Genomic DNA, 56,466 nt, shown 5'->3' with positions numbered 1-56,466 from the left:
CCCGCCTCCACCGCATACGAGCGGATCTTCTGCCGGTGCTCGGCCGCCGAGACGGGATCGTGATCGACCGAGTACACGCCGTCGGCGACGAGTCCCGCCAGGCGCCAGCCCGGCTCCGACCCACCGGCTTGCACGATCGCCGGGCGCTCGGCGACGAGCGCGTCCATCTCGAGCCCGGCGTGCACCGCGAACGAGCCGTCGTGCTCCACGATCTCCGAGGTTCCGGCCGTCGCCCACAGCCGCTTCACGACCGTGACGAACTCCTCGGCGCGGGCATACCGCACCTCGCGTTCGGGCACCTCGGTGAGGCCGAAGTTGCGCATGGCCTCGACGTCCCAACTGGTCACGGCGTTCCAGGCGAAGCGCCCCTGCGTCGCGGTGTGCAGCGCCCACAGGCGCCGGGCGAGCTCGACCGGCTCGTTGAGGGTGGTGGATGCCGTCGCCACGAAGCCCAGGTGCTCGGTCGCCGCCGCCATCGCCGGCACGAGCACCCCCGGGTCGAGGTACTGCACGGGACGGCTGCGCGGATCGGTGATGGCGGGGCGATCGGCGAGGAAGATCGCGTCGACCAGCCCGCGCTCGGCGATGCGCGCCACGTTCTGCCAGTGCGCGAGGTCGACGATCGCGTCGGGGCGGATCTCGGGCGCGCGCCAGGCCGCCGGCCGCTGGCCGACTCCGAGCACGTTGATGTTGACCGTGAGCAGGCGGTTCTCGTCGCTCATGACGCCTCCGTCTCGCTGCCGCGCTCGAAGCGGGCGGATGCTCCGGGGAGCTCGAACAGGGCCGGCGCGGGCAGCCGCAGCCGCGCGCGCAGGGTCTGCGGGGATGCGCCGGCATCGGCATCCGCGACGACAGGCAGGGAACCGGCGATCGCGAGCACCTCGTCGATGTCGCGCGCCGCGCGCGTGGTCGCGAGCGGGTAGCCCGAGGCATCCGCGTACGGCAAAACCCACGCACCGTCGCGCACAAGCAGATCGACATACCGGTGACCGTCGTCGAACCGGCGCGACGACACGAACACCGGCAGGTACTGCGGACTGCTGGGCACGTTCAGCGGGCCGGCCGAGGGGAAGGCGCCGGCGGCGTTGATGCGACGGATGCTCTCGGTCTGCGCGAAGTGCGGGGCGTCGGCATCCGCGGCGATCGACTCGCGCGGCCAGGTGCGCAGCAGCTGCTGCACCACGCGGATGCGGTCGCGCTCGGTCTCGCCCTCGTGGTCGCCGTCGTCGAGCACCCAGGCGGTGCGTCCGCCGGACAGCTGCTCGATCGAGGCGATGCGGCGGGCGAGGTTGTAGGGGTGCCCGGTGTCGTCGAGGTCCCGGGTGCCGACCGCGAACCACGCCGAAGGCAGCCGGTGCAGCACCGTGGCGATGGCGACCGCGGGGTCGAAGTGCGCCCCTGCACGCTCGTCGAACTGGAACAGCACCGGCTCACGCCCCGCGAACGCATCGGCCACGGAATCGAGCGACCGCGGGTCGGCCGTGAGGCGGCCGGCGAGCGCGGCGTCGATCCGCACGACGGTCAGCGGACGGATGCCCGCGGCGATCGCACGCGACACGGCGGCTTCGCGCTCGGCCGGCTCGGCGATGCGATCGATCGCGTAGATCTCGCGGTCGGCGATCGCGCGGAGGCGGTGCAGCACCGGGTTGTGCGTCGAGAGCGTCTGCGCGTTGCGCCAGAATCGGTCGAGCCGCAGCGTGCTGCGGAGGTTCTGCGCCTCGGCCGTGTCGTCGAGCAGCGCCGGCAGCGTCATCAGCCGGTCGGCAGCCTCGATCACCTGCGGAACGATGGTGGCCTGCGCTTGGAACACCGCGTTCACCGCGTCGTCGGCGAGGGCCTCGGCATCCTGCTGCTGGCCGATGATGGCCTGGTGGGCGATCTCGCTGAGGCGGCCGATCTCGCCGAGCGAGGCGCGCGCCGAGGCGACGAGTGCACTGATGCGTCCGTACCCCTCGAGCACGAGGATCGGCGAACCCCCGTGCGAGCGATCGATCCGGTCGATGAGATCGGCGGCCGCGGCGCGCGCGCCCTCGCCGATCCCGACGAGCACGGCGAGCAGGATCATCTGCTGCCAGCCCGGCGTTCCGAGGTGCTGCGTCTGCCAGGGGGCGACGTCGTCGGGATCGACCGGAGCGCCGTCGAGCACGGTGGTGCCGCTCGCGGTGGCGCGCTGGCCGAAGCCGGTCCAGTCGTCGAGCAGCGCGACCCCCGGCGAGTCCTTCGGAAGCGCCGCGATCACCAGGTCACCCGCGTCGTCGACCGCGCTGTACTCCAGCCAGTCGGCGTAGCGGCTGCCCGTCGAGTAGAACTTGCGGCCGGTCAGACGGGGGATGCCCGTCTCGGTCGAGAGGCGCGTCGTGAAGACGCTCGGGCCGGAGCCGTCGGCCTCGGTCCATCCGCCGCCGATGATCGCGCCCGCCGCGATGCGCGGGATCCACCGGTCGCGGAGGGCACCGGCGGGCGTCTTGACGTGCCGTTCCGTGGCGAGCACGTGCGTGCGCCAGGCCTGGGCGAGGTTCGAGTCGGCGGCGGCGACGGCGGTGAGGGCGTCGAGCAGATCGAGGACGTCGCCGCCGAGACCGCCCTCGGCGACCGGAACCCGGATGCGGCCGAAGCCGGCGGCGGCGAGGCGGGTGAAGAAGCTCTGCGGAAGCTCGGGGGCGTCGGAGATGCTCGCCTGGCGGATCTCATCGAGGAGCCCCGGTACACCGGGAGTCCTCCGCGCCCAATCCAGGGGGCCGAACGGACGGGAGGTCATGGGGTCAGCGTATCCAGCGTCGTCGGCCCGGCATGCTCCTGTTAACGCGCATGACGTCGACAGCGGATGCCGTTCGCTACAGTCGGAATCCCGCGGTCCGGGGAAGACCGCCCCGCACCCGTCGCCGCCGCCCCCGCCCGCCGAGGAGGATCATGTCCACCGCCGCTCCGACCGATCGCTCCCGCACCGCCGACCTCGGCGCGCCGTGGATCGAGGGCGCCGGCGCCCGGGCGCTGCACCTCGTCATCGACCGCGCCGCGCTGATCGCCGAGGTGACCGAGACGGGCGCCGTGCAGACCGCCGCGCGCACGCGACGGCAGCAGCACGGCAACACCGAGCGTGCGGCCGACGACCCCCAGTTCCTGCGCGTGCTCGCCGATGCCGCGGCCCGTTCGGCCGTCGCGACCGCGGCCGCCGACGCGCTGCTGCGGCGTGCGGCGGAGGGCGCGGCATCCGTCGACGAGGCGGAACTGCTCGCCGCGGGTCTGGCGCCGCTGGCGTCGGAGGCCGTTCGTTCCCTCTTCGAGACGCTCGGCGCCTCGGCGACGCTGACGGAGCACGGCCTGCATCACTTCTGGACCCGCCTCCACGCCCTCGAGGCGCGCTAGCCCCTCTCCCCTCTCGCCCGTCACTTCCGCTCCCGTCGCACTTTCTGTCGCCTGGCTGCGCGCCGAGCGACAGAGAATGCGACCGGAGCCGGGGGTGCAGAGGCGACGAGTCAGAGGGCCAGGTGACGGAGCACCGCGGCGAGCGCGGAGTCGAGGTCGGCGATCAGGTCGTCGACCGTCTCGATGCCGACCGACAGCCGCACGAGGCCGTCGTCGATCCCCAGCTGCGCCCGCAGCTCCGGCGTGAACGACAGATGCGTGGTCGTCGCCGGGTGCAGCACCATCGACCGCACGTCGCCGATGTTCGTCATACGGCTGAACACCCGCAGGCTGTCGATGAAGACTTCGGCCCCCGCCCGCCCACCGCGCACCGTCACGGCGAACACCGATCCGCTGCGGCCCCCGAGCGCGCGCTGAGCGATCTCGTGCTGCGGATGCCCGGGCAGGCCGGCGTAGTCGACGTACTCGACGGCCGGATGCCCCGCGAGGAACTCGGCGATGGCCTGCGAATTGGCCACGTGCCGTTCCATGCGCAGCGACAGCGTCTCGATGCCCTGCTGCAGCAGGAACGCGTGCAGTGGTGAGAGTGCGGGCCCGAGGTCGTTGACGATGCCGCCGCGCACGAACTGCTCGTAGGCGCGTCGCCCGTGCGTCTCGAGCGCGCTCGGCACACCGGGCGCCGGCGGCTCGGTGATGCCCGCGTACGAGCGGGGGCTGCCCGCCCAGTCGAACGTGCCGCCGTCGACGATGACGCCCGAGATCGCCGCCCCGTGTCCGGTGAGGAACTTGGTGCCGGAGTGCACCACGATGTGCGCGCCCTGCTCGATCGGACGCACGAGGTACGGGGTGCCGATCGTGTTGTCGACGATGAGCGGCAGGCCGTGGCGCTCGGCGATGCGGGCCACGGCGGCGATGTCGACCACGTCGTTCTTGGGGTTCGGGATCGTCTCGGTGAAGATCGCCTTCGTGTCAAGGCCGATCGCCGCCTCCCACTGGGCCTCGTCACCGGGGTCGAAGACGTAGTCGACGCCGACGCCGAAGCGCGCGAACGAGCGCCCGAACAGGATGCGCGTACCGCTGTAGATGCTGGCGGTCGAGACGAAGCGGTCGCCGTTGCCGACGATCGAGAGGATCGCCGCGCTGATCGCCGCCTGTCCGGAGGCCACGACGATCGCCCCGACTCCGCCCTCGAGCGCAGCGATGCGCCGCTCGGCGACGCCGTTCGTCGGATTGAGGTTGCGCGAGTAGATCTGACCGTCCTCGCCTCCGAACCGACGTGTGCTCTCGTCGAACGAGTCGAACCGGAAGGCCGCGCTCAGGTGGATGGGGGCGACGCGCGAGCCGTAGGCGGGCTCCTCGACCTCGCCGGCGTGCACCTGCCGCGTGTCGAACCCGAACCCGGTCCAGTCGTAGACGGGAGGGAGCACGTCGTGCGCCACGGAATCGGGACGGATGCCTTCGCTCATGCTCCCGACGGTAGAGACTGCTCCGCTCGGGCGCGCGGCCGCCCGTCACGAGAGGTCACAGTCCGGCGGCGGGGCGCGTCGCCGACTCAACGGGGCGAGACCGACCGGCTCACCCCGACGCGCTCCAACTGGCGCACGAGTCGAGCCGAGAGCAGCGCTCCCGCCGCCGTCGCGACGACACGGGCGAGCAGCGTGAGCCCGAGGATCACCGGGCCGAGGTGCTCGGGCGACATCACGGGCAGCGAGACCGCGAACAGTGCCGCTCCCACCACGACGCCGCTCACGAGGCTGTCACGGCGCTCCGTCCAGCGTCGGCGCTGCGCCGCCCGCAGCACCAGGTCGAACAGCATCCCCGCGGCCATCAAAGGCACAGCGAGCAGCCAGCCGAGCGGGGTGAACGGCGCGCAGACCAGTGCGGTGATGCCTGCGGCCAGCGTCGCTCCCCACGCCAGGCCGGTGAACCGGCGCGCCGCGAAGAGGAGGAACGTCTGGGTGCAGGCGACGAGCGCATAGACCGGGGGGAACCAGGCTGCGAGACGACCGAGGACGGGCGTGAGCACGACGATGACGATGACCTGCAGCGCGGCGAATGCGGCCACCTGCAGCAGGGCGCGGGTGGGCGACCGGCGGGCACCGTGAGGAGAGGGGGAACCGCCGGACATGGCTCGATCCTATGGCGACGGCGGCCGCGCCCGACCACGCCCCGTCCGGGCGACAACGCCCCGCCCGCGCCTGCCCGCCGACGGCCGCGCGGACTCAGACGGCCGCGGGCTCCGCCGTGCGGGCCAGCAGTCCGCCGAGGTGTCGTGCGATCTGCCGTGGACCCGACACCGCCGCACCCGCCTCGACGTCGGGGTTGTAGTTGGTGTTCGTGTTGACGTCGTAGGTCACCCGTCGCCCGTCGACCGTCTCGATGAACTCGATCCCGGCGATCGCGATGCCCGCGTCGTCGAGGAACGCACGGTACTGCTGCACCAGCGGATGCTGCGCCGTGACCTCCTCGCGCACCCGGAACAGCGGCTCGGGCTCGACGCCGTCGGCTCCGGGCAGCGCGCAGGCCTCGGCCGGGCACAGCTCGAAACTGCCCGCGCTCGTGTCGACCCGCACCGCGTAGACGAACTCGCCGCCGGCGAACTCGACGCGAGTGACGAAGGGCGCCGCGGCGAACAGGTTCTCCTGCAGCAGCGTGATGCCGTCGGGCGAGGGCTCGAACTCGGGGCCGTCGACCCAGGCGTCGAACTCCTCGTGGCTCTCGTGGCGACGCACCCCGAGTCCCTTGCCCCCCTGGTTGTGCTTGCTGATGAAGGGCGCGGTGAACTCCCGGGCGCGCTCCTTGAGCGCCGCGGTGCCGAACACGGCGACCGTGCGCGGAACGTCGATGCCGGCGCGCTGCAGCGCGGCGTGCTGGGCGGCTTTGCTGACCTCGAGCTCGAGCACCCCGCTTCCGTTCACGACCGTTCGTCCGGCGGCTTCGAGCCAGCGCAGCACCGCGCGACCGTACTCCTTCGAATGCGCGTGGTCGCGCGTGTGCGCCGAGGCGCTGAGCCGCGACCAGAACACACCCTGCGGAGGCTCGGCCGTGAGGTCGATCGCCCCCTCGGTGAGCAGCCACTCCTGCGCCGGCACGCCCTCGGCCTCGAAGGCGGCAGCGAACGGGGGGAACCATTCGGCGTTCTCGTGGATCACGTACACGCGGGGTTCTGCAGTCATCCCCTCACGCTAGAACAGCGTGCCGACGCGCGGGCGGCCGCTGAGATGCAGCGTAATGCGGGGCATCCGTCGGTCAGCGCCGCCGCCGTCGATCAGCGCCGCAGCCGGTCGATCTGGAAGAGCCACTGCAGCTCCTCCCGACTCGTGACCCCGAGCTTGGTGTACGCGTGACGCAGGTGGGTCTTCACGGTGTTGATGCTCACGTGATGCGCCTCCGAGATCTCGGAGTTCGTGAGGCCCGCGAGCGCGGCCTGCACGACCGCGGCCTCCCGATGAGTGAGGGCGTCGGCCCCGGCGATCGTCGCGCCGCCCGCCAATGCCTCCAGACGGTCGGCGATCTCGCCGTCACCGCGTTCGCGCGCATCCGCCGCGAGAACCGCGCGCACCTCCGCCGAGGCGAACGCCCACGACTGGTGGCAGAGGTTCCATGCCGAGAGGTCGGCCACCCGGCGGAGCAGCTCGGCGCGTTCCTCGCCCTCGACGCGGTCGGCGGCGATCAGCAGAGCGGCGACGAGGATGCGTGGGCGGGCACTCGACACGTGCAGCAGAGGCGCGATGACCCGGGCCGCCTCGACCGCCCGGTCGCGTCGCACGAGCATGCGCGCGTGCACCACGGCCTGCATCTGCCGCACGAGGCTCGACCCGGCGTCGACGGGTGCGGCTCCGAGCATCCGCTCCGCCTCATCGGCCCGGCCCGTGAGACGCAGCAGCAGCGATCGGATGAAGACGGCGAACTCCGAGCCGAGCGGGTTGTAGGCGTGCTCGTCGGTGAGCGTGCCGACGAACGCGTCGAACTCGGCGAGCAGGGTACGGGCCGTCGTCTCGTCGTCGGGCGTGATGTAGGCGCGCACCGCGAAGTACGGTGCCCAGTAGTCGAGCCCTTCGCGGATGTCGACGCCGAGCAGCACGACCCGCGCGGCGTCGACCTCGAGACGCTCGACGTACAGGATGGCCTCGGCGAGAGTGCCGGGGGTGCGTGCCGTGGCGGCCCACCATGCGTCATCGGGGATACGAGGACGCTTGAGCAGCCACGCCGTGGCCTCGCGCCCCCGACCGTGCAGGGCGTGGATGAGCGCGACCGCGCCCGCCGCCCGTGCGGCCGCCATGTGGTTGCCGACGGTGCCCGCCCAGTCGTAGCTCAGCGCGAACTGCTCGGCGGCCATGTCGAACTGGTTGACCAGCTGGAAGGCGAGCGCCCAGTGATAGTGGAACTCGGGCAGAGCGGTGTCGAAGGTCGGCACGATGTGCGCGGGGGTGTCGCTCAGCAGCGCCACGGCCCTTTCGGCGGCGGCCACCGCCTCGAGGTACCGGCCCTCGACCCGCGCGACCCGCACCTCGTTCGTGACCTCGGCGAGCAGGTCCAGCGAACTCCGCGGGGGTGTGTCGCCGACGTCGTCGGGTCGATCGGCAGCCGGGCGATGCAGGATGCGCCGCAGGTACTCCTCCGCGAACCGGAGGCGGGAGTTCGCCTCGAGCACGTCCGGCGGGACCGACACCAGCAGGTCGATGAGGTCGTCCGGATGCTCCTGGAACAACTCGCTCCAGTGCACCCTCAGCAGATCGAGGAAACGCGGCCAGTCGCCGTCGTCGCGGGCATCGCCGAAGTGCCCGATGAGGTCGCGCAGGCTCGCCTCTGACATCGCCGCCTCCCTCTCCCTCGAGCGTCGACGCGTCCAGTGTCGCAGACGTGCGCCGGGACGGCACCCGACCCGCCGGATAGGCTCGGGCCATGACGATCGATCTCGAAGCGCTCTACGTCGACCTGCACCAGCACCCCGAGCTCTCCTTCCAGGAGACCCGCACCGCCGGCATCGCCGCCGGCCACCTGCGCGACCTCGGGCTCGACGTGCACGAAGGCATCGGGGTCACCGGAGTGGTCGGCATCCTGCGCAACGGAGACGGTCCGGTGGTGTGGGTGCGAGCCGACATGGATGCCCTGCCCGTGGGCGAGCTGACCGGTCTGCCGTACGCCAGCACCGCCACCGGGGTTGACCCGGCGGGCAACACCGTGCCGGTCATGCACGCGTGCGGCCACGACATGCACGTCACCGCGATGATCGGCGCCGTCGAAAAGCTCGTGAATGAGCGCGCCGACTGGGCGGGCACTCTCGTCGTCCTCATCCAGCCCGCCGAGGAGTACGGGGCCGGCTCGCGGGCCATGCTCGACGGCGGCCTGCTCGATCTCGCGCCGAAGCCCGACATCGTGCTCGGCCAGCACGTCACCCCCCTGCCCGCGGGCACGATCGGCGTGCGGTCCGGAACCCAGATGGCCGCTTCCGACGGCATCACCGTCACCCTGCACGGACGCGGCGGGCACGGTTCGCGCCCGCACTCGACCGTCGACCCCATCGTGATGGCGGCGGCCACCGTGATGCGCCTGCAGACGATCGCGTCGCGCGAGGTCGATCCGCGCGATGTCGCCGTCGTCACCGTCGGATCGATCCACGCCGGGTTGAAGAACAACATCATCCCGGCCGAGGCGAAGCTCGAACTCAGCCTGAGGTACCCGAACGACGAGATGCGCGCCCGCGTGCTCGCGAGCGTCGAGCGCATCGTGCGGGCGGAGGCCGCGGCATCCGGTGCGGAGCGCGAGCCCGAGTTCCACACCGTGCACACGCTGCCGCCCACCATCAACGACGTCGAGGCGACGGCCCGCGTGACGCGCGCCATCCAGGCCGCGGTCGGCGAGGGTTCTGTCGTCGACCCCGGCATGTTCACCGGCAGCGAGGACGTGTCGTGGTTCGCCCGCGACACCGGCGCCCCACTGGTCTTCTGGTTCTGGGGCGGCGTCGACCCCGCCGCTTTCGCCGCCGCACTCGAGGGCGGAACGATCGACCGCGACGTGCCGACGAACCACTCCCCCTACTTCGCGCCGGTGGTCCACCCCACCATCGAGGTCGGCGTCACCGCGATGTCGGCCGCCGCCCGCGAGTTCCTCGCCTGAGCGGAACTCCCGCGCCGCGCGGATCGACCGCCGAACGCGCCGGGTCAGCCGCCGATGGCGTTCATGCCGCGCGCCGGCTGCAGGAAGGACGGGTCGTCGATCGCGTGGCCGGGCAGCTTGCCGAGGATGCACGAGCGCAACAGGTCGGCGATCGCGTCGTCGCGCTCGCCGGGCACCGAGGCCCCGCCCCGCAAGAGGCCGGTGAGGTCGTACTCGTCGTTCGAGAAGAGGCAGTTGCGCAGTTGCCCGTCGGCGGTCAGCCGCAGCCGGTCGCAGGCGCCGCAGAACGGGGCCGTGACCGAGGCGATCACGCCGACCTCGTGCGGGCCGCCGTCGATGCGCCACTTCTCGGCCGGTGCGCCGCCGCGGCCGGGAACGGGTTCGAGCGTCCACCGCTCCGCCAGTGCGGCGAGGATCTCCTCCCGCGTGACCATCGTCTCCCGGTCCCACGTGTGGCCGGCGTCGAGAGGCATCTGCTCGATGAAGCGCAGCTGCGCGCCGGTCTCCATCGCGAAGGCCACGAGGTCGGCGAGTTCGTCGTCGTTCACGCCCCGCATGGCGACGGCGTTCAGCTTGAGCGGGCGCAGCGAGGACGCGGCGGCCGCGGCGATGCCTTCGAACACGTCGTCGAGCCGGTCGCGGCGGGTGAGGTCGGCGAACTTCTGACGGTCGATCGTGTCGATGCTGATGTTGAGGCGGGTCAGGCCCGCATCGATGAGCGCGGGGAGCTTCTGCGCGAGCGAGATGCCGTTGGTCGTCATGGCGACCTCGACGGGCCCGTCGTCGCCCTCGATGAGAGCGATGCGCCGCACGACGTCGACGATGTCGGGGCGCAGCAGCGGCTCGCCCCCGGTGAGTCGGAACGTGCGGATGCCGAGCGACGCGGCGACGCGCGCCACCTCGACGATCTCGTCGGTGGAGAGGATGCTCGTGCGGGCGAGCCACTCGTTGCCCTGCTCGGGCATGCAGTACGTGCAGCGCAGCGAGCAGCGGTCGGTCAGCGAGATGCGCAGGTCGCGGTGCACGCGGCCGTGCGTGTCGACCAGTCCGCGGACCGAGGGATCGATGGCCGTCCGGGCCGCGTCGCTGCCGGCTCCGGTCGCCGGGCGACGGCCGATCACGACCGGTACGGCCGTCATCGCGTCCCCTCGATCCCCGTCATCCTCCGAGACTAACCCGCCTCGACGCGACCGAGGGCGGGTGGGCGGGCATCCGCTCCCTCGCCCGCACGAACCGCACGCCGCCCGGGTCGATGCGCAGACGCACCGTATCGCCCACTCCGACGCCGCGACCCTCGGCGAGGGGAACCTCGATCGCGCACAGCTCGGTGTGCACCCGCATCCCGTCGAGCGTCGGTTCGATGTGGACGACGGTGGCGCGCCAGGCGTCCGCATCGCTCTCCCCCGCACCGATGATGCGCGCGTCCGCCGGCCGGAACACCGCCGCGAGCGGCTGCCCGTCGACCGTCGCGCGCGCCCGAGACGCGGCATCCGTGCTCGTCAGCCGCAGTTCGCCGCGCCGCCAACCCCCGGCATCCGCCATTCCCTCGACGCGGTTCACGCCGGCGATCGCCGCGACGAAGGCGGATGCCGGCGCGGCGAGCACCTCGCGCACGGGTCCGGCCTGCGTCACGCGCCCCGCTTCGACCACCACGAGCCGATCGGCGAGGGCGACGGCGTCGACGGCGTCGTGGGTCACGGCGACCGTGGTCGTGTCGGCGAGCTGTTCGCGCAGCATCCGTCGGATGTCGGACGCCGTCGATGGATCGAGAGCGACGAGCGGCTCGTCGAAGAGCACGGCGCGGGGCGATGCGGCGAGCGCGCGGGCGACCGCCACGCGTTGCGCTTCGCCGCCGGAGAGCTCCTGGGGTGCGCGGTCGCCGGATCCGGGCAGACCGACGCGGGCGAGGAGAGCGTCGGCGGCATCTCGCGCATCGCGGGCCGCGACCCCGGCTGCCCGCGGACCGAAGGCGACGTTCTCGCGCACCGAGAGGTGCGGGAACAGCCGGGCGTCCTGGCCGAGCAGCACGATGCCCCGACGCATCGGAGGGGTTCGCACGGGCGAGGCTCCGACCCGGTCGACGGCCCTTCCGCCGACCGAGATCTCCCCGTCCGACAGCGGCACCAGACCGGCGAGAGCCTGCAGCAGCGTCGACTTGCCCGCCCCGCTGGGCCCCATCACCGCGACCGTCTCCCCTGCGGCCGCCTCGAGCGAGACGTCCACGACGAAATGCTCGCGCGGCACGACGACGTGGGCGCGCAGACCGGTCATCGCGCGGCTCCGGGGCGCCACCCGCGCACGAGCAGCAGCACCGCGACGGCGGTGGCGAGCAGCAGCAGAGCGAGGGCCACCGCCGCCCCCTGCGACACCCCGGCGCCGTTGAACGCGGTGTAGATCGCCAGCGGCATGGTCTGCGTGACGCCGGGGCGGTTGCCGGCGAACAGCGCGGTCGCCCCGAACTCGCCGATCGCCCGCGCGAAGCACAGCACCACTCCGGCGACGATGCCCGGCGCGGCGAGAGGAAGGGTGATGCGCCGAAGGATGGTCCAGCGCCCGGCGCCGAGGGCCGCTGCGGTGCGCTCGTGATCGACGCCCGCGGCGCGCACGGCGCCTTCGACGGCCAGAACGAGGAACGGCAGAGCGACGAACGTCTGCGCGAGCACGACCGCGGGCGTGCTGAACGAGAGGCCGAGACCGCCGAGCCACCCCGCGCGACCGAAGAGGTACAGCAGGGCGACACCGCCCACCATCGGCGGGAGAACGAGGGGCACGGTGACCGCGGCGCGCAGCACGGCGGCGAGCCGGGGCCCGGAGCGGGCGATGAGGAGCGCGAGCGGCACGCCCACCACGATGCACACGAGGGTGGCGAGCAGCCCGGTGCCGAGCGAGAGGCCGAGGGCGGTACGCGCGGCATCGGACGTGACGTCGGAGACGAACGTCGTCCATTCCACCCGGGCGATGAGCGCGGCGAGCGGAACCAGGAGGAACGCGAGCCCGATCGCCGCGGGGATCGCGAGAGCGCGCGGCACGTAGCCGGTGAGCCGCGCCGAGGTCACGGCGCCCCGAAACCGAAGTCGGCGAGGATCTCCTGTCCGGCGTCCGAGAGCACGAAGGCGACGAAGGCGGCCGCCGCGTCGGGGTTCTCGGCATCGCGCAGCGCGGCGAGGGGGTAGCGGTTGACGACGTCGGCGGCCTCGTCGGGCACGATCGCCTCGACGTCGTCGCGTCCGACGACATCGGTCGCGTACACGAGACCCGCGTCGGCCTCCCCTGCCGCGACCTTGGTGAGCACGGCGGTGACGTTCTGCTCGACGCTCGCGGGATCGACGACGACGCCCGCCTCGTCGAGGAGAGCTGCGGATGCCGCGCCGCACGGAACCTCGGGGGCGCACAGCACGGTCACCGCGTCGGCGAGGTCGTCGAGGGTCGCGACCCCGGCCGGATTGCCCGAGGGCACGGCGATCACGAGCGTGTTCGCGGCGAAAAGATCGGGATCGTCGATCAGCTCGGCCGCCTTCTGCATGGTGGCCTCGTCGGCCGACGCGAACACGTCGGCGGGCGCGCCGGCGAGCAGTTGCGTGACGAGCGTCGACGACCCGTCGTAGACCGGCACGACGGTCAGGTCGGGATGCTCGGCGACGAAAGCATCCGCGATCGCATCGAACGCCCCCTGCAGCGATGCGGCGGCGTACACCGTGAGCTCGCCCGTGACGTCGCCCCCGGTCCCGCCGGTCGTCGGCGGGCCCGACGTCGATGCCGCGCAGCCGCTGAGCGCGAGCAGCGCGGTGGCGATGACGGCGATTCGGGCACGACGCGCGACGGTGCGCATGTCAGTCCTTGGGGATCTCGACGACGACCTGGGTCGCCTTGACGGATGCGGTGGCGAGCGCGCCGACCTCGAGCTGCAGCTCGCGCGCCGCCTCGGCCGACATGAGAGAGACAACGCGATGCGGGCCCGCCTGGATGTCGATTTGCGCCACGAGACCGTCGATCTGCACCCGGGTGACGAGACCCGTGAAACGGTTGCGCGCGCTCGTACGTGCCTCTCCCGACGCATCGGCGGCCGCGGCCATCGCGAGGGTGTGGGCGGCGAGGGCATCGCCGGGGATCTCGGCGGGCGACGAGTCGGTGGTGGGCAGCAGGCCCTGCTCGATCCACCGTCGCACGGTGTCGTCGCTGACCCCGAGCAGCTGCGCGGCGCGCGCGACGCGATACGTGTGCATGAGCCGAGAGTACCGCAGATGCGGATGCTTTCGGCCATAATCGACGTGTGAGCGGAGAAAAGGGGCAGAGCACTCGTCCTCCACATCGCGCGGGAGACGCGAGGTGCGCGCCGAGCCGTCGTTCTCCCCCTGCGCGCCGCACACCCCGACTGGCCACGGCATACCCTGAGTCCATGCAGCCCCTCGTCGCCCCCGCTTCCGTTCTCGCTCCCACCGAGCTCGTGCGCACGGCGCGGCACGCGGTCCTCGCCGGCATCGGTGAGGAAGGGCAACGCCGACTCAGTGCGGCGCACGTGGCGGTCGTCGGCGCCGGCGGGCTGGGGTCGCCCGTGCTGCTCGCTCTCGCCGCGGCGGGCGTGGGCACCCTCACGGTCATCGACGACGACGTCGTAGAGCTGACGAATTTGCAGCGCCAGCTCGCGCACCGCGTCGACGACATCGGTGTCGCGAAGACCTCGTCGGCCGCGCGCGCCATCACCGCGCTCGCCCCGCAGACCGTCGTGATCGAAGCGGCCGAGCGCCTCGACGCGACGAACGCCGACAGCCTGCTCGACGACGCCGACATCGTCGTCGACACGAGCGACTCGTTCGCGACCCGCCGTGCGGTCGCCGCCGCCGCCGAGAGCCTCGGTCGCCCGCTGGTGTGGGGCGCCGTGCAGGAATGGCATGCCCAGGCGACCGTGTTCTGGTCGGCGCCGCCGCAGGGCGAGCCCGTCGTGCTCGCCGACCTGTTCCCCCCTGGCACCGAGGGCGAGCCGCCGAGCTGCGCGCAGGTGGGCGTGCTGGGCGCTCTCTGCGTGCAGGTGGGCGGGATGCTCGCGGCCGAGGTCGTGAAGCTCATCACCGGCGCCGGCGAGCCCCTGCTCGGCCGCCTCGCCGTGATCGACGCGCTCGGCGGCCGGCAGCACGAGATCGCCCTCCGCCCCGCCTCCCGCGGGACGCGGGAGGTGCGGGCATGACCGCCGCGACGCCCCGCACGGTCGAGGAGCAGCGGAGTCGCGTGCTCGACGCGGTGCGCGTCCTCGAGTCCGAGACGCATCCGGTGGAGGTCGCAGCCGGACGCACTCTCGCGCACGCGGCGATCGCCGCCCACGACATCCCGCTCTTCGACAACTCGGCCATGGACGGGTTCGCCGTGCGCGCCGCCGACGTGGCGCACGCCAGTGCCGAGCATCCGGTCACCCTGCGCGTCGTGGCCGACCTGCCCGCCGGGGTCTCCGACGATCCCGCCCTCGCGGCCGGCGAGGCGGCGCGCATCATGACGGGATCGCCGACGCCGACCGACGCCGACGCGATCGTTCCCTTCGAAGACACCGAGGGCGGCCTCGCCGACTCGCTCGGCGAGGTGCGGGTGCTGCGTGCGCCGTTGAAACCCGGGGCCTTCGTGCGGCGGCGCGGGGCCGACCTGCGACGCGGAGACGAGGTGCTGCGCGCGGGCGAGCGTCTGGGGGCCTTCCAGGTCGCGGCCGCCGTGGCCGCCGGCGTGACCGAGGTGCAGGTCGCACGTGCGCCGCGCGTGGCGGTGATCTCGACGGGCAGTGAGCTGCTCGGCCCCGGCGAGACCCCGGCCCGCGGGCGCATTCCCGACTCGAACGGGCCGTTGCTGGCGCGACTCGTCGCCGACGCCGACGCCGACGTGGTTCATGTCGCACGAGTCGCCGACGACGCCGACGCCGTGCGCCGTGTGACGGCCGAAGCCGAATCGCTCGGTGCCGATGTGATCGTCTTCACCGGGGGCGTGAGCGCGGGGGCGTACGAGCCCGTGCGCGGCGCCTTCGACGGCGGCGGCGAGGTGGAGTTCACGCCCGTGGCGATGCAGCCCGGCAAGCCGCAGGCGTTCGGGGTGCTCCCCTCGGGAGCGCTGGTGTTCGGACTTCCGGGGAACCCCGTCAGCGTCGCGGTGTCGTTCGAGGTGTTCGTACGCCCCGCGCTTCTCGCCCTGCAGGGCCGGGCGCAACTGCACCGTCCGCTCCTGCGGCTCGCCGCCGACGCCGCGTGGACGACGCCGCCGGGGCGGCGTCAGTACCTGCCCGCCGTCGTCGACCTCGCCGCGGGGACGGTGCGCCCCGCCACGCCCGGCGGATCGGGGTCGCACCTCGCCGGCGGGCTGGCCCGCGCCGAAGCGTTCGCGATCGTTCCGGCCGAGGTCGACGCGGTCGCCGTCGGCGATCGGATCGATGTCATGCTGGTCGGATGAGCTTCCCGCACCTCGACGCCGCCGGCCACGCGCACATGGTCGACGTCACCCTCAAGCAGCCGACCGTGCGCACCGCCACCGCTCGCGGCTTCGTGCGGTGCAGCGCAGAGGTCGTCGCAGCGCTGCGCGACGGCACCATGCCGAAGGGCGACGTGCTCGCCGTGGCCCGGATCGCCGGCATCCAGGCCGCCAAGTCGACCCCGGCACTACTGCCCCTCGCGCACGTGATCGGGGTGCACCGGGCGAGCGTCGACCTCGAAATCGTCGACGACGGGGTCCGCATCGAGGCGACCGTCGGCACGGCCGACCGCACCGGGGTCGAGATGGAGGCCCTCACCGCCGTCTCGGTGACCGCGCTCGCGGTGGTCGACATGATCAAGGGCGTCGATCGTGCAGTCGTGATCGAGAACGTGCGCATCACGGCGAAGTCCGGCGGACGGTCGGGCGACTGGGTGCGGCCCGGCGAGGACGCCGACGCAGCATCCGCCCCCACCGCCGACGACGCTGACACTGCCGCCGACGCATCCGCCGCCGCCGGGGCGTCCGCGGCGAACACCGCCGACGGAGCATCCGCATGACGCGCGTGCGCTATTTCGCCGCCGCCGCAGAGGCCGCGGGAACCGACGCCGAGGACCGCGACGAGGCGACCCTGAGTGCGCTGCGGGAGGCGGTGGTGCGCGAGCATCCCGCCCTCGCCGACATCCTGCCCCGCTGCGCCGTCATGGTCGACGGCGTGCGTTCCGACGACGACCGCCCCCTCGCCGACGCCGAGCTGATCGACGTGCTCCCGCCCTTCGCCGGCGGCTGAGCCACGCCCTCTCTCGTCGCGCGGCTGCCCGCCTCGCGTGGTCCTCGCCACCACCCTCCGCCGCCGCCCGCGGCACCGCAGGCTGCCCACCACACGCGAATGCAGGCGATCACCCGATCCGCAGGATGCTTTCGCCGAATCCCGCCTGCACAACGCGAGTTCGCCTGCATACCGCGTGGCTGAAGAACCACCACCCGGCACCTCACGACTCGCGTGGTCCCCGCCACTCACCCACCAGGGGCACACAACCCACCGGCGGCACACGCAATGCAGGCGATCACACGATCTGCAGGATGCTTTCGTCGAATCCCGCCTGCATAACGCGAGTTCGCCTGCATACCGCGCGGCTGAGAACCGCCACCCGGCAGCCTCACGCAGTGCGCGGTCCTCGCCACCCGCCCACCGGCGGCGTGCGCACACCCGCCGCATACGCAATGCAGGCGATCACCCGATCCGCAGGATGCTTTCGCCGAATCCCGCCTGCATAACGCGAGTTCGCCTGCATACCGCGCGGCTGGCGGCCGGCCTACCTCGAGCGGACGGGGCATACCGCGCGGCCGAAGAACCGCGAGCGGACGAGAACCACGCCGCCCGCGCCGGGGTCAGCCGCCGATGCCCTTCCACGACGACGACCCGTCCGACTCGTGCTGGCGCTTCCACACCGGCAGGTCGCGCTTGATCGCCTCGATGATCTCGCGGCACACCGCGAAGGCCTCCGCCCGATGCGCCGAGGCGACGGCGATCACCACCGCGGCGTCGCCCACGGCCAACTGGCCGACGCGGTGACTCACCGCGACGAGCGTGCCGGCGTCCCGTCCGACCGCCGCCCCGCCCCCGTCGACCTCGGCCGCCCCACCGGCATCGCCCTCGGCCTCGGCCGCGATGCGGCGCAGGGTCGCCGTGGCGTCCGGGTGCGCACTGTATTCCAGCCCGACGACCGGAGAACCGGCATCCGGGTCGTTGTTGCGCACACGCCCGACGAACGTGGTGACGGCCCCGAGCCGGGGGTCGTCGACGGCCGCGAGGTGCGCGTCGAGGTCGAGCGGGTGCTCGACGATCGCGGCGATGCGGACGTCGTTCATCAGTGGTCGCCGCCGGCGAGCTGGTCGACGATGTGCGCGGCGACCGTGAGCACGACCGGCACGCCCGACGACACGGCGTTCGTCGAGCCCGGGAGGTTGACCACGAGCGCGCCGTAGGGGTCGATGATGCCGGCGGTGCCCCGTGACAGCACCGACTTGGGCGTGTCGGCGAGTCCCTGACGCCGCAGCTCTTCCGCGATGCCCGGCACCTCCCGCGTGATGACCTGCCGCGTCCCCTCGGGGGTCTCGTCGCGCGGTGCGACGCCGGTCCCGCCCGTCGTGATGATGAGCTTGATGCCGCGGGCGGCGGCGCGACGCAGAGCATCCGCCACCGATTCGGCACCGTCGGGGATGACCTCCGGGTCAGGGCAATGCCACCCGGCCTCGCGCAGCAGCGCGACGGCGATGGGACCGCCGCGGTCCTCACGCTCCCCCGCGGCCGATCGATCGGAGACGGTGATCACGCACGCGGGGGTCGAGGTCATGCGTCCACCCTAGAGGCCGATGCCCGTCAGTTCACTCGGATCAGCGAGCGCTGCCACCCGGACGAGCCGTCCGGCGCGATCGGAGCGCGCTCCTCGATCTGCAGGTCGCCGTTCTTGTTCACGGCCCGCACGGCCACGTAGTGGGTGCCCGGCGTGGCGTCCCAGTCGACGAACCACTGCACCCACGTGTCGTCGTTGACGGGCGTCGACAGCGTCGCCGAGATCCACTCGCCGTCGTCGATGCTGACCTCGACCCGCTCGATGCCGACCGACTGCGCCCAGGCGACGCCCGCGATGGGCGTGCGACCGGCTTCGATGGCCGACCCGAGCTTGGGGGTGTCGACGCGCGACGAGAACTTGATCGGCGCCTCGGCGCTGTAGCCGCGCGGGGTCCAGTACGCCTCGTCCTTGTCGAACGTGGTGACCTTCAGCTCGGTGAGCCACTTGGTGGCCGACACGTAACCGTAGAGGCCGGGCACGACCATGCGCACCGGGAACCCGTGCTCGAGCGGCAGCGGTTCGCCGTTCATCGCGACCGCGAGGATCGCATCGAGGTTCTCGTCGGTGAGCGACGAGAGCGGCGTGCTCGCGGTGTACCCGTCGACACTGCGCGACAGCACCATGTCGGCATCCGCCTTCACGCCGGCCTTCTTCAGCACGTCGCGGATCGGCACGCCGAGCCACTTGGCGCTGCCGACGAGCTCGCCGCCGACCTCGTTCGACACGCAGGTGAGCGTGATGGAGTACTCGTCGAGACCCATGTCGAGGATGTCTTGGAAGCTCATCTCGACCCGCTGGTCGACCATGCCGTCGATCACGAGGCGCCAGGTGTCGGGGTCGATCGTCGGCACGGTGAGCGCGGTGTCGACGCGGTAGAAGTCCTTGTTGGGGGTGTAGAGGGGGCTGAGGCCCGGCACGTCGAGCTCGGCGCCCTCGGGCACCGTCACGGTGCTGCGGGGCGAGGGCAGGGTGAGCGCCTTGCGGATCGACTCGACCGAGCTCACCGTCATGCTCACCACGCGCGACGCGACGCCGACGACGACGGCCGAGACGCCGGCGATGGCCGTGAGGGCGAAGAATCCGCGGCGCCCCATCTGCGCGTCGGCGACCGACTTCTTCGGCATGTCGGTGGGCGAGGGCTTGGTGATCGGCGGGGTCGTCGGTTCGCCGGTGCTCTGCGCCGCGACGGATGCCGTCGCCGCCGCCCTCCAGCGCTGCAGGCGCCGGGTGAGCAGCACGAGGATCACAGCGCCCGCGACGGTGCCGAGCACGGGCGGCACGGAGGCGAGCGGGCTCACCCCGGCACGGGTCACGATCGCGGCGGTCGAGAGCGCCCCCGCGATGACGACCACGACCACCCCGAGGGGCGGGCGCACCAGCTGCAGGATTCCGCCGATGGCCGACGCGATCACGACGGCGAGGCCGAGCCCGGCGAGCAGTGCGATCTTGTCGTACTCGCCGAAGGTCGCGATCGCGAACTCCTTGAACGGCTGAGGCACGATGTCGATGACGAAGCCGCCGACCGCGAGGATCGGGCTCGCCGTGCGGGCGAGCAGAAGCGCGAACAGCTCGGCCACGGCGAGGAACACGGCCCCGCTGACGAGGCCGGCGACGGCCGCCCAGAAGAAGAATCGCTTGCCCGTACGGCGCTCGGCCATGGTGTCCTCCTGGTCCGCCCGTGGATTGGTCCCCGGTTGTTCGGAGCGGATGCCGGAACGGATGGCGTCGACGCTACACGGCGACGATGCCGGGCGGGGGCGGCGGGGCGAGGGGGGCGGCGGGCGCCAGCGGCGGGGCCGGCGCGAGTCGTCGCTGCGGCACCCCGTGCGCCTCGCGATGCAGGCGCTCCATGCGGGCGTCGAGCTCCGACGCCGCCTCGGCCGCCGAGGTGAGGCTTTCGACGAGATGCGCGGGCACCTGATTGGCGAACTTGTAGTAAATCTTGTGCTCGAGGCTCGCCCAGAAGTCCATCGCGATGGTGCGGAACTGCACCTCGACGGGAATCGACAGCGCGCCGGTCGACAGGAAGACGGGCACCTCGATGATCGCGTGCAGGCTCTTGTACCCGTTCTCCTTGGGAGTGGCGATGTAGTCCTTCACGACGCGCACGGTCACGTCGTCCTGCGCGGTGAGCAGGTCGAACAGCCGGTACACGTCGGCGACGAAGCTGCAGGTGACCCGCACCCCGGCGATGTCGGTGATCTCGCGGCGGATGAGCTCGAAGTCCGGCTCGTCGATGCCCTTGCGCGCGAGCTTCTCGACGATGCTGTCCGGCGACTTCACCCGGCTCTTCACATGCTCGATGGGGTTGTACGCGTGGTGGTGCGTGAACTCGTCGCGCAGGATCGAGATCTTCGTCTCGACCTCGCGCATGCCGAACTCGTACTCGCGCAGGAACCGCTGGAACCGATCGCGCAGCTCCTTCGCTTCGTGGAAGGCCTGCTCGTCGACGGAAACCGTGCTCATGTCCCCGACGTTATCGATCCGTGATCGGAATGGGCTGAGCATCCGTTCGCCTGCCCGTAAGGATTCCGTGAGGGCGCACCGGCCGACCGTAGGGATTCCGTGAGGATGGCGTCAGGACGCGGTGCGCGAGGAGTAGTGTCGCCCGACGTGTCAGAGCAAACCAGAGACAGCACGGATGCGCCGCAGACCGTCAAACGCATCCTCATCGGCGACCCGCTCACGAGCGCCCAGGTCGACGATCAGCTGCTGCCGAAGAAGATGGCGCTGCCGATCTTCGCGTCGGATGCTCTGAGCTCGGTCGCCTACGCGCCGCAGGAGCTCGTGATGATCCTGCTGATCGGCGGACTCGCGTTCCTGTCGTTCACCCCGCTCGTCGCGATCGCCGTGGTCGTGCTGCTGGCCGTGGTCGTCCTCAGCTACCGCCAGCTCATCAAGGCCTACCCCTCGGGCGGCGGCGACTACGAGGTGGCGTCGAAGAACCTCGGCGAGATCCCCGGCGTGGTGGTGGCGGCGGCCCTGCTCGTCGACTACGTGCTGACGGTCGCCGTCTCGGTCGCATCGGGCGTCGACAACATCATCTCGGCGGTGCCGGCACTCGATCCGCTGCGCGTCGAGCTCGCCGTCGGCTTCGTGGTGCTCATCATCATCGTCAACCTCCGCGGTGTGCGAGAGGCGTCGCTGGTCTTCGCGATCCCGACCTACGTGTTCATCGGTTCGGTCGGCCTCATGATCGTCACCGGCCTCGTGCGCTCGTTCCTCGGCGATGCGCCCGTCGCATCGAGCGCCGCGTTCTCGGTGCAGGCCGAGAACCTCAGCCAGGCCGCGGTGATCCTGTTGATCCTGCGGGCGTTCTCGAGCGGATGCTCCGCCCTCACCGGCGTCGAGGCCGTGTCGAACGGGGTGCCGGCGTTCCGGACCCCGAAGGTGCGGAACGCCCAGTCGACCCTCGTGCTCATGGGCACGATCGCGGTGTGCCTGTTCTCGGGCCTCACCGCGCTGGCCCTCATCACCGGCGTGCACTACGCCGAGAACCCCTGCGACCTCATCGGCTTCGACTGCACGAATCCCCAGCCCAGCCTCATGGCGCAGATCGCCGCGGCGACGTTCGGCAGTGGCAGCATCCTGTTCTTCGTCATACAGGCCGCCACCGCCTGCGTGTTGCTGCTCGCCGCCAACACCGCGTTCAATGGCTTCCCGCTGCTCGGCTCGGTGCTCGCCCGTGACGGCTACGCGCCCAAGTCGCTCAACACCCGCGGCGACCGTCTGGTGTTCTCGAACGGGATGATCCTGCTCGGTATCGGCGCGATCGTCGTGCTCGTCGTGTTCCAGGCGCGGCTGACGACGCTGATCCAGCTCTACATCATCGGCGTCTTCGTGTCGTTCTCGCTCGGGCAGCTCGGCATGGTGCGGCACTGGCGTCGGGTGCTGCGCGCCCCGCAGGATGCTCCGCAGAACGGCGGACGCGACGGTGCCGCGGCGACCGATCGCCGCTCGGCGCGGGTGGGTCTCGCGATCAACTCGGCGGGGGCGACGCTCACGGTGCTCGTGCTGGTGATCGTCACGGTCACCAAGTTCACGCACGGCGCGTACCTCGTCTTCTTCGCGATCCCGATCCTCGCGTTCCTCATGCTCGGGGTGAAGCGGTACTACCGCGACGTCGAGCACGAGATCGCGATCGACGACACGACGCGGTTCGGGGCATCCGGCGATGTCGCGATCGTGCTCGTGAGCCACCTGCAGAAGCCGGTGATGAAGGCCATCGACTACGCGATCGCCGCGAAGCACGACAAGACGCTCGCGGTCCACGTGGCCGTGTCGGCCGAGGCGGCGGCCTCGGTGCAGAAGGATTGGGCCGACCATCTCGTGCCGATCCCGCTCGTGATCCTCGACTCGCCCTACCGGTCGTTCGCGCAGCCGATCAGCCAGTTCATCTCGCAATATCGCGAGAAGCACGGCTCGTCGGTCGTCACCGTGTACCTCCCGCAGTACATCGTCGGCCACTGGTGGGAGACCTTCCTGCACAACCGCCGGGCCCGGCGACTCGCCAACAAGCTCATGCTCGTGCACGGCGTCTCGATCACGCTCGTCCCGTGGCTGCTCGATTCGTCGGAGCTCATCTACGGGCGCCGCTCGCGCCCTCTGCCCGGCCAGGAGCGCGCCGGCCGCCCCGTCGCGCCGGTGGTCGTCTCCGGCCGCCGCGCCCACCGCCCCGAGGGTCCCCCCGCCGCCTGACGCCGGGCCGGTGCCCCCCGCCCCCCGGCTCTCACCGTTCCCGTCGCATTTTCTGTCGCTCCGGCGCGCTCCAGGCGACAGAAGATGCGACGGGAGCGGAAGACGAGTGAGGGAGGGAGATGAGGGAGAGGAGGGAGGGGAAGGGGGACGGCGGAGGTCAGGCGATCAGCGACAGGGCGAGGGTGGCGAGGAGCACGGTGGGGACGGCGGCGATCAGGCCCCACAGCATGAAGCGCCCCCAGCGCACCTCCACCCCGAGCGAGGTGACGCGGTGGTGCCACAGCAGCGTCGCGAGCGACGCCCACGGGGTGACGAGGGGGCCGAGGTTCACGCCGATGAGCAGCGCCATGAGCGCCGCCGGATCGCCCGCGGCGGGCTCCAGCACGAGGTAGGCGGGCAGGTTGTTGATCGCGTTGGCACTCAGCGCCCCGAGGCCCGCGAGGCGCAACAACTCGCCCAAACCGCCGGCGCCCGGCGCGGTGAGGAAGTCGAGCAGCCCCTGCGCGTGCAGGGTCTCGACGATCGCGAACAAAGCCGTCGCGAGCGCGAGCGCCTGCCAGGGCACGAGGCCGATGCGCAGCGCCCGTGGGCGCCGCACCACGAACAGCACGACGAGCGCCAGGGCGGCGACGGATGCCGGGATCCACACGTCGTGCGAGACGGCGAGCAGCGGCATGAGCGCGAGCAGGATGCCGGTGGCCGTCCAGAACAGCACCGGGTCGGCGGGGCGCCGGGCGGGCGGCATCGAGTAACCGGCGAACACGGTGCGCCGGTGGGCGATCGTGAGGATGGCGACGGGCACGAGGATGCCGACGAGGGTCGGCGCCCAGCTCAGCGCGAAGAACGCGGCGGGCGACTCGCCGATGCGCGAGGCGGCCAGCAGGTTCGTGAGGTTCGAGACCGGCAGCGCCATGGATGCCGTGTTCGCGAGCCACACGGTGGCGAGCGCGAATGGCAGCGGGGGCAGCCCGATGCTCTGCGCGAGCACCACCACCACGGGGGTCACGATCACCGCGGTCGTGTCGAGCGAGAGGAACACGGTGCTCACCACGGCGAGCGCGACGACGAGCATCCACAGCACGATCACGCGCCCGTGCCCCCATCGGGCGAGCCGCTGCGAGACGACGTCGAAGACCGCGGCGTCGCGCGCCAGCTCGGCGACGATCGTGATGGCGACGACAAACCCCAGCACGGGGGCGATGCGCGCGCCGAGCGCTCCGGCATCCGCCTGCGGAAGCAGCCCTGTCACGATGCAGATGCCCGCGACGACGACCAGCCCGATGACGATCCACGTGCCCACGCCCACCCGGACGCTCTTGATTCCCACCTCGCAACCCTAGACCCGCCCCTCTCCCCCCGCTTCCCGTCGCAGTTTCTGTCGCCCGGCCCGGCCGCAGGCGACAGAAAGTGCGACGGGAGAGGAAGCAACGGGGAGCGGAAGGAACGGGGAGCGGAAGGAACAGGCGGCGGAAGGGAACCAGGGCGGCGGGAACGGATGCCGGGCGTCAGGAAGACGCATGGGTTGGGGGCGAGGGCGTAGGGGAAGCGTCAGGAACCGGGGAACGGGCCCCGCGGACGGGTTGTATCGACGTCGTGCTCGACATCCTCTACCTCGCGCTGACTCTCGCGCTGTTCGCCCTCGTCTCGTTCGCCGCGAAGGGGGTGGAGAAGCTGTGATCGTGTTCGAGATCGTCGCCGCGACCCTCGCGGCCGCGGCCATCGTCTACCTCGTGATCGCCCTCGTCGCCGCGGAGCGCATGTGATGGGCGAGGTGATCTGGTTCGGAATCCTGCAGGCCGCGGTGGTCGTCGCAGCCCTGGTGCTGCTCTACCGTCCGCTCGGCGACTACATCGCGCACGTCTACTCCACGCCCCGCGACGCGCGCGTCGAGCGCGGTGTCTACCGGGTGATCGGCGTCGACCCCGCCTCGGAGCAGACGTGGCGCGCCTATGCCCGCAGCGTGCTCGTGTTCTCGGTCGTGGGCCTCGTGCTCGTCTACGCACTGCAGCGGCTGCAAGCCTTCCTGCCGGCGTCGCTCGGCCTCCCGGCGGTGCCCGAGGGCCTGGCCTTCAACACCGCGGCATCGTTCGTCGCCAACACCAACTGGCAGTCGTACTCGCCCGAGCAGACCATGGGCTACACGGTTCAGCTTGCCGGCCTGACGGTGCAGAACTTCGTGTCGGCAGCGGTCGGGCTCGCGGTCGCCGTGGCGCTGATCCGTGGCATCGCCCGCCGCGGCTCGACCACGATCGGCAACTTCTGGGTCGACCTCGTGCGCGGCCTCGGGCGCCTGCTGCTGCCCCTCGCGGTCCTCAGCGCGCTCGCCCTCATCGCGGGCGGCGTGATCCAGAACGTCGCCGGGTTCACCGAAGCGACCACCGTCGCCGGCACCACCCAGACGATCCCCGGCGGCCCGGTCGCCTCGCAGGAGGCCATCAAGCTGCTCGGCACGAACGGCGGCGGCTTCTTCAACGCCAACTCGGCCCACCCGTTCGAGAACCCGACGGGCTGGACGAACCTGCTCGAGATCCTGCTCATCCTCGCCATCCCGTTCGCCCTCCCCCGCACGTTCGGCCGCCTGGTGGGCGACCACCGGCAGGGCTACGCGATCGCGGCCGTCATGGGGACGATCTTCCTGCTGTCGACGTTCGCTCTCTCGGCACTCGAACTCGCCGGCCGCGGCACCGCCCCCGAGCTGGCCGGGGCCGCCATGGAGGGCAAGGAGGTGCGCTTCGGCATCTTCGGTTCCACCCTGTTCGGCAGCGCCAGCACCCTCACCTCGACCGGCGCGGTCAACTCGATGCACGACTCGTACACGGCGCTCGGCGGAATGATGCCGATGCTCAACATGATGCTCGGCGAGGTCGCCCCCGGCGGCGTCGGATCGGGGCTGTACGGGATGCTCGTGCTCGCGATCATCGCCGTGTTCGTCGGCGGGCTGCTCGTGGGCCGCACGCCCGAGTACCTCGGCAAGCGGATCGGCCCGAGGGAGATCAAGCTCGCGAGCCTGTACATCCTCGTCGTGCCCGCGCTCGTGCTCGGCGGTACGGCTCTCAGCTTCGCGATCCCCGGCATCCGCGCGGATGTCGAGGCGACGAGCATCCTGAACCCCGGCGTGCACGGCATGGGAGAGGTGCTCTACGCCTTCACGTCGGCGGCGAACAACAACGGCTCGGCGTTCGCCGGGCTGACCGCGAACACGCCGTGGTTCAACACCGCGCTCGGCGTGGCGATGCTGCTGGGGCGCTTCCTGCCGATCGTGCTCGTGCTGGCGCTCGCCGGCTCGTTCGCCGCGCAGGAGAAGGTGCCAGAGACCGTCGGCACGCTGCCCACCCACCGGCCGCAGTTCGTCGGCCTGCTCCTCGCCGTGACGGTGATCGTCACCGCCCTCACCTACTTCCCGGTGCTCACACTGGGACCCCTCGCCGAAGGACTCGTCTGACCATGACCCTCATCACCACCCCCGAGACGGATGCCCCGGCATCCGCCCCCGTCGACGCCCCGAAGTCCCGCACGTTCGGGTGGCCGCAGCTCGCGGCGGCCCTCCCCGGGGCGCTGCGCAAGCTCAACCCGGCCGCGCTCGTGCGCAATCCCGTGATGCTGCTCGTCTGGGTCGGCGCCGCGTTCACGACGCTGCTCGCGATCGCCGAGCCCTTCCTCGGCGGGCCGGGCGAGTCGGGCGGCACGCCCGTGCCGGCCCCGTTCACGGCGGGCATCGCCGCATGGCTGTGGCTCACCGTGCTGTTCGCGAACGTCGCGGAGTCGGTGGCCGAGGGCCGCGGCAAGGCCCAGGCGGCGAGCCTGCGCAAGACCCGCACGAGCACGATGGCCCGGCGGGTGGTGGCCTACGACGCGACGACGGACGCCGCTGCCCGCCGTGCGGCGACCGCGGAGGTGTCGTCGGCCGAACTGCAGCGCGACGATGTCATGGTCGTCGAGGCCGGCGAGCTGATCCCCGGCGACGGCGACGTGCTCGAGGGCATCGCCACGGTCGACGAGTCGGCGATCACGGGTGAGAGCGCCCCGGTGATCCGCGAGTCGGGCGGCGATCGCAGCGCCGTCACCGGCGGAACCCGGGTGCTGTCCGACCGCATCGTCGTGCGCATCACGTCGAAGCCGGGCGAGACGTTCGTCGACCGCATGATCGCGCTCGTCGAGGGCGCGAGCCGCCAGCGCACGCCCAACGAGATCGCCCTGAACATCCTGCTCGCGAGCCTGTCGATCGTGTTCGTGATCGTGGTGCTGGCCCTCAACCCGATCGCCTCCTACGCGGCGTCGCCGGTGAGCATCCCGGTGCTCATCGCCCTTCTCGTGTGCCTCGTCCCCACCACGATCGGCGCGCTGCTGTCGGCCATCGGCATCGCCGGGATGGACCGCCTCGTGCAGCGCAACGTGCTCGCGATGTCGGGTCGCGCGGTCGAGGCGGCCGGCGACGTCACCACGCTCCTGCTCGACAAGACGGGCACGATCACCTACGGCAACCGTCGCGCGCACGAGGTGCTCCCGCTGCCCGGGGTCGATGCCGAAGAGCTGCTGCGGATGGCCGCGCTGTCGTCGCTCGCCGACCCCACCCCCGAGGGCGCGTCGATCGTCGAGCTGGCCGCCGCGCGCGGCATCCGCGCGTCGACGAGCCGGCAGATGCCGTGATCGTGCCGTTCACCGCGCAGACGCGCATGAGCGGGCTCGACCTCGCCGACGGCACGCAGATCCGCAAGGGCGCAGGTTCCGCCGTGCGCGCGTGGCTGTCGACGGCCTCGGTGCAGACCGATGCCGAGGTGTCCAGCCGCACCGGGCTGGTGTCGGAGAGCGGAGGGACCCCGCTCGTGGTCGCCGTGAAGGATGCCGCAGGCGAGCGAATCCTGGGCATCGTGCACCTCAAGGACATCGTGAAGGAGGGGCTGCGCGAACGATTCGACGAGCTGCGCAGCATGGGCATCCGCACGGTCATGATCACGGGCGACAACCCGCTCACCGCGAAGGCGATCGCCGCCGAGGCCGGGGTCGACGACTTCCTCGCCGAGGCGACCCCCGAAGACAAGCTCGAGCTCATCCGCCGCGAGCAGGAGGGCGGCCGTCTCGTCGCGATGACCGGCGACGGCACGAACGACGCCCCCGCGCTGGCGCAGGCCGATGTGGGCGTCGCGATGAACACCGGCACGTCGGCGGCGAAGGAGGCCGGCAACATGGTCGACCTCGACTCCGACCCCACCAAGCTCATCGACATCGTGCGCATCGGCAAGCAGCTGCTCATCACGCGCGGCGCGCTCACCACGTTCTCGCTCGCGAACGACATCGCGAAGTACTTCGCCATCATCCCGGCGATGTTCATGGGCGTGTTCCCGGGGCTCGCGGTGCTCAACGTCATGCAGCTGCACTCGCCGGCATCCGCCGTCACCAGTGCGATCATCTTCAACGCGATCGTGATCGTCTTCCTCATCCCGCTGGCCCTGCGCGGAGTGAAGTACCGTCCGGCGAGCGCCTCGCAGATCCTGCAGCGCAACCTCCTCGTCTACGGCCTCGGCGGCGTGATCGCGCCGTTCATCGGCATCAAGCTCATCGACCTCGTCGTGAGCCTCCTCCCCGGCTTCTGAGCCCTCCCGGCTCCCGCGAAAGGCATCCCATGTCCTCCACCCGCACCACCCTGCGCACGACCGGCGTCGCGATCCGCGCGATGCTCGTGCTGACCCTCGTGCTCGGCGTCGCGTACACGCTCGCCGTGACCGGCATCGGCCAGCTGCTCCTGCCCTGGCAGGCGAACGGCTCCCCGCTGCCCGACGACCGGGGCAGCGCACTCATCGGCCAGTCCTTCACCGATGCCGACGGCCAGGCGCTGCCCGAGTACTTCCAGTCGCGTCCGTCCGCGGCGGGCGACGGCTACGACGGCGCCGCGTCGAGCGGCAGCAACCTCGGCCCGGAGAACGCCGACCTCATCGCCGCCGTCGACGAACGGCGCACCGCGATCGCCGAACGCGAGGGCGTCGCCCCCGCCGACGTGCCCGCCGACGCCGTGACCGCGTCGGGCTCCGGCCTCGACCCGCACATCAGCGTCGCCTACGCGCTGCTGCAGGTGCCGCGCGTGGCGGCGGCGCGCGGCCTCGACGAAGACGCGGTGCGCTCGCTCGTGGAGTCTAGGATTCAAGGGCGGGATCTGGGATTCCTCGGCGAGGAGCGCATCAACGCCGCCGAGCTCAATCTCGCTCTCGACGCGCAGGAGGGCGAATGACACGAGAGCGGCGGGGCAGGCTCCGCGTTCTCCTCGGCGCCGCGCCCGGCGTCGGCAAGACCTACGAGATGCTCGTCGAGGGGCGTCGGCTGCTCGACGACGGGCACGACGTGGTGATCGCCGTCGTCGAGACCCACGGCCGCGCCGCGACACTCGCCCAGACCATCGGCCTCCCCGAGGTGCCGCGGCGCACCGACGAGCACCGCGGGGTTCTGCTCACCGAGCTCGACCTCGACGCCGTGATCGCCCGGCGGCCCGAGATCGCACTGGTCGACGAGCTCGCCCACACGAACATCCCCGGTTCGACGCATGCCAAGCGCTGGCAGGACGTCGAGGCGCTGCGGGATGCCGGGATCGACGTCGTCACGACCGTCAACGTGCAGCACATCGAGTCGCTCAACGCGGTGGTCGAGAAGATCACGGGCATCGCGCAGCAGGAGACGATTCCGGATGCCGTGGTGCGGGCCGCCGACGAGATCGAGGTCGTCGACCTCGCGCCGCAGACGCTGCGCGACCGCCTGTCGGCCGGGCTCGTGTACCCGGCCGAGCGCATCGACGCGGCGCTGTCGAACTACTTCCGCCTCGGCAACCTCACGGCGCTGCGGGAGCTGGCGCTGCTGTGGCTGGCCGACGAGGTCGACAGCGCTCTGCGCAGCTACCGCGCCGACCACGGCATCGAGAGCACCTGGCAGGCGCGAGAGCGCGTCGTCGTGGCCCTCACCGGCGGCCCGGAGGGCGAGACGCTGCTGCGCCGCGGCGCCCGCATCGCCGCCCGGGCCGCCGGGGGCGAGCTGCGCGCGGTGCACGTGTCGAGCCAGGACGGCCTGCGCGACGAGGCCCCGGGGGCTCTCGCGGCGCAGCGGGCGCTGGTCGAATCGCTCGGCGGCAGCTTCCACCAGATCATCGGCGACGACATCCCTGCGGCGCTCGTGGAGTTCGCGCAGGGTGCCGACGCGACGCAGCTGGTGATCGGCGTGAGCCGCCGCGGACGCCTCGCCGCCGCGCTCACCGGTCCGGGGATCGGGTCGGAGGTCATCCGTCGCTCCGGTGACATCGACGTGCACATCGTCACGCACGCGGCGGCGGGCGGGCGGCTCGCGCTCCCCCGCATCTCGGGCGGCGCGCTGGGGTGGCGGCGCCAGGCGCTGGGCTTCGCGGTCGCCCTCGTGTTCGGCCCGCTGCTGTCGTGGCTGATGTTCGCGTTCCGCAGCCCGGAGTCGATCACCGCCGAAGTGCTGGCCTACCAGTTGCTCGTCGTCGTGGTCGCGCTGATCGGCGGTGTGCGACCCGCCGTCTTCGCGGCGGTGCTCTCGGGAGTCACGCTCGATTTCCTCTTCGTGGCCCCGCAGTTCACGATCACCATCGCGCATCCGCTGCACGTGCTCGCCCTCGCCCTGTACGTCGTAATCGCCGTGCTCGTCAGCATCATCGTCGACCAGGCCGCCCGTCGCGCCCGCACCGCGACCCGCGCGACCGCCGAGGCGGAACTGCTGGCCGCGGTCGCGGGCAACGTGCTGCGCGGCGACAACGCCGTGCTCGCCCTCGTCAGCCGCGCCCGTGAGGCGTTCGGTCTGAGCGGGGTGCGGCTGCTCGGAGCCGACGGCGAGGTGCTCGCCTCCGACGGCGAACCGTTGGCCGACGGTCGCCACACGCGCCTGCCGGTGGGGTCGACGGGTGCCCTGCTCGAGTTGAGCGGCGACGCCCTCGACGCCCCCGCTCGCCGTCTTCTCGACGCCATCGTGGCCCAGCTCGTCGCCGCCCTCGAGCACACCGATCTGCGGGCGACGGCCGCCGAGGCCGAGGCCCTCGCCGAGACCGATCAGGTGCGCAGCGCGCTGCTCTCGGCACTCAGCCACGATCTTCGTCGCCCGCTGGCGTCGGCGGTCGCGGCGATCGGCGGCCTGCGCGCCGCCCACGACCTCTCGCCCGACGACCGCGCCGAGCTGCTCGCCACCGCCGACGAGAGCCTGGCGACGCTGTCGACGCTCGTCACCGATCTGCTCGACGTCAGCCGCGTGCAGGCCGGGGTTCTGGCCGTGTCGGCGACGCGCCTCGACGCGACGGGGCCGGTGCTCGCGGCGGTCGACGAGCTCGGCCTCGGTCCGGCCGACGTCGACCTCGCGCTCGACCCCTCGCTGCCCGCGCTGCGCGCCGACCCTGTGCTGCTGCAACGCGTGCTGGTGAACGTGCTCGCCAATGCGCACCGGCACTCCCCCGAGGGCGCCCGGGTGCTGGTGTCGACGAGCGCGGTCGCCGACCACGCCGAGATCCGCATCGTCGACCGCGGCGCGGGCGTTCCGGCCGACCGTCGCGACAGCATGTTCCAGCCGTTCCAGCGGTTCGGCGACACCGACAACACGACGGGCCTGGGGCTGGGCCTCGCGCTCTCGCGCGGGTTCACCGAGGGCATGGGCGGTAGCCTGACACCCGAGGACACCCCGGGCGGGGGACTCACCATGGTCATCTCGCTGCCGCTCGCCGGCGCCGACACGGAGGGCACGGAGTGAAGCTCCTCATCGCCGACGACGATCCGCAGATGGTGCGGGCGCTGCGCATCACGCTCGCCGCGCACGGGTACGAGGTGGTGGTGGCGGCCGATGGTGCCGCCGCGATCGCCGCCGCCGCGCAGGCGCACCCCGACCTCATCATGCTCGACCTCGGCATGCCGCGACTCGACGGCATCGAGGTGATCCAGGCCCTTCGCGGCTGGACCAACGTGCCGATCATCGTCGTCTCCGGCCGCACGGGGTCGGCCGACAAGGTCGAGGCGCTGGATGCGGGGGCCGACGACTTCGTCACCAAGCCGTTCCAGGTCGACGAGCTGCTCGCCCGCCTCCGCGCGCTCTCGCGGCGCGCCGTGCCGGCCGGCGGCGAGTCGACCGTGGCGTTCGCCGACGTCGTGGTCGACCTGGCCACGAAGACGGTCACGCGCGCGGGGTCGCGGGTGCACCTCACCCCGACGGAGTGGCGGATGCTCGAGCATCTGTCCCGGCATCCGGGCGCCCTCGTGACCCGACAGGACCTGCTGAAGGAGATCTGGGGCAGCGAGCAGGTCTCGGACTCGGGCTATCTGCGCCTGTACATGTCGCAGTTGCGCAAGAAGCTGGAGCGCGAGCCCAGCGCCCCCGTGCACCTGCTGACGGAGTCGGGCATGGGCTACCGCCTCGTCGTCTGACGCGGCCGGCTGCCCGACGGGCCTTCCGCTCGCGCGCCGACTCGCCCGCCTCGGTCGCGCCGCCACAACTCAGGACCCACGGTCCTCGCCCCGCCGCCTACCCCCGGAACGACGCGGCAGCCGGGGCAGGCAGCAGCCGTCGGTCCTGAGTTATGGTCACGCGCCGACCGAGCCCCACGGCGCGCGGCCCGGCGCGGACCGGCGCGTCAGAAGTGCGCGCGGGCCCGCGCGCGTCCGACGGCGACCACCCCGGCGGCCACGAGGAGCACCGCGACGATGATCGCGGCGGTGCCCGTCGGCACGCTCTCCGGGGCATCCGTGAACCGCCCCACGGCGAGCCAGGCCAGCCCCCAGGCGGTTGCGAGCGCCGGGGCGATACGACCGGTGAGCAGGGCGGCGGTGACACCGATCACGAGCACGACGACGAGCACGCCGATCGCCCAGGCATCCGCCGCCTCGGCCCAGCTCGCGGGGGCGATCTGCGTGAGCCACGCCGCCGCGTTCGCGACGGTCGCGATCGTCACCCAGCCGAAGTGCAGGCCGTTGGCGCCGTCGGTAAGGATGCGGTCGGCGAGGTTCTTCGCCGGAAAGCGGCCGAGCAGCACGATCACCCGAGCGAGGGTCGCGAGCAGCAGGGCGATCACGAGCACGGTCAGCCACAGGGTGAGGTAGCGCGCGGTGACCAGCCAGAGTCCGTTGAGCACCATCGAGAGGGCGATCCATCCGCCGACGGCCTGCTGCCGGGCATCCGTCCGTTGCGCGGGCAGTGCCTGCCAGACCGTGTACGCCAGCAGACCGGCGTAGATCAGCGACCAGATCGAGAAGGCGGGGCCGGCGGGTGCGAGGTACGAGCCCTGGGCCGAGAGGGCGCCGTCCTGCAGGTCGTCGACGGATGCTCCGCCGAAGGCGCCGGCACCGACGGCGGCCGCGATCAGCATGAACACGGCGGCGGCGATGATGAGGCTCTGTCGGGCGATGCCCGTCGTCGGGGTCTTCGTCTGCGTCTCCATGCGGGCACGCTACGCGCCGCTTGCGTGCTGGCCCATCCCCTTGACTCTCGCCAGGCTATCCTCTAGCTTGGCTAGCTAATGGACGTGCGCCGCTGAAGCACCACTTCGATCGCGAAACCCCGCTTCGATCGCGGAATCCCACCTCGCGCGTGGTGTCTCGCGACACAGCCGGTGGCTCGCCGCGCGAGCCCCGACGGGCAGATGCCTCAGGCGGCCATCGCCGCATCCACCAGCACCTCGGCAGCCCCCCGCGCCTGCACGGCGGCGGACGAGTCGCCCGAGATCGCGGCGGTGCTCTGCGCACCCTCGGCGAGGATCGACAGCTGTGCGGCCAGCGCACTCGACCCGCCGCTCCGCGCGACGAGATCGGCCATGTACTGCTGGAACGAGGCCTTGTGCGCCCGCACAATCTCGGCCACCTCGGGGCTCGTCCCCCCGAGCTCGCCGAACGCGTTGATGAACGCGCAGCCGCGGAACCCGTCGGAGCAGAACCAGTCCTCGAGGTACCCGTAGACCGCAAGGAGTCGAGCGCGCGCGTCGTCTCCGGCATCCGTCACCGCCGCCTGCAAGCCGCTCTCCCACTCGCGGTGCCGGCGCGCGAGCACCGCGGCGACGATGTCGGTCTTGGCGGGGAACAGTGCGTAGAGCCGACGCAGCGATACGCCGGCGGCCTGCCGCAGCTCATCCATGCCGACGGCGGCGAAGCCCTTGCGGTAGTAGAGCTCCTCCGCGGCGGCGAGGATGCGCTCGCGAGCGTCGTCTTCGGTCATGTCCAGAAGTTTACTTGACATGAGAACGAACGTTCTCTATGTTGGACACATCGAGCGAGAACGATCGTTCTCACCGGAACCGAAAGGATCAGGATCATGGGTTACATCACCGTCGGAAACGAGAACAGCACCCCGATCGAGCTCTACTACGAAGACCAGGGTTCGGGTCAGCCCGTCGTCCTGATCCACGGCTACCCGCTCGACGGCCACAGCTGGGAGCGCCAGACCCGCGAACTGCTCGCGCAGGGCTACCGCGTCATCACCTACGACCGCCGCGGCTTCGGCGGGTCGTCGAAGGTGAACAGCGGCTACGACTACGACACCTTCGCCGCCGACCTGAACACCGTGCTCGAGACCCTCGACCTGCGCGACGTCGTGCTCGTCGGCTTCTCGATGGGCACCGGCGAGCTCGCCCGCTACGTCAGCCGCTACGGCCACGAGCGTGTCGCGAAGCTGGCATTCCTCGCCTCGCTCGAGCCCTTCCTCGTGCAGCGCGACGACAACCCCGAGGGCGTTCCGCAGGACGTGTTCGACGGCATCGCCGCCGCCGCGAAGGGCGACCGCTTCGCGTGGTTCACGCAGTTCTACAACGACTTCTACAACCTCGACGAGAACCTCGGCTCGCGCATCAGCCAGGAGGCCGTCACCGGCAGCTGGAACGTCGCGGTCGGCAGCGCTCCGGTCGCGGCCTACGCCGTCGTCCCGTCGTGGATCGAGGACTTCCGCGCCGACGTCGAGGCCGTGGCCGCCGCCGCGAAGCCCACGCTGATCCTGCACGGCACGAAGGACAACATCCTCCCGATCGATGCCACCGCGCGCCGCTTCCACCAGGCCGTCCCCGCGGCCGAGTACGTCGAGGTCGAAGGCGCCCCGCACGGCCTGCTCTGGACGCACGCCGACGAGGTCAACGCCGCACTGAAGAGCTTCCTCGCCAAGTAAGCCGCACGCGAAGGGCCCGGCGTCGCGCCGGGCCCTTTCCGTGTCGGTGGATCTCGAAACGCAGACGAAGCGGGACGCGCGCGGCGCGTCGGGGCCCGACACCCCGCCGACGCCCGCGATCGTCTCCGTTCTCGCCCGCTCGCGAGCCCACTCGCCGGCCCGCCGGCCCGCTCGCCCGCGAGCGGTCGCCGCGTCAGCCGCGCATTGCGACGCCGCGGCGCCAGTAGCCCATGAAGGCCACCTGCCCGCGGTCGATGCCGAGGTCCTTCACGAGGTGACGCCGCAGCGTGGTCACCACGCCGCTCTCGCCCGCGATCCAGAAGTACCGGTCGGCGGGAGCATCCGCCACGGCGATCTCCTCACCCGAGGCCGAGTACGCCGGCGTCTCCCACAGCAGATCCTCGCCGTCGATGTCCTTCACGCGGATCTCGTCGCCCGCGTCGTCGTCCCCCAGATGGGCGAGCACCGCGGGGATCAGCTCGAACCCGTGCGCCTCGCCCTGGGCGCGCGGCAGCCACCGCACCTCGACCCCCGCGGGGGCGTCGATGGGCAGAGCGTCGGCCGGTTCCGGCACTTCGATGAACGCGCATCCGCGCAGGTCGCGGGGGGCGTCTTCGAGGATGCGGGCGATGGCCGGCGCGGCCGTCTCGTCGCCGACGAGCAGCACCGAGGATGCCCCACCCGGCGCGTACTCGACGCCGCCGAGGCCCACCCGTCCGCGGCGCGGACCGATGAGGAACAGCTCCTGGCCGATCGACGCGGTGCTCGCCCAGCGCGACGCGGGGCCCGAGAGGCCGGGCGCGAGGTGCAGCACGAAGTCGACGTCGACCTCGGTGCCCGCATCCGACACCCGCAGATCGCGCACCGAGTAGGTGCGCATCGAGCCGCGCTCGTCCTCCGGCACGGCGAGGTACGACCCCCACCAGTCGTCGGTGTCGCGGTCGAGCGGCGGCAGGATGCCGGAGGCCGGCGGGAAGATGAGCTTGATGCGCGCGTCGAACACGTTCCCCGGAGTGGCGAACTCGTCGAGCTCGTCGCCGCCGAACGTGACGCGCACGAAGTTCGGCGACACCCGCTCGACGCCCCGCACCTCGGCGCGGGCGAGCACATAGGCCGGCTTCTCGGTGGTCGCGGTGTCAGCGGACATGGTGCCTCCCGATGGGTGTGACCATCGGCTTGCCCGAGACGGGATCGATGGTGATCTGATTGGCGAGGCCGAAGACCTCTTCGACGAGCTCGGCGGTGACGACCTCGGCCGGGGCCCCGATCGCGTGCACGCGCCCCTCCTTCATCGCCACGAGCTCGTCGGCGTAGCGCGCCGCCAGGTTGAGGTCGTGCAGCACCATCACGATGGTGGTGCCGCGGGCGACGCTCAAGTCGGTGAGCAGGTCGAGCACCTCGACCTGGTGGGCGACGTCGAGGAACGTCGTCGGCTCGTCGAGCAGCAGGATGTCGGTCTCCTGCGCGAGGGCCATCGCGATCCACACGCGCTGCCGCTGTCCGCCCGACAGCTCGTCGACACTGCGGTCGGCGAGGTCGGCGATCCCGGTGGCGTCGAGGGCGTCGGCGACGACCTCGTAGTCGTGGGCGCTCCAGCGGGCGAGCGCCTTCTGGTGCGGATGCCGTCCGCGACCGACGAGGTCGGCGACGGCGATGCCCTCGGGCGCGACCGGCGACTGCGGGAGCAGGCCGAGGATGCGGGCGACCTCCTTGGTCGGGCGCGAGTGCACCGACTTCCCGTCGAGGACGATCTGTCCCGCGTTCGGAGAGAGCAGGCGGGCGAGCGACCGGAGCAGCGTCGACTTGCCGCATCCGTTCGCACCGACGATCGTGGTGATCTTGCCGGGAGCGATGGACAGATCGAGGCCGTCGATGATGGTGCGGTCGCCGTACGCGAGGGTGACGCCCTCGGCCGACAGGCTGTGCGAGACGGTCACAGCGATCCTCCCGAGCGGTTGGTGCGGATGAGCAGGTAGATCAGGTACGGGGCGCCGAGCACGCCGGTGACCACGCCGACCGGGTAGCGGGTGCCGAGCAGGAACTGCGCGATGAGGTCGCCGCCGAGCACGAGCGCCGCCCCCACCAGCGCACTCGGGACCAGCAGGTTCGCGCCCGGTCCGGTGAGGCGCGCAGCGATCGGGCCGGCCATGAAGGCCACGAAGGCGACCGGTCCGGCGGCCGCGGTCGCGAACGCCAGCAGCCCGACTGCACCGAGGATGAAGAGCAGTCGCGTGAGCGTGACCCGCACCCCCAGGCCCGACGCCGAATCGTCGCCGAGCTGCAGCGCTCCGAGCGCACGCCCCTGCGAGAGCATCAGCGGCACCAGCACGGCGGCCGCGATCAGCATCGGCAGCACGCGCTCCCAGGAGGCGTTGTTGAGGCTTCCGGTGAGCCACTGCATCGCGACCTGGATGTCCCAGTTGGCCGCGCGCGAGAGCATGTACGAGATGAGGCTCTGCAGCATCGCCGCGATGCCGATGCCGATGAGGATCAGTCGCGTGCCGGCGAAGCCGCCCTTGATCGACAGCAGGTAGATGGCGAGGGCGGTCACGACCGCGCCGCCGAGGGCGAAGAGCGAGACGACCGGCCCGTTGAGAGAGAGCACGACGATGCCGAACACCGCCGCCGCTCCGGCTCCGTTCGAGATGCCGATGATGTCGGGCGAAGCGAGCGGGTTGCGCAGCAGGGTCTGGAACGAGACGCCGGCCATGCCGAAGCCGAGGCCCACCAGGATCGCGAGGATCGCGCGCGGCAGGCGCAGGTCGCCGACCGTGAAGGATGCCCCCGGCACGGTCTCGCCCAGGATCACGCGGACGATCTGGTCGGGGGTGTAGAACGTGTTGCCGAACATGAGGGCCACGGCGAAGAGCGCGAAGACGAGCACCGCGAGGACGATCGTCGCGACGGCGTGCCGGCGGTGACGCGCCCGACGTCCGGCGACGATGCGCGCGACGCGGTGGGCGGCGGTCTCGCCGTCGCGGTCGAGGGTGTGCTCGGCGGACACGGGGTGCTCGGTCGTGCTCACAGCTCACGCACCTTCTGACGACGGACGATCCAGATGAAGAACGGGGCGCCGATGATCGCGGTGATGATGCCGACCTGGATCTCCTCGGACGACGGCGAGATCACCCGGCCGACGATGTCGCTCGCGGTGAGGAGGGCCGCGCCGGCGAGAGCCGAGAACGGCAGCAGCCAGCGGTGGTCGGTGCCCACGAGCATGCGGCACACGTGAGGGATGATCAGGCCGACGAAGCCGATCGGACCCGCGATCGCGGTGGCGGCGCCGGCGAGCACCACCGCGCCGAGGGCCGAGATCATGCGCGTGCGGCCGACGTTCTCGCCGAGACCCTTCGCCATGTCGTCGCCGAGTGCGAGGGAGTTCATGCCGCGCGCGCTGACCAGGCAGATGAGCGCGCCGACCGCGAGCACCGGCGCGGTCAGGGCGATGCGCGACCACTCGGCGCCGCCGACGCCGCCGACCTGCCACGACTGGAAGGTCTGCAGCAGATCGACCCGCGGCAGCATGACCGCGCTGATGAGCGAGGCGAACGCGGCTGATGTCGCCGCGCCGGCGAGAGCGAGCTTGAGCGGGGTCGCCCCGCCGCGCCCGAGCGAGCCGACCGTGTACACGAAGACCGCCGCAGCCGCCGCGCCGACGATCGCGAAGGCCATCTGCCCGACCGGGTCGTGCAGCGCGAAGAACGCGATGCCGAGTACGACGGCGAGCGAGGCGCCGTTCGAGACCCCGAGGATGCCCGGCTCGGCGATCGGGTTGCGCGTGACCGCCTGCATCGTCGCGCCCGAGAGGGCGAGCGCGGCCCCGACCAGCAGCGCCAGCACCGTGCGCGGGATGCGCTTGACGATGGCCGCCTGCTCGATCGTGTCGGTCTGGCCGCCGAGCGCCGCGACGATGTCGTCGAACGACACGGCTCGCACGCCGAACGAGATCGACAGGATGCTGAGCACGACCAGCACCCCGAGCCCCACGAGGAGCCAGGTGATGCGCGCCAGCGCCGGCCGCCGCAGATCTGCGGCGGCCGGCGCGAGGGCTGTCACTGAGGTCACGTGCTGTTCACTCCGCTGATGCGGACGGGCGGATCAGCCGGCGAGCGGCTCGGCGAGGAGCGCGAGGTAGTCGTCGATGCCCCACGAGATCGACAGCGGCGACGGGTTGGCGGACGCCGCGATCGGGGTGGAGTTCGGAAGGATCGCGACGCGGCCCTCGGCGATGGCGGGGATCTTGGAGAGCAGCGGGTCGGCCTGCAGCGTCGCGAGCAGCGAGTCGTCGCCGTACGTGACGAACAGGTCGACGTCGTCGAACTTCGCCGCGTCCTCGGCGCTGACCGTCAGGTCGAACTTGGTGCTGCCGACGCTCTCCTCGACGAGTGCCGGGTAGGGCAGGCCGAGGTTGTCGTGCAGGTAGCCGGGACGCGTGTCGGTCGCGGTGTAGTAGCCGACCTGGCTGAGGTCGGACGGGTCGAGGTAGGCGAAGAGCACCTTCTTGCCCTGGAGTGCAGGGGTGGCCTCGAGCGCGGCCTTGCCTTCGGCGTCGACCTTCTCGATGAGGGCCTGACCCTCCTCCTCGAGGCCGAGCGCCTTCGAGTTCATCTCGATCATGTCGTCGACCGAGGTGCCCCAGGCGACCTCGGGGTAGGCGACGACCGGTGCGATCTTCGAGAGGGTGTCGTACTCCTCCTCGGTCAGGCCGGAGTACGAGGCGAGGATCACGTCGGGCTGCGTGTCGGCGACGGCCTCGTAGTCGATGCCGTCGGTCTCGTCGAAGAGCACCGGGGCCTCGCCGCCGAGCTCGTCGAGCTTCTCCTCGACCCAGGGCAGGATGCCGTTGTCGTCGTCGTCGCCCCAGGTGACCTTGCTCATGCCCACGGGAACGATGCCGAGCGCGAGGGGGACCTCGTGGTTCGCCCAGGCGATGGTGGCGACGCGCTCGGGCTTCTCGGTGATCGTGGTCTCGCCGAACGCGTGCTCGATCGTGACGGGGAACGCGTCGTCGGAGGCGGGGTTGGCGTCGGAGGCGGCGTCGCTCTCGGGTGCGGCGGAGGCGCAGGCCGAGAGGCTCAGCGCGAGGGCCGCGGCGGCGCCGAGGGCGAGGAGACGAGAAGAGCGCACGGATGGTCCCATCTGTTCGGGTGGAGGGCTGCGACGCAGACAGCGTCGGCTTCGGTAAGGCTCACCTAATGTAACCCGAAGTAAGGCAATCCTCAATTCGCCCCCTCCCCCTCCTCCCTCTCTCCCCTTCCCCTCACTCCCTCTCAGCTCCCGTCGCACTTTCTGTCGCATGGCGGGCGGTCAGGCGACAGAAAGTGCGACGGGAGCAGAGGGGGCGGGTGGAAGGGACGGGCCGGTGGGCGGGACGGAAGCAAAGGGAGCGGGTGTGAGGGGATGAAAAAACCGGCCGGCCCCGAAGGGCCGGCCGGCTGTTCGATCACGAAGGATCAGAGGGCGCGGATGTTCGCAGCCTGCATGCCCTTGGGGCCACGCTCGGCGTCGAATTCGACCTTCTGGTTCTCGCGCAGCTCCTTGAAGCCGCTGCCGGTGATCGCCGAGTAGTGGGCGAAGAGGTCGTCCGAGCCGTCATCGGGAGCGATGAAGCCGAAGCCCTTCTCCGAGTTGAACCATTTCACAGTGCCGGTGGCCATGTGTTTCTTCTTTCTGTTGAGCTGGCCGCATGTACGCGACCGGGGCGCTGCACCGAATCGTCCGGCGAGCACGAATAGGGGCGTCGATCGACGCGAGTGGACTGCCCTCGATGCAGATTGCACGTCGGGATCCCCAGAGCGGGGCTGAGGTCACGGTATCACGCCCAGCCGACAGACCGACCGGGAGTGCCCGGTCACCCGGCGATCGCGACGAGACCGCGCCGTCGTGCCGCTGCGGCGGCCTCGGTGCGCGTGCTGACTCCGAGTTTGCGCAGCACCGCCGACACGTGCACGCTCACCGTCTTGACGCTGATGAACAGCCGCTCTCCGATCTGCCGGTTGCTCAGCCCCTCGACGACGAGGTCGAGCACTTGCTGCTCGCGCGCGGTGAGCGCGACGACGTCGCCGCCCGGGCGGGCGGGCGCGGACGCTGCCGATGCTGTGTCGCGGATGCCGGCCGCCGCGGCGAACGCGGACACGGCTTCGCGCAGCCGGGCATGCCCGAGCGCGTCGGCGAGGCGTCGCGCCTCGGCGAGCACCGGCGCGGCCTCGGCGCGGTCGCCGGCGTGAACGAGCAGCCGTGCGTGCTCGAGCCGCACGACCACCCGGAAGGTGACGGGCACGTTCTCGCCGTCGGCCGCCGAGGTCGCCTGCCGCAGCGACGCGACACTCGGATTCAGGAGGGCGTGGAGGATGACCGACCACGCGTCGTCCTCCTCACGCAGCTGCGGCGGCTGCGCCGCCCAGACCGCCTCGACCCGCCGTGCGACGGCGCTCGTGTCGTCGCCGCGGGCCCGCAGCTCGGCGATGATCGCGCCGGCTTGCAGCAGCAGACGCCGCTGGTGCAGCAGCACGGGACCGGGGTCGTCGAGCATCCCGACGATCTCGGCGAGCGCCCCCGCCGGGTCGTCGGCACTCTCGGCGACCGCGACGGACATCGTGATGCGGTCGTACCAGATCTGCCGCTCGGTTTCGCCCGTCTCGCGGAATGCCGGGGCCCACTCGCGGAGCATGTCGGTGGCCTCGTCGGCACGCCCCTGCCAGGCGAGCGCCCGCACCCTGGTCATGCTCGAGTACATGCGGAAGACCCGCAGCGCCCCCTGACGGTGGTCACGCGACATCATCTCGTCGACTCGCGCGATCTCGCCGCGCTCGAACAGCGCGACCGACATGTTCTGCATCATGATCGACCCCGAACTGCGCCCCACGCCCAGCGAGCGGGCGCGTTCGAGACCCTGCTCGGCGATGCGGATGGCCTCGTCGTAGCGGCCGAGCAGCGTGAGCGCGTCGGAGTAGTTGACGCGGTAGCGCAGCTCAGCGTTCGAGCTGCGGGCCAGCTCCCGGGCCCGGTCGAACTCGGCGATGCCCCGTTCGAGATCTCCGAGGTGCGAGTACGAGACACCGCGCACGTTCGCCGCGATCGACAGCTGATCGGGATCACCGGCCCGCTGGGCCGCACGGTGTGCCTCGTCGGCGGTGCGGAGGGCGTCGTGCAGGCGACCGGCCACCATGTACCGACTTGCGAGCTGGTTGAGCACAACGGCACGCAGCGCATCGTCGTCGACCCCGTCATCGACGATTTCGAGCGCCTGCTCGGTGAGAGGTATCGCCCCCGGGCGGCCGAGGTTGGCGAGGTACTGCGCCTTGTCGCGAAGCAGCCGGGCGTGCAGCCGCGGCGGCACGGAGTCGGGTTCGATCTCGGCGAGCGCCGCACCGACGACTGCGAGTGCCCGCTCACCGTCACCCGCGTTGCGCAGCACCGAGCCGAGGAGTTGCAGCAGGTCGACGTGAGGAATGCCTGCGGCCTCGTCGGCATCGGACACGTGCGGCCACAGCGACAGCGCGAGCTCGCCGAACCGCGCGGCCGTGGCGAAGGCGAAGCGAGCCTTCGCGTCGCGCATCGCATCGATCGCGGCGATGAGTGCGCGTCGCTCGTCCTGCGCGAGCTGCCAGTGATGGGCGAGCGACGCCGTGTCGATCAGCTCGGCGCCGTCGCGCCGCGCCTCGAGCGCCTCGGCGTACGTACGGTGCAACCGCGCACGCTCGCCCGGCAGCAGGTCGTCGTGCACGGCCTCGCGCAGCAGCGCGTGGCGGAAGCGATACAGGTCGTTCTCGACCACGAGGATGCCGCTGCGCGCAGCCTCCCTTATCGCGGCGTCGAGCCGCATCTCGGGGAGGGCAGCGAGGTCGGCGAGCAGCGAATGCGCGAGCGGGCGCTCGGCCCCCGACGCGACCTGTACGACATGGCGCGCGTCGTCGCCCAATCGGTCGAAGCGCGTGAGCAGCACGTCGCGCAGCCCGTCGGGCAGGGGTCCGGTCGAGCAGTCGGCGAGCTCCTCGACGAAGAACGGCACGCCCTCGGCCCGCGTCTGCATACGTGCGAGCGCGCTGTCGGAGAGGGGTTCGCCGGTGAGCTGCTCGGCGAGCTCGCGCACCGCCTCGACGTCGAGCCGGTCGAGGGTGACGCGCTCGAGGAGGCGCGCCCGGGTGGCCTCGACGAGGAAGCGGCTTACCGCATCACCCCGACGGACGTCATCGCTGCGGCAGCTGAGCAGCAGCAGGATGCGCCCTCGAGCCAGGGTTCGCAGCAGGAACGACAGCAGGGCCAGGGTCGACTCGTCGGCCCAGTGGAGGTCTTCGATCACCAGGACCTGGGGCCCCGTCTCGGCCGCCGTCTCGACCAGCGTGGCGATGGCATCGCGCAGCCGGTCGGGACTCGACAGCGAGCGATCGACCGGCCCGTCGGCGAGTTCGGGCAGCAGCATGGCGAGCGCCTCGACCCCGATCCCCACGCTCGCGCGCACCCGGTCGACGCCGAGGGACGCGACGATCGACCGGAGGATCGCGGTCAGCGGTCCGTACGCCGTGCGCGCCGGCCCCAGGTCGAGGCACCACCCCACGTGCACGTCGGCCCGCCCGGCCACACCCGCCGCGAACTCGCGGAGCAACCGCGACTTGCCGATGCCCGCCTCGCCGTCGACGAGAACCCCCACCGCCGCACCGTCCGCCGCGCCGTCGAACAACCGGCGCACGAACGCCAGCTCGGCGTCGCGCCCGACCATCGGGGTGTTCGCGGCGAAGGAGGACATGCTCTCATCGTGCCAGGTGCCGCCGACGTCGGAGGCGCGTTCCACAGCCCGGGGCGCGGTGCCGGGCGACCGCAGCGCGACGATCGGATTCACCGTGCCGCGACCGGCTCGCGCGAGTGCTGCACGGCCACCGCCGCCCCCGCGGCCGGTACGCGGCGAGCGCGCCGGATGCGCTGCAGCATCCGCCCCCATACTCCGGGGGCCGCAGGAACGATGCGATCCGCGTTGTCGTGCAGGAAGCGCCGACGCTCGGCCATCCGATCGAGCTGCGCGCGCTCCAGCTCGGCGACGACCTGCGTGGCGTGAAGGGTCTCGTACATGACATCTCCTCTGTCTGTACGACCTACCCAACGCTCTGAGGCCCCGCCCCGGCATCCGACGGATTCCCTATCTTCCGCCCCGCACCCGCCTTATACGCGAGCCACCCCCTCCGGCATGAGCGGGAGGGGGTGGCTCGAACAGCTGAGGACGGCCCGCGACGGGCCGAGGGGTCAGGCCTCGACGTCGCCGCGCCAGGCACCGGTCTCGGCGCCGCGGCTCTCGATGAACTCCTTGAAGTTCTTCAGGTCCTTCTTGACCGCGTGCGACCCGGCACCCACTAGGGAGCCGACCTTCTCGAGCATGCCTTCGGGCTCCCAGTCGATCTGCACCGTCACACGGGTCTCGATGTCGGAGAGCTTGTGGAACGTGACGACACCGGCGTGCTCGGTGTCTCCGCCGATGCTGTTCCAGGCGACACGCTCGTCGGGGTGCTGCTCGGTGATCTCGGCGTCGAACTCGCGCTCGACTCCGCCGACCTTCACCTTCCAGCGGTTGTGGGTGTCGTCGATCTGCGTGATCGACTCGACCTCGTCGAGGAACTGCGGGAAGCTCTCGAACTGCGTCCACTGGTTGTAAGCCGTGTTAACGGGGACGTCCACGTCGATGGTTTCGATGATCTGCGCCATGGTGTTCTCCTCCTTGTAGGTCGGATACCCATTCGAACCCGGGGACCCGATCCGTGCGAAGGGGTTGACACCGGCGGTCCGAGCGCGGATGCTCGCGCCCTCGGTCATCCGTGTAGGAGATGCGCGCGCCGCGACGCCCGCGGCACGTCGGGCGAGAGGATCGCGAGCACGCGCACGAGCGTCGTCATCCACAGCAGTCCGAGCCCCACGGCCATCGCCTCCAGTGCGGTCATCGTGATGAGTCCGAACACGGCGAACAGCACGAACGCGACGGCCACGAGCGCGCCGACCCCGATCGTGGTGATGGTGAGGGCGCGCGGTGCGCCCGGAACGATCACCGCGGTCATGGTCATCGACGCCGCGAACAGCAGCAGCGTGACCGGCGCCACGATGTTGTGCGCCTCGGGGAACCGGTGCAGCGGCAGCAGCCCGACCCCGGCGAGGCCGAAGCCCGTGACGATCCACAGCCCGGACGTGATCGCGATGCGCCCCAGCGCGGGATCGCCGAGCACGCGGTGCAGGTCGCGGCCGATGTAGGCGCCGACCGTGCCGACCAGCACCCCCGCCACGATCAGCGTTCCGTTGAAGGCCCACGCGTCGTCGCCGATGCCGAGCTGCGAGAAGTTGATCTCCCACCAGCGCGGATCGGCCGCCGTGACCATGGCGAACAGCGTGCCGATCACCAGGTAGCCGAACAGGATGCTCGACAGGTCGGCGGTGCGCAGGCCGATGCCCGCCGCGAACGCGAACCGACCGCCGACCGCGGCCGCGAAGCCGGTGACGAGAGCACCGCCGACGGTGGTGAGCTCGAGCCCCTGGAGTCCGATGGCGAGCACCTGCATGCCCAGCAGCACTCCCAAGCCGGTGACCCCGACGAAGGCGACCGTGAGCGCGATCGACGAGACATCGGTGACGACCTTCTGCCAGCGGGGCATCGGGCGCGTCTCGCCGCGGCGGTGGCGGAGCGTGCTGACCACGAAGGCGCCGCCCGCGATCACCCCGGCGATCGTCGCCGCGGGCAGGGCGAGCGCGCCGGTTCCGATGAGCGGACGGGGAGCCGGTCCGAGCACGGCGAGCGCTGCGACCGCGCCCAGGAGGAAGCAGACGACCGTCGTCCAGACGGCGACCGTCTCCCCGCGGAGACGGTCGCTCTGATCCATGAGTACATCGAATCACGACTGTGTTACGCCGGTGTACCGCGATTTCCGTCGATTCCGACCCCACGGGCTCGCGGAGGGCGAGGAGGGGACCTCGCGCCGCACATCAGCACGATCTCGCGCGCCCGTCTGCGGATGCGTGCGGGATCCTGCAGAGCTGCGAGACGCGCGCGCGACCGGGGCACTCGGGGCACTCCGCATCCGAGGCGAACCGACGGAAGCGGCAGAGCGCAAGGGGCGGGAACACGAGCATCCGCCCGGCTACCGTGGAGGGATGCGCATACCCGCCGCGATCCGCGTCGCCCAGCGCTCGCCGCTGCTCCAGGTCGTGAAGTCGGCCGCCGCGACGATCGCGGCATGGCTGGTCGCGGGGTGGGTGTTCCCCTCGCAGCTTCCGGTCTTCGCCGCGATCGCCGCGCTCCTCGTCGTGCAGCCCAGCGTGAACCAGTCGCTGTCGAAGGCCCTGGAACGCAGCATCGGCGTGATCGCCGGCGTGATCATCGCCGTCGGTCTCGGACTGCTGCTCGGTTCTCCGAGCTGGATCGTGCTGCTCGCGATCGTCGTCGCGATGCTGGTCGCCTGGGTCTTCCGCGCCTCCCCCGGCACCGGCAATCAGGTCGCCATCTCAGCCATGCTCGTGCTGGCCCTCGGCTCGTCGAGTCCCGAATACGCGCTGGCCCGCATCGTCGAGACGCTGATCGGCGTCGTCATCGGCATCGTCGTGAACGCCCTCATCGTGCCACCCGTCCTCGTCGGACCCGCGCGGCGTCAGCTCGGCCTGCTCGGTGCCGAGCTCGCGGCGAGCCTCGACCGGTTGGCCGACGCCCTGCCCCGGCCGCAGGAACCGGCCCGGCTGCAGGAGCTGATGCTCGAAGCGCGGCTGCTCCGGCCGATGAAGGATGCCGCCGATGCCGCGATCGCCGCGGGCGAGGAGTCGCTCACCCTCAACCCGCGCCGATCGACCCATCGCGCCGATCTGCGTGAAATGCGGGCCCTGATGGAGCGCCTGTCGCCGATCGTCACGCAGGTGATCGGCATGACGCGGGCGTACGCCGACCACTACGACGATTCGATCGGCGAAGAACCGGCGGTCATCGCGATCGCCGAGCAGCTGCGGCGAGCCGGTCATGACGTGCGCCTCGCGGTGCAGATCGCCGACGTCGCGCCCGAACCCGATGCACTGACCTCGGCGATCCCGGCGCTGACGTCGCCCCTCGTGATCCGCCCGCCGTCGTCGCAGCACTGGATCCTCATCGGTTCGCTCATGGAGGACCTCCGCCGCATCCGCGGCGAGCTCGTCGAGGAGTGAGCCCACGGCGCTGTCACCGCCGTGGGCCCGTGGGTCACGGAGTCTCGGTCACCGTCCGCGGCCGCGGGACCGCGATCATCTCCGATGCGGCGACGAACTCCTCGTCGATCTCGGCGTTCGGGCGGTGCGTCGCCAGGCTGACCACGACTGCGGCGACGAACGCGAACACGAAGGCCGGGAGCAGCTCGTAGAGGTCGGTACCGAGCGCCTTCCACAGGAACACGGTGGCCGCACCCACGAACATCCCGGCGAGCGCACCCCAATTGGTGAGGCGGCGCCAGAACAGACTCAGCAGGATGACGGGGCCGAACGCCGCGCCAAACCCCGCCCACGCGAACGAGACCAGGCCGAGGATCGTGTCGTTCGGCGTGATGGCGAGCAGCGCGGCGATGACCGCCACGACGAGCACGGCGCCGCGTCCGAGCAGCACCAGTCGGGCGCTCGACGGGGGCGTCTTGCGGAACACGCGGTAGAGGTCCTCCACGAGTGCCGACGACGTGACGATCAGCTGGCTCGAGATGGTGCTCATGATCGCCGCCAGCACCGCCGCGAGCACGAGGCCCGCGACGAACGGATGCAGCAGCGTCTGCGACATGAGCAGCACCACCGTCTCGGGGTTGCTCAGATCGATGCCCCGCTGCGCGATGAACGCGATGCCGACGAGGCCCGAGAACACGGCGCCGGCGAGCGACACGACCATCCACGAGATGCCGATGCGGCGGGCGCTCTTCGCCTCTTGCGGACTGCGCAGCGCCATGAATCGCACGATGATGTGCGGCTGCCCGAAGTACCCGAGACCCCAGGCGAGGGCCGACACGATCGCCAGGACCGTGCCGCCGGTCAGCGCCGTGCCGCCGAGGAGCGAGAGGTGGTCGGGCGCGACCTCCGCGATCAGCGACCCGGTCTCGCCGAGGCCGCCCACCGCCACGACCGCGGCGACCGGCACCACGATCAGCGCGATCACCATCATCAGGCCCTGCGCGACATCGGTGAGCGACGCCCCCAGGAAGCCGCCGAACAGCGTGTACGCGAGCGTCACTCCGGTGACGAGCAGCATGCCGGTGAGGTAGTCGCCGTCGAAGGAACTCTCGAAGAACACCCCGCCGGCGACCATGCCCGACGAGATGTAGAGGGTGAAGAAGACGAGGATGACCACGCCCGACAGGATGCGCAGCAGGCGCGTGCCGTCGCGCAGCCGGTTCTCGAAGAAGCTGGGCACGGTGATCGAGTTGCGCGACACCTCGGTGTAAGCGCGCAGACGCGGGGCGACGAGCAGCCAGTTGAGGTATGCGCCGATGGTCAGGCCGATGGCGATCCAGGCCTCGATGAGTCCCGAGACGTAGATCGCGCCGGGCAGGCCCATCACCAGCCATCCGGACATGTCCGATGCTCCAGCGCTGAGCGCGGCGACCCACGGCGGCAGGTTGCGTCCGCCCAGCACGTAGTCCTCGTGGTCCGAGGTGCGGCGGAAGGCGATCCAGCCGATGAGGAGCATGCCGGCGAAGTACAGCGCGAGCGCGGCGAAGGTGAAGATCTGGTCGGACATGGTCGTTCCTTTCGTACGGCGTCGTTGCCGCAGCAGCGCTCCGATGATGTCAAACCCCGTGCAGCATCGCCACTTCTCCGCGAAGCGCGTGTCGGTACATTGGCATGGTGAGCACGCACATCGCGGCCGAGCCCGGCCAGATCGCCCCCATCGTCCTCTTCCCCGGCGACCCGCTGCGGGCGAAGTGGATCGCCGAGACCTTCCTCGACGACGCGGAGCTCTACAGCGAGACCCGCGGAATGCTGGGCTACACCGGCACGTGGAACGGCCACCGGGTGTCGGTGCAGGGGTCGGGCATGGGGCAGCCATCGATGGCGATCTACGCCCACGAGCTGTTCGCCGAGTACGACGTGCAGACCATCGTGCGCGTCGGGTCGTGCGGCGCCCTGACCGAGAAGCTGAAGGTGCGCGACATCGTCATCGCGAACGCCGCCAGCACCGATTCGGGCATCAACCGCGTGCGGTTCCACGGCCTCGACTACGCCCCGGTCGCCGACTTCGCTCTGCTGCGCGCGGCGGTCGAGGCGTCCGAGACCGAGCAGCTCGACTCGACCGTGCACGTCGGGCAGCTGTTCTCGAGTGACCAGTTCTACAGCACGCGGCCCGAGCTCACGCAGGCCTTCGTGCAGCACGGCATCCTGGGCGTCGAGATGGAGGCCGCCGGCCTGTACACGCTCGCCGCGTTCCACGGCCGCCGCGCTCTTGCGATCTGCACCGTGAGCGACCACATCGTCACGGGCGAGGAGACGACCGCCCAGGAGCGCGAGCAGACCTTCGGCGACATGATCCGCATCGCGCTGCGCGCCGCCACCGCGGTCTGATCACCCGGCTGCCGTACCTCCACGGCGACGCGACCCCGCACCGGGGTGGGATGATCGAAGCACCATGGCATCGCTCCTCGACCCGACCACCCTGCCCGACGGATCCGATGCGGATGCCGTCTACACGGCGTTCGTCGAATGGGCGGAGTCCACAGGTCTGACGCTGTACCCGGCGCAGGACGAGGCCCTGATCGAGATCGTCTCGGGCAACAATCTGATCCTGTCGACCCCGACCGGCACGGGGAAGTCTCTGGTCGCCGTCGGTGCGCACTTCGCCGCACTGCTCGCCGGTCGACGCAGCTACTACACCGCGCCGATCAAGGCGCTCGTGAGCGAGAAGTTCTTCGCGCTCGTCGACGTCTTCGGCGCCGAGAACGTGGGCATGGTCACCGGCGATTCGGCGGTGAACGCCGATGCGCCGATCATCTGCTGCACGGCCGAGATCCTGGCGAACCTGTCGCTGCGCCAGGGGTCGGATGCCGAGGTCGGCCAGGTCGTCATGGACGAGTTCCACTTCTACGGCGACCCCGATCGCGGGTGGGCGTGGCAGGTGCCGCTGCTCGAACTGCCGCAGGCCCAGTTCGTGCTCATGTCGGCGACTCTCGGCGACGTGACCGACCTCGCCGCCGACCTCACCCGCCGCACCGGCCGCGACACCGCGACCGTGACCGGGGTCGAGCGCCCGGTGCCGCTGCACTTCTTCTACGAGCAGACGCCGATCCACGAGACGATCGACGACCTGCTCAACACCGGCCAGGCGCCGATCTACGTCGTGCACTTCTCGCAGGCTGCCGCGATGGAGCGGGCTCAGGCGCTGTCGAGCACGAAGGTGGCGACGCGGGAACAGCGCGACGCGATCGCCGACCTCATCGGGGCGTTCCGATTCACGACCGCGTTCGGCAAGACCCTCTCCCGGTTCCTACGGGCGGGGATCGGCGTGCACCACGCCGGCATGCTGCCGAAGTACCGTCGGCTCGTCGAGCAGCTCGCGCAGCGCGGTCTGCTGCGGGTGATCTGCGGCACCGACACGCTCGGCGTGGGCATCAACGTTCCCATCCGCACCGTGCTGCTCACGGCTCTCACCAAGTTCGACGGCACGCGGATGCGTCAGCTGAACGCCCGCGAATTCCATCAGATCGCCGGGCGAGCGGGTCGCGCCGGCTACGACACCGCGGGAACCGTCGTCGCCCAGGCTCCGGAGCACGAGACCGAGAACCTCGCAGCGATCCGCAAAGCGGGCGACGACCCGAAGAAGAAGCGCAAGATCATCCGCAAGAAGGCCCCGGACGGATTCGTGTCGTGGGGCGAGCCGTCGTTCCGCAAGCTGATCGACGCCGAGCCCGAAAAGCTCACCTCGCACATGCAGATCACGAGCGCGATGATGCTGAACGTAATCGGCCGCGGCGGCGACGCGTTCGCGAATATGCGCTCGCTCGTATACGACAATCACGAGCCCCGCTCCCGGCAACGGGAACTCGCGCTCCGGGCCATCGGCATCTTCCGCACGCTGCTCGAATCCGGGGTGGTCGAGCAGACCGACGACGGCATCCGTCTCACGGTCGACCTGCAGCCCAACTTCGCCCTCAACCAGCCGCTGTCGCCGTTCGCCCTGGCCGCATTCGAGCTGCTCGACCCCGACCAGCCCTCGTTCGCGCTCGACATGATCTCGGTGGTCGAGTCGACGCTCGACGACCCGCGCGCAGTGCTGAGCCAGCAGGAGTTCCTCGCTCGGGGCGAAGCGGTCGCGGCGATGAAGTCCGAGGGCATCGAGTACGACGAGCGCATGGAACTGCTCGAACAGGTCACCTATCCGCGGCCGCTCGACGAGCTGCTGGGCGCCGCGTTCGAGACCTTCAGCGCGGCGCAGCCCTGGATCCGCGACTTCGAGCTACACCCGAAATCGGTGGTGCGCGACATGTACGAGCGCGCCATGTCGTTCGGGGAATACGTCGCGTACTACAAGATCGCCCGCTCGGAGGGCGTGGTGCTCCGCTACCTCTCCGATGCCTACCGAGCGGCTTCCCAGACCATCCCCGAAGACCTGAAGTCGGAGGACCTGCGCGACCTCATCGAGTGGCTCGGCGAACTCGTGCGCCAGGTCGACTCGAGCCTGCTCGACGAGTGGGAGGAACTGCGCGCCGGGGTCGACAACGGCCGGGTCGACGGCGTCGACGACGTGGTGCCGCCGGCGCCGAAGCGGCTCACGAGCAACGTGCGCGCGTTCCGCATCCTCGTGCGCAACGAGATGTTCCGCCGCGTGCAGCTGGCCGCGCGCGAAGACGTCGAGACCCTCGCCGACCTCGACCCCGCGTTCGGGGCGGATGCCTGGAACACCGCGCTCGACGGCTACTTCGCCGACCACGACGAGATCCTCACGGGGCCCGACGCCCGCAGCTCGGCATTGCTGATGATCACCGAGGGCGCGGACTCGTGGACCGTCCGCCAGATCCTCGACGACCCCGCCGGCGACCACGACTGGGGCATCTCGGCGACCGTCGACCTCGCGGCATCCGATGAGGCGGGCACCGCCGTCGTCGAGGTCACGGCGGTCGACCGGCTGTAGCCCGGCGTCACGCGGACGCGCACCCGCCGCGCTCAGCCCTGCAGACGCGGGTCCTCGGACGGGTTGCTGTATTTCTCGGGGCACCCGTCGGCGACGGCATCCGGCCGCAGCTCGAAGTGCCACGTTTCGTTGCCATAGGTCTGGCAGAGACCGTAGTCGGCGCCGTGCTGGGTGAGCCAGTCGATGGCGGGGAGCGGGCCGAGGTCGACCGCGTCGCCCGACACGTGCAGCGACGTCTCGGGGGTGGCGACCCATCGCGCGGCCTCTTCGATCGAGCCGTAGGTCGCCACCGCTTCGTCGAGCAGATGCTGCTGCAGCGCGGCCGACCGCCATCCGCTGTTGACGACGATCGAGACGCCGGAGGCGGCGGCATCGGATGCCGCGCGCTGCAGCGCCTCGAGCAGAGCAGGGTCGAGGTTGCCCACCGCGACGCGATCGGTGTCGAAGGGGGTGGGCTGGTCGCCGTCGCGGATGACGCCGTCGGCCTCGGTCGGCGCGGCGACCGAGCCGGATCCGGTCGTCGAAGGGTGTGCGCCCGAGCCCGCCGCGCCGGTGTCGGAGGTGGCGGGGAAGATGTCGGTGGCGGCCGCGAGCGACTGCTGTAGAGCGAACCCGCAGAGCGCGAGAACGATCAGAACGCTCGCGCCCCAGACGAGTCGACGGGCGCGGGAAGAGAGGGGGGAGGTGGTGCGGTGCATGCATCCACTGCACCGCGCGCGGCGTTGCCCGGGCGTATGCGGTTTCGCATACGTTCGCGATATGCGTCGCTGCGTAGGATCGCTGCCATGCGTGTACTGATCGTCGAGGACGAGCCCTATCTCGCCGAAGCCGTGCGCGACGGGCTCCGGCTCGAAGCGATCGCCGCCGACATCGCCCGCGACGGGCACGTGGCCCTCGAGATGCTCGACATCAACCAGTACGACGTCGCCGTGCTCGACCGCGACATCCCCGGTCCATCGGGCGACGACATCGCCCGCGCGATCGTCGCGTCGGGCAGCGGCATCCCGATCATCATGCTCACGGCGGCCGACCGCCTCGACGACAAGGCGTCGGGGTTCGAGCTCGGCGCCGACGACTACCTCACCAAGCCGTTCGAGCTGCGCGAACTGGTGCTGCGGCTGCGTGCCCTCGCCCGCCGCAGAGAGCGTGCGCGGCCGCCCGTTCTCGAGGTCGCGGGACTGCGGCTCGACCCGTTCCGGCGAGAGGTCTACCGTGACGGGCACTACATCGCCCTGACGCGCAAGCAGTTCGCGGTGCTCGAAGTGCTCGTCGACGCCGAGGGCGGGGTGGTGAGCGCCGAGGAGCTCCTCGAACGCGCCTGGGACGAGAACGCCGACCCCTTCACCAACGCGGTGAGGATCACCGTGTCGTCGCTGCGCAAGCGGCTGGGTGAGCCGTGGGCGATCACGACGGTGCCGGGGGTCGGATATCGGATCGACGTCGGAGGGCCTGCTGACGGGCGGGCGCCGGCAGGGACGGATGCGCGGAGTGGCGCGGGAGTCAGGGCCGGGGCGGATGTCGGAGCGGATGCTCTCGGTGGATAGGCGCCGAGGCCTGAGCGCACGTCTCAAGCTCGCGCTCAGCTACGCGGCGGTGGTCGCGGGGACCGGAGCGGTGCTGCTGACCGTGGTCGGGTTGTTCCTGCTGCGCTACGTGCCCGACGTGCAGATCGTCGCCGACGTGCGGGTTCCGAACCGCGGCGATCTGCTCCGCGCCTTCGCGCCCGTCGCGACATGGGCGATGATCGGCCTCCTCGTGCTGGGACTCGCCGGCGGATGGCTGCTCGCCGGACGGATGCTGTCGCCCCTGTCGCGCATCGGCGCCGCCGCGCAACTCGCCGCCCGGGGTTCGTTGTCGCACCGGGTGGCGCTGCCGGGTGCGCGCGACGAGTTCCGCGACCTCGCCGACGTGTTCGACGGGATGCTCGCCCAACTCGAAGCGCACGTCGACGAGCAACGGCGGTTCGCCGCGAACGCCTCGCACGAGCTGCGCACACCGCTGGCGATCTCGCAGGCTCTGCTCGAGGTGGCCCGCAACGACCCCGACCGCGATACCGACGCCCTCATCGCACGGCTGTACGAGGTGAACGCGCGGGCGATCGAGCTGACCGAGGCGCTGCTGCTGCTGAGCCGCGCCGAGCGCCGCGCCTTCACGCGCGAGGACGTCGACCTGTCGCTGGCGGCGGAGGAGGCCGTCGAGACCTTGCTGCCCCTGGCCGATCGCCGCGCGGTGGCGGTCGAGGTCGGCGAGACCGTCGCGCATCCGAGCGGGGCAGCCGCCGGACCGAGTGGGGCGAACCGCGGTGCGGACGCGGTGGGCGAGGGTGCCGTATTGCCGTCGAACAGTGGCGTCGCGCAGACCGGTGTGCGCGGGTCGGCGGCGCTGTTGCAACAGTTGATCGCAAACCTGGTGCACAACGGGATCGTGCACAATCTGGCTTCCGGCGGCCGCGTCGCGGTGCGGGTGCACGAGTATCCCGAGAATGTCGCTCTCGTGGTGGAGAACACCGGGTCGACCGTTCCGTCCGAGCGGCTGGCGAGCCTCATCGAGCCGTTCCAGCGCGGGGCCGACCGCACGCGCAGCGACGATCATGCCGGCGCCGGCCTGGGGCTGGCGATCGCCGAGCGGATCACCCAGGCGCATGACGGCTCGCTCGTGCTCACCCCGCGCCCCGACGGCGGGCTGATCGTCACCGTCTGGCTCCCCCGCGCCTGACCCGATTCGAGTTCGGGGGCCGATTCCGCCGCGGCCATCTGCAGGTACGACGGCCATGTGCAGGCGTGCACGCGCCGAGATCGCCTGCATTTGCCGACGCCGCCTGCCGTTCGCACGAGGCCGTCCGAGGGACCATCGGGGGGTGACCCTGCCCTGTGGATAACTCCGGCGGATGCGCTCGGATTCGAGCTACCGTGTGCCCGTGATCCCGCCCTCCCCCCGCCGCACACTGCTCTTCTCCGTCGCGCTCATCACGCTCACGGCTCTCATGACGACAGGCGGATGCTCCGCTTCCCCAGAACCGAAACCCACACCCACCTCGCTTTTCGCGTCGGAGGAAGCGGCGTTCGCCGCCGCGGAGGAGGTGTACCGGGAGTACAACGAAGCGGTCAACGCGGAGCGACGGGGAGAATCGGATGCCGATCCGCGTGACTACTTGACCGGGCTTGCACTCGAAGGGGACACGGATGCGCGGAACGAGCTCCGTGACCGCGGTCTGACGATCGACGGCGACGGCCTCGTGGCTTCCTTCGTCGAGGAGAAAGTGGTTCTCGCACCGAGTCCGCGGGTCATCGCAATCGCGTGCCTGGATGTCTCGGGCACACGCGTGCTGGACCAGACCGGACAGGACGTCACTCCTACCGATCGAGCGGCACACGTAGCTTTGCGCATCACCCTTCTGGCGCACAGCGACACATGGGCAATATCCGAGTCGACTGCAGCGGTGGATGCGACATGTTGACGCGCGCTGCCGCCCTCGTGATGGGACTCGTTCTGGTGGGCAGCCCCGCCGCACCAGCATCCGCGGGGTGTGACTCCAATCTTGCCTCGGCGAATCTGTGCGGCTCGAACGACGGCTCGTCCGTCACCATCACCGGCGACCAGAAAGGCCCGAAGTCCCCGGGCGGCCCCGCGACACCCGGCGGTACGTCGAATCCGTCGCGACCCGCAGAACCCGAAGACACTCGCCCGATCTGCACGAACGTCATCCGCGAGGACTGCCGCAAGGGCCTCATCCGCATCGACGCCGTGCCCGCACCGGCATCCGGCGCCCCCGAGGTCACGATCTCCGACCTCGCGAGCTTTGCCCCCGCGCCCCCGACCACTCTGGCCGAGCCTTCGAGCCTCGGGGTGGCGGGGCGTCCGGCGAACTTCGTCGCCACGGCATCTGCGCACACCCGGGAGGGCACGATTCTCGGAGCGCCCGTGACGGTCCGCTTCACGCCCTCGGCGTATACCTTCGACTACGGCGACGGCACTTCCGCCACCCGCTCCCGCGGCGGTGCGACGTGGTCCGCTCTCGGTCAGGCGGCGTTCACCCCCACGGACACCAGCCACGTCTACGAGCGCCGCGGGGAGTACATCACCACCGTCACCGTCCACTACACCGCCGATGTCGATCTCGGCACCGGGTGGTTCCCCCTCGACGGCACCCTTCCCGTCACCAGCCCACCCCACGCCATCCGCATCTACGAGGCCCACACCGCCCTCGTCGACCACACCTGCACCGAAGACCCCGACGCTCCCGGCTGCTGATCCCCGCCCAACCTCCCTCCACCCCGCCCC

49 protein-coding genes and 2 pseudogenes (1 of these 51 only partly in view) are annotated in these 56,466 nt (G+C 71.3%); 21 read left to right on the top strand and 30 right to left on the bottom strand.

What is annotated here, in order from left to right:
• Together AC3A3J_RS01150 and AC3A3J_RS01145 are read right to left on the bottom strand one after the other, a co-directional pair.
• Window positions 1–722 carry the 5' portion of an LLM class flavin-dependent oxidoreductase gene (locus tag AC3A3J_RS01150; protein WP_487670519.1) on the bottom strand. Its footprint begins 532 nt before the window's first position, so only the first 722 of its 1,254 coding nucleotides appear in the window; it begins with the start codon at window positions 720–722; its stop codon lies off the left edge, out of view.
• Window positions 719–2,758 carry an acyl-CoA dehydrogenase family protein gene (locus AC3A3J_RS01145; protein WP_487670518.1) on the bottom strand — a complete coding sequence of 680 codons (2,040 nt, stop codon included), beginning with the start codon at window positions 2,756–2,758 and terminating at the stop codon, window positions 719–721. Before AC3A3J_RS01145 ends, AC3A3J_RS01150 begins: the two co-directional genes overlap by 4 nt.
• A 152-nt stretch (window positions 2,759–2,910) precedes the next feature.
• On the opposite strand from AC3A3J_RS01145, the gene AC3A3J_RS01140 reads away from it, so the two are divergent.
• The gene (locus tag AC3A3J_RS01140; RefSeq protein WP_487670517.1) at window positions 2,911–3,366 is read left to right on the top strand and encodes a hypothetical protein; all 456 of its coding nucleotides are present in this window, start codon (window positions 2,911–2,913) and stop codon (window positions 3,364–3,366) included.
• Window positions 3,367–3,476: 110 nt separating this feature from the next.
• Here AC3A3J_RS01140 and AC3A3J_RS01135 read toward each other — a convergent pair whose 3' ends face one another.
• From AC3A3J_RS01135 to AC3A3J_RS01120, 4 genes are all read right to left on the bottom strand, one after another.
• Entirely contained in the window at window positions 3,477–4,832 is a 1,356-nt protein-coding gene (locus AC3A3J_RS01135; RefSeq protein WP_487670516.1) for an O-acetylhomoserine aminocarboxypropyltransferase/cysteine synthase family protein, read from the bottom strand.
• Window positions 4,833–4,918: 86 nt separating this feature from the next.
• The gene (locus AC3A3J_RS01130) at window positions 4,919–5,494 is read right to left on the bottom strand and encodes a hypothetical protein (RefSeq protein ID WP_487670515.1); all 576 of its coding nucleotides are present in this window, start codon (window positions 5,492–5,494) and stop codon (window positions 4,919–4,921) included.
• Window positions 5,495–5,588: 94 nt separating this feature from the next.
• On the bottom strand, window positions 5,589–6,542 hold the full coding sequence (locus tag AC3A3J_RS01125) for an ATP-grasp domain-containing protein (RefSeq protein WP_487670514.1): 954 nt from the start codon (window positions 6,540–6,542) through the stop codon (window positions 5,589–5,591).
• Window positions 6,543–6,634: 92 nt separating this feature from the next.
• The gene (locus tag AC3A3J_RS01120; RefSeq protein WP_487670513.1) at window positions 6,635–8,182 is read right to left on the bottom strand and encodes a helix-turn-helix transcriptional regulator; all 1,548 of its coding nucleotides are present in this window, start codon (window positions 8,180–8,182) and stop codon (window positions 6,635–6,637) included.
• Between the two features lie 89 nt (window positions 8,183–8,271).
• On the opposite strand from AC3A3J_RS01120, the gene AC3A3J_RS01115 reads away from it, so the two are divergent.
• On the top strand, window positions 8,272–9,486 hold the full coding sequence (locus AC3A3J_RS01115; RefSeq protein WP_487670512.1) for an amidohydrolase: 1,215 nt from the start codon (window positions 8,272–8,274) through the stop codon (window positions 9,484–9,486).
• Between the two features lie 44 nt (window positions 9,487–9,530).
• Here AC3A3J_RS01115 and moaA read toward each other — a convergent pair whose 3' ends face one another.
• From moaA to AC3A3J_RS01090, 5 genes are read right to left on the bottom strand one after another with little or no spacing between them, the layout of a single operon-like run.
• Window positions 9,531–10,625, bottom strand: coding sequence for a GTP 3',8-cyclase MoaA (gene moaA / locus AC3A3J_RS01110; RefSeq protein WP_487670511.1), 1,095 nt, complete (start codon window positions 10,623–10,625; stop codon window positions 9,531–9,533).
• A gap of 19 nt (window positions 10,626–10,644) precedes the next feature.
• Window positions 10,645–11,757 (bottom strand): ATP-binding cassette domain-containing protein, encoded by a 1,113-nt coding sequence (locus AC3A3J_RS01105; protein WP_487670510.1) that lies wholly within the window; start codon window positions 11,755–11,757, stop codon window positions 10,645–10,647.
• Window positions 11,754–12,542, bottom strand: a complete 789-nt coding sequence (modB, locus tag AC3A3J_RS01100; protein ID WP_487670509.1) for a molybdate ABC transporter permease subunit — start codon at window positions 12,540–12,542, stop codon at window positions 11,754–11,756. Before modB ends, AC3A3J_RS01105 begins: the two co-directional genes overlap by 4 nt.
• Window positions 12,539–13,315, bottom strand: coding sequence for a molybdate ABC transporter substrate-binding protein (gene modA, locus AC3A3J_RS01095; RefSeq protein ID WP_487670508.1), 777 nt, complete (start codon window positions 13,313–13,315; stop codon window positions 12,539–12,541). The genes modB and modA overlap by 4 nt, the downstream gene beginning before the upstream one ends.
• A gap of 1 nt (window position 13,316) precedes the next feature.
• Window positions 13,317–13,709 (bottom strand): TOBE domain-containing protein, encoded by a 393-nt coding sequence (locus AC3A3J_RS01090; RefSeq protein ID WP_487670507.1) that lies wholly within the window; start codon window positions 13,707–13,709, stop codon window positions 13,317–13,319.
• 173 nt (window positions 13,710–13,882) lie between these two features.
• Here AC3A3J_RS01090 and AC3A3J_RS01085 point away from each other — a divergent pair, with 173 nt between their 5' ends.
• The 4 genes and pseudogenes from AC3A3J_RS01085 (at window position 13,883) to AC3A3J_RS01070 (ending at window position 16,714) form a co-directional block, all read left to right on the top strand.
• Window positions 13,883–14,668: a HesA/MoeB/ThiF family protein gene (locus tag AC3A3J_RS01085; protein ID WP_487670506.1), complete on the top strand. Its 786-nt coding sequence runs from the start codon at window positions 13,883–13,885 to the stop codon at window positions 14,666–14,668.
• A complete protein-coding gene (locus AC3A3J_RS01080; protein WP_487670505.1) occupies window positions 14,665–15,906 on the top strand; it encodes a molybdopterin molybdotransferase MoeA in 1,242 nt (413 codons plus the stop codon). Before AC3A3J_RS01085 ends, AC3A3J_RS01080 begins: the two co-directional genes overlap by 4 nt.
• Window positions 15,903–16,373, top strand: a pseudogene (gene moaC / locus AC3A3J_RS01075) (cyclic pyranopterin monophosphate synthase MoaC); the annotation flags it as partial. The gene AC3A3J_RS01080 and the pseudogene moaC, both read left to right, overlap by 4 nt.
• 107 nt (window positions 16,374–16,480) lie before the next feature.
• Window positions 16,481–16,714 carry a MoaD/ThiS family protein gene (locus AC3A3J_RS01070; RefSeq protein ID WP_487670504.1) on the top strand — a complete coding sequence of 78 codons (234 nt, stop codon included), beginning with the start codon at window positions 16,481–16,483 and terminating at the stop codon, window positions 16,712–16,714.
• 602 nt (window positions 16,715–17,316) lie between these two features.
• Here the strand turns inward: AC3A3J_RS01070 and AC3A3J_RS01065 are convergent.
• The 4 genes from AC3A3J_RS01065 to AC3A3J_RS01050 form a co-directional block, all read right to left on the bottom strand.
• Window positions 17,317–17,796, bottom strand: coding sequence for a molybdenum cofactor biosynthesis protein MoaE (locus AC3A3J_RS01065; protein ID WP_487670503.1), 480 nt, complete (start codon window positions 17,794–17,796; stop codon window positions 17,317–17,319).
• Complete coding sequence (locus tag AC3A3J_RS01060; protein WP_487670502.1) at window positions 17,796–18,281, bottom strand: MogA/MoaB family molybdenum cofactor biosynthesis protein; 486 nt, start codon at window positions 18,279–18,281, stop codon at window positions 17,796–17,798. Before AC3A3J_RS01060 ends, AC3A3J_RS01065 begins: the two co-directional genes overlap by 1 nt.
• A gap of 26 nt (window positions 18,282–18,307) precedes the next feature.
• Complete coding sequence (locus AC3A3J_RS01055) at window positions 18,308–19,939, bottom strand: molybdopterin-dependent oxidoreductase (protein WP_487670501.1); 1,632 nt, start codon at window positions 19,937–19,939, stop codon at window positions 18,308–18,310.
• A gap of 73 nt (window positions 19,940–20,012) precedes the next feature.
• Window positions 20,013–20,747, bottom strand: a complete 735-nt coding sequence (locus AC3A3J_RS01050) for a GTP pyrophosphokinase (RefSeq protein ID WP_487670500.1) — start codon at window positions 20,745–20,747, stop codon at window positions 20,013–20,015.
• 135 nt (window positions 20,748–20,882) lie between these two features.
• Between AC3A3J_RS01050 and AC3A3J_RS01045 the strand changes: the two genes are divergently transcribed.
• On the top strand, window positions 20,883–22,979 hold the full coding sequence (locus tag AC3A3J_RS01045; RefSeq protein WP_487670499.1) for an APC family permease: 2,097 nt from the start codon (window positions 20,883–20,885) through the stop codon (window positions 22,977–22,979).
• 157 nt (window positions 22,980–23,136) lie between these two features.
• On the opposite strand, the gene AC3A3J_RS01040 is transcribed toward AC3A3J_RS01045, so the two are convergent.
• Window positions 23,137–24,306, bottom strand: a complete 1,170-nt coding sequence (locus tag AC3A3J_RS01040) for an SLC13 family permease (RefSeq protein ID WP_487670498.1) — start codon at window positions 24,304–24,306, stop codon at window positions 23,137–23,139.
• Between the two features lie 346 nt (window positions 24,307–24,652).
• Here AC3A3J_RS01040 and AC3A3J_RS01035 point away from each other — a divergent pair, with 346 nt between their 5' ends.
• From AC3A3J_RS01035 to AC3A3J_RS01010, 6 genes and pseudogenes are all read left to right on the top strand, one after another.
• A complete protein-coding gene (locus tag AC3A3J_RS01035) occupies window positions 24,653–24,742 on the top strand; it encodes a potassium-transporting ATPase subunit F (protein WP_314648990.1) in 90 nt (29 codons plus the stop codon).
• Complete coding sequence (gene kdpA / locus AC3A3J_RS01030) at window positions 24,742–26,421, top strand: potassium-transporting ATPase subunit KdpA (RefSeq protein WP_487670497.1); 1,680 nt, start codon at window positions 24,742–24,744, stop codon at window positions 26,419–26,421. The genes AC3A3J_RS01035 and kdpA overlap by 1 nt, the downstream gene beginning before the upstream one ends.
• A 2-nt stretch (window positions 26,422–26,423) precedes the next feature.
• A pseudogene (gene kdpB / locus AC3A3J_RS01025) lies at window positions 26,424–28,570 on the top strand (potassium-transporting ATPase subunit KdpB).
• Window positions 28,571–28,599: 29 nt separating this feature from the next.
• Window positions 28,600–29,202: a potassium-transporting ATPase subunit KdpC gene (kdpC, locus tag AC3A3J_RS01020; protein WP_487670496.1), complete on the top strand. Its 603-nt coding sequence runs from the start codon at window positions 28,600–28,602 to the stop codon at window positions 29,200–29,202.
• A complete protein-coding gene (locus AC3A3J_RS01015) occupies window positions 29,199–31,709 on the top strand; it encodes an ATP-binding protein (RefSeq protein ID WP_487670495.1) in 2,511 nt (836 codons plus the stop codon). Before kdpC ends, AC3A3J_RS01015 begins: the two co-directional genes overlap by 4 nt.
• On the top strand, window positions 31,706–32,377 hold the full coding sequence (locus tag AC3A3J_RS01010; RefSeq protein ID WP_487670494.1) for a response regulator: 672 nt from the start codon (window positions 31,706–31,708) through the stop codon (window positions 32,375–32,377). Before AC3A3J_RS01015 ends, AC3A3J_RS01010 begins: the two co-directional genes overlap by 4 nt.
• A gap of 206 nt (window positions 32,378–32,583) precedes the next feature.
• Here AC3A3J_RS01010 and AC3A3J_RS01005 read toward each other — a convergent pair whose 3' ends face one another.
• Together AC3A3J_RS01005 and AC3A3J_RS01000 are read right to left on the bottom strand one after the other, a co-directional pair.
• The gene (locus AC3A3J_RS01005; protein ID WP_487670493.1) at window positions 32,584–33,387 is read right to left on the bottom strand and encodes a tryptophan-rich sensory protein; all 804 of its coding nucleotides are present in this window, start codon (window positions 33,385–33,387) and stop codon (window positions 32,584–32,586) included.
• A gap of 206 nt (window positions 33,388–33,593) precedes the next feature.
• The gene (locus AC3A3J_RS01000) at window positions 33,594–34,157 is read right to left on the bottom strand and encodes a TetR/AcrR family transcriptional regulator (protein WP_487670492.1); all 564 of its coding nucleotides are present in this window, start codon (window positions 34,155–34,157) and stop codon (window positions 33,594–33,596) included.
• 96 nt (window positions 34,158–34,253) lie between these two features.
• Between AC3A3J_RS01000 and AC3A3J_RS00995 the strand changes: the two genes are divergently transcribed.
• Window positions 34,254–35,096: an alpha/beta fold hydrolase gene (locus tag AC3A3J_RS00995; RefSeq protein ID WP_487670491.1), complete on the top strand. Its 843-nt coding sequence runs from the start codon at window positions 34,254–34,256 to the stop codon at window positions 35,094–35,096.
• 193 nt (window positions 35,097–35,289) lie between these two features.
• Here the strand turns inward: AC3A3J_RS00995 and AC3A3J_RS00990 are convergent, their stop codons facing one another.
• From AC3A3J_RS00990 to AC3A3J_RS00945, 10 genes are all read right to left on the bottom strand, one after another.
• Window positions 35,290–36,243: a siderophore-interacting protein gene (locus AC3A3J_RS00990; protein ID WP_487670490.1), complete on the bottom strand. Its 954-nt coding sequence runs from the start codon at window positions 36,241–36,243 to the stop codon at window positions 35,290–35,292.
• A complete protein-coding gene (locus AC3A3J_RS00985) occupies window positions 36,233–37,033 on the bottom strand; it encodes an ABC transporter ATP-binding protein (protein WP_487670489.1) in 801 nt (266 codons plus the stop codon). The genes AC3A3J_RS00990 and AC3A3J_RS00985 overlap by 11 nt, the downstream gene beginning before the upstream one ends.
• Entirely contained in the window at window positions 37,030–38,121 is a 1,092-nt protein-coding gene (locus tag AC3A3J_RS00980) for a FecCD family ABC transporter permease (RefSeq protein ID WP_487670488.1), read from the bottom strand. Before AC3A3J_RS00980 ends, AC3A3J_RS00985 begins: the two co-directional genes overlap by 4 nt.
• The gene (locus AC3A3J_RS00975; RefSeq protein WP_487670487.1) at window positions 38,118–39,161 is read right to left on the bottom strand and encodes a FecCD family ABC transporter permease; all 1,044 of its coding nucleotides are present in this window, start codon (window positions 39,159–39,161) and stop codon (window positions 38,118–38,120) included. Before AC3A3J_RS00975 ends, AC3A3J_RS00980 begins: the two co-directional genes overlap by 4 nt.
• Before the next feature lie 33 nt (window positions 39,162–39,194).
• Window positions 39,195–40,223, bottom strand: a complete 1,029-nt coding sequence (locus AC3A3J_RS00970) for an iron-siderophore ABC transporter substrate-binding protein (RefSeq protein ID WP_487670486.1) — start codon at window positions 40,221–40,223, stop codon at window positions 39,195–39,197.
• 326 nt (window positions 40,224–40,549) lie between these two features.
• Window positions 40,550–40,753, bottom strand: a complete 204-nt coding sequence (locus AC3A3J_RS00965) for a cold-shock protein (protein WP_412956401.1) — start codon at window positions 40,751–40,753, stop codon at window positions 40,550–40,552.
• Window positions 40,754–40,947: 194 nt separating this feature from the next.
• A complete protein-coding gene (locus AC3A3J_RS00960) occupies window positions 40,948–43,842 on the bottom strand; it encodes a helix-turn-helix transcriptional regulator (RefSeq protein ID WP_487670485.1) in 2,895 nt (964 codons plus the stop codon).
• Window positions 43,843–43,931: 89 nt separating this feature from the next.
• Window positions 43,932–44,162, bottom strand: a complete 231-nt coding sequence (locus AC3A3J_RS00955; protein WP_487670484.1) for a hypothetical protein — start codon at window positions 44,160–44,162, stop codon at window positions 43,932–43,934.
• Window positions 44,163–44,333: 171 nt separating this feature from the next.
• Window positions 44,334–44,789, bottom strand: a complete 456-nt coding sequence (locus AC3A3J_RS00950) for an SRPBCC family protein (protein ID WP_314648952.1) — start codon at window positions 44,787–44,789, stop codon at window positions 44,334–44,336.
• 104 nt (window positions 44,790–44,893) lie between these two features.
• Window positions 44,894–45,949 carry a DUF998 domain-containing protein gene (locus AC3A3J_RS00945; RefSeq protein ID WP_487670483.1) on the bottom strand — a complete coding sequence of 352 codons (1,056 nt, stop codon included), beginning with the start codon at window positions 45,947–45,949 and terminating at the stop codon, window positions 44,894–44,896.
• Between the two features lie 271 nt (window positions 45,950–46,220).
• Here AC3A3J_RS00945 and AC3A3J_RS00940 point away from each other — a divergent pair, with 271 nt between their 5' ends.
• Entirely contained in the window at window positions 46,221–47,255 is a 1,035-nt protein-coding gene (locus tag AC3A3J_RS00940; RefSeq protein ID WP_487670482.1) for an FUSC family protein, read from the top strand.
• A gap of 34 nt (window positions 47,256–47,289) precedes the next feature.
• Here the strand turns inward: AC3A3J_RS00940 and putP are convergent, their stop codons facing one another.
• Window positions 47,290–48,801: a sodium/proline symporter PutP gene (putP, locus tag AC3A3J_RS00935; RefSeq protein ID WP_487670481.1), complete on the bottom strand. Its 1,512-nt coding sequence runs from the start codon at window positions 48,799–48,801 to the stop codon at window positions 47,290–47,292.
• Window positions 48,802–48,908: 107 nt separating this feature from the next.
• Here putP and deoD point away from each other — a divergent pair, with 107 nt between their 5' ends.
• Both deoD and AC3A3J_RS00925 read left to right on the top strand, forming a co-directional pair.
• The gene (gene deoD, locus AC3A3J_RS00930) at window positions 48,909–49,622 is read left to right on the top strand and encodes a purine-nucleoside phosphorylase (protein ID WP_487670480.1); all 714 of its coding nucleotides are present in this window, start codon (window positions 48,909–48,911) and stop codon (window positions 49,620–49,622) included.
• Between the two features lie 64 nt (window positions 49,623–49,686).
• Window positions 49,687–52,185 carry a DEAD/DEAH box helicase gene (locus tag AC3A3J_RS00925; protein ID WP_487670479.1) on the top strand — a complete coding sequence of 833 codons (2,499 nt, stop codon included), beginning with the start codon at window positions 49,687–49,689 and terminating at the stop codon, window positions 52,183–52,185.
• Window positions 52,186–52,217: 32 nt separating this feature from the next.
• Here AC3A3J_RS00925 and AC3A3J_RS00920 read toward each other — a convergent pair whose 3' ends face one another.
• Window positions 52,218–52,883 (bottom strand): M15 family metallopeptidase, encoded by a 666-nt coding sequence (locus tag AC3A3J_RS00920; RefSeq protein WP_487670478.1) that lies wholly within the window; start codon window positions 52,881–52,883, stop codon window positions 52,218–52,220.
• An 87-nt stretch (window positions 52,884–52,970) separates the two neighbouring features.
• Between AC3A3J_RS00920 and AC3A3J_RS00915 the strand changes: the two genes are divergently transcribed.
• The 4 genes from AC3A3J_RS00915 (at window position 52,971) to AC3A3J_RS00900 (ending at window position 56,436) form a co-directional block, all read left to right on the top strand.
• Entirely contained in the window at window positions 52,971–53,729 is a 759-nt protein-coding gene (locus AC3A3J_RS00915) for a response regulator transcription factor (RefSeq protein ID WP_487670477.1), read from the top strand.
• Window positions 53,713–54,900, top strand: a complete 1,188-nt coding sequence (locus AC3A3J_RS00910) for a sensor histidine kinase (RefSeq protein ID WP_487670476.1) — start codon at window positions 53,713–53,715, stop codon at window positions 54,898–54,900. The genes AC3A3J_RS00915 and AC3A3J_RS00910 overlap by 17 nt, the downstream gene beginning before the upstream one ends.
• A 202-nt stretch (window positions 54,901–55,102) precedes the next feature.
• On the top strand, window positions 55,103–55,642 hold the full coding sequence (locus tag AC3A3J_RS00905) for a hypothetical protein (protein ID WP_487670475.1): 540 nt from the start codon (window positions 55,103–55,105) through the stop codon (window positions 55,640–55,642).
• Window positions 55,636–56,436 carry a hypothetical protein gene (locus AC3A3J_RS00900; protein ID WP_487670474.1) on the top strand — a complete coding sequence of 267 codons (801 nt, stop codon included), beginning with the start codon at window positions 55,636–55,638 and terminating at the stop codon, window positions 56,434–56,436. Before AC3A3J_RS00905 ends, AC3A3J_RS00900 begins: the two co-directional genes overlap by 7 nt.
• The last annotated feature ends 30 nt before the right edge of the window (window positions 56,437–56,466 follow it).

This window comes from Microbacterium sp. Soil_N32 (assembly GCF_057655505.1).
This window is presented reverse-complemented; position numbering and strand designations above follow the sequence as displayed.

What these genes read in the sequence shown, in the direction of transcription:
- AC3A3J_RS01145 (WP_487670518.1), bottom strand. Translation starts at nt 2,758, where the DNA reads ATGACCTCCCGTCCGTTCGGCCCCCTGGATTGGGCGCGGAGGACTCCC.
- AC3A3J_RS01140 (WP_487670517.1), top strand. Translation starts at nt 2,911, where the DNA reads ATGTCCACCGCCGCTCCGACCGATCGCTCCCGCACCGCCGACCTCGGC.
- AC3A3J_RS01135 (WP_487670516.1), bottom strand. Translation starts at nt 4,832, where the DNA reads ATGAGCGAAGGCATCCGTCCCGATTCCGTGGCGCACGACGTGCTCCCT.
- AC3A3J_RS01130 (WP_487670515.1), bottom strand. Translation starts at nt 5,494, where the DNA reads ATGTCCGGCGGTTCCCCCTCTCCTCACGGTGCCCGCCGGTCGCCCACC.
- AC3A3J_RS01125 (WP_487670514.1), bottom strand. Translation starts at nt 6,542, where the DNA reads ATGACTGCAGAACCCCGCGTGTACGTGATCCACGAGAACGCCGAATGG.
- AC3A3J_RS01120 (WP_487670513.1), bottom strand. Translation starts at nt 8,182, where the DNA reads ATGTCAGAGGCGAGCCTGCGCGACCTCATCGGGCACTTCGGCGATGCC.
- AC3A3J_RS01115 (WP_487670512.1), top strand. Translation starts at nt 8,272, where the DNA reads ATGACGATCGATCTCGAAGCGCTCTACGTCGACCTGCACCAGCACCCC.
- moaA (WP_487670511.1), bottom strand. Translation starts at nt 10,625, where the DNA reads ATGACGGCCGTACCGGTCGTGATCGGCCGTCGCCCGGCGACCGGAGCC.
- AC3A3J_RS01105 (WP_487670510.1), bottom strand. Translation starts at nt 11,757, where the DNA reads ATGACCGGTCTGCGCGCCCACGTCGTCGTGCCGCGCGAGCATTTCGTC.
- modA (WP_487670508.1), bottom strand. Translation starts at nt 13,315, where the DNA reads ATGCGCACCGTCGCGCGTCGTGCCCGAATCGCCGTCATCGCCACCGCG.
- AC3A3J_RS01090 (WP_487670507.1), bottom strand. Translation starts at nt 13,709, where the DNA reads ATGCACACGTATCGCGTCGCGCGCGCCGCGCAGCTGCTCGGGGTCAGC.
- AC3A3J_RS01085 (WP_487670506.1), top strand. Translation starts at nt 13,883, where the DNA reads ATGCAGCCCCTCGTCGCCCCCGCTTCCGTTCTCGCTCCCACCGAGCTC.
- AC3A3J_RS01080 (WP_487670505.1), top strand. Translation starts at nt 14,665, where the DNA reads ATGACCGCCGCGACGCCCCGCACGGTCGAGGAGCAGCGGAGTCGCGTG.
- AC3A3J_RS01070 (WP_487670504.1), top strand. Translation starts at nt 16,481, where the DNA reads ATGACGCGCGTGCGCTATTTCGCCGCCGCCGCAGAGGCCGCGGGAACC.
- AC3A3J_RS01065 (WP_487670503.1), bottom strand. Translation starts at nt 17,796, where the DNA reads ATGAACGACGTCCGCATCGCCGCGATCGTCGAGCACCCGCTCGACCTC.
- AC3A3J_RS01060 (WP_487670502.1), bottom strand. Translation starts at nt 18,281, where the DNA reads ATGACCTCGACCCCCGCGTGCGTGATCACCGTCTCCGATCGATCGGCC.
- AC3A3J_RS01055 (WP_487670501.1), bottom strand. Translation starts at nt 19,939, where the DNA reads ATGGCCGAGCGCCGTACGGGCAAGCGATTCTTCTTCTGGGCGGCCGTC.
- AC3A3J_RS01050 (WP_487670500.1), bottom strand. Translation starts at nt 20,747, where the DNA reads ATGAGCACGGTTTCCGTCGACGAGCAGGCCTTCCACGAAGCGAAGGAG.
- kdpA (WP_487670497.1), top strand. Translation starts at nt 24,742, where the DNA reads ATGGGCGAGGTGATCTGGTTCGGAATCCTGCAGGCCGCGGTGGTCGTC.
- kdpC (WP_487670496.1), top strand. Translation starts at nt 28,600, where the DNA reads ATGTCCTCCACCCGCACCACCCTGCGCACGACCGGCGTCGCGATCCGC.
- AC3A3J_RS01015 (WP_487670495.1), top strand. Translation starts at nt 29,199, where the DNA reads ATGACACGAGAGCGGCGGGGCAGGCTCCGCGTTCTCCTCGGCGCCGCG.
- AC3A3J_RS01005 (WP_487670493.1), bottom strand. Translation starts at nt 33,387, where the DNA reads ATGGAGACGCAGACGAAGACCCCGACGACGGGCATCGCCCGACAGAGC.
- AC3A3J_RS01000 (WP_487670492.1), bottom strand. Translation starts at nt 34,157, where the DNA reads ATGACCGAAGACGACGCTCGCGAGCGCATCCTCGCCGCCGCGGAGGAG.
- AC3A3J_RS00995 (WP_487670491.1), top strand. Translation starts at nt 34,254, where the DNA reads ATGGGTTACATCACCGTCGGAAACGAGAACAGCACCCCGATCGAGCTC.
- AC3A3J_RS00990 (WP_487670490.1), bottom strand. Translation starts at nt 36,243, where the DNA reads ATGTCCGCTGACACCGCGACCACCGAGAAGCCGGCCTATGTGCTCGCC.
- AC3A3J_RS00965 (WP_412956401.1), bottom strand. Translation starts at nt 40,753, where the DNA reads ATGGCCACCGGCACTGTGAAATGGTTCAACTCGGAGAAGGGCTTCGGC.
- AC3A3J_RS00960 (WP_487670485.1), bottom strand. Translation starts at nt 43,842, where the DNA reads ATGTCCTCCTTCGCCGCGAACACCCCGATGGTCGGGCGCGACGCCGAG.
- AC3A3J_RS00955 (WP_487670484.1), bottom strand. Translation starts at nt 44,162, where the DNA reads ATGTACGAGACCCTTCACGCCACGCAGGTCGTCGCCGAGCTGGAGCGC.
- AC3A3J_RS00950 (WP_314648952.1), bottom strand. Translation starts at nt 44,789, where the DNA reads ATGGCGCAGATCATCGAAACCATCGACGTGGACGTCCCCGTTAACACG.
- AC3A3J_RS00945 (WP_487670483.1), bottom strand. Translation starts at nt 45,949, where the DNA reads ATGGATCAGAGCGACCGTCTCCGCGGGGAGACGGTCGCCGTCTGGACG.
- AC3A3J_RS00940 (WP_487670482.1), top strand. Translation starts at nt 46,221, where the DNA reads ATGCGCATACCCGCCGCGATCCGCGTCGCCCAGCGCTCGCCGCTGCTC.
- putP (WP_487670481.1), bottom strand. Translation starts at nt 48,801, where the DNA reads ATGTCCGACCAGATCTTCACCTTCGCCGCGCTCGCGCTGTACTTCGCC.
- AC3A3J_RS00925 (WP_487670479.1), top strand. Translation starts at nt 49,687, where the DNA reads ATGGCATCGCTCCTCGACCCGACCACCCTGCCCGACGGATCCGATGCG.
- AC3A3J_RS00920 (WP_487670478.1), bottom strand. Translation starts at nt 52,883, where the DNA reads ATGCACCGCACCACCTCCCCCCTCTCTTCCCGCGCCCGTCGACTCGTC.
- AC3A3J_RS00915 (WP_487670477.1), top strand. Translation starts at nt 52,971, where the DNA reads ATGCGTGTACTGATCGTCGAGGACGAGCCCTATCTCGCCGAAGCCGTG.
- AC3A3J_RS00910 (WP_487670476.1), top strand. Translation starts at nt 53,713, where the DNA reads ATGCTCTCGGTGGATAGGCGCCGAGGCCTGAGCGCACGTCTCAAGCTC.
- AC3A3J_RS00900 (WP_487670474.1), top strand. Translation starts at nt 55,636, where the DNA reads ATGTTGACGCGCGCTGCCGCCCTCGTGATGGGACTCGTTCTGGTGGGC.